The sequence below is a fragment of the Enterobacter sp. WPR_3_1 genome, assembly GCF_003635055.1.
Taxonomy (GTDB): Bacteria; Pseudomonadota; Gammaproteobacteria; order Enterobacterales; family Enterobacteriaceae; genus Enterobacter; species Enterobacter ludwigii.
In genome coordinates this window covers 460,442-518,112 of record NZ_RBXU01000008.1, presented here as the reverse complement: position 1 = coordinate 518,112, position 57,671 = coordinate 460,442, and the positions used below count along the sequence as shown (strand labels likewise).

The 57,671-nt window shown below is 50.3% G+C and carries 55 protein-coding genes, 2 tRNA genes and 1 other annotated feature (2 of these 58 running past the window's edge); of the genes, 14 read left to right on the top strand and 43 right to left on the bottom strand.

The window, feature by feature from the left end; genetic code table 11:
* Nucleotides 1-558, top strand: partial view of an aminopeptidase P family protein gene (locus BJ887_RS04180; protein ID WP_121339342.1) — the final stretch only. Its footprint begins 1,215 nt before the window's first position; 558 of the gene's 1,773 nt are visible here — the last part of the coding sequence; the start codon falls outside the window, past its left edge; the stop codon is at nucleotides 556-558.
* A gap of 119 nt (nucleotides 559-677) precedes the next feature.
* Here BJ887_RS04180 and BJ887_RS04175 read toward each other — a convergent pair.
* Together BJ887_RS04175 and emmdR are read right to left on the bottom strand one after the other, a co-directional pair.
* A tRNA-Asn gene (locus tag BJ887_RS04175) sits at nucleotides 678-753 on the bottom strand.
* Nucleotides 754-833: 80 nt separating this feature from the next.
* Complete coding sequence (gene emmdR / locus BJ887_RS04170) at nucleotides 834-2,309, bottom strand: multidrug efflux MATE transporter EmmdR (protein WP_071605454.1); 1,476 nt, start codon at nucleotides 2,307-2,309, stop codon at nucleotides 834-836.
* Nucleotides 2,310-2,502: 193 nt separating this feature from the next.
* Here emmdR and BJ887_RS04165 point away from each other — a divergent pair.
* Nucleotides 2,503-2,578, top strand: a tRNA-Asn gene (locus tag BJ887_RS04165).
* Between the two features lie 53 nt (nucleotides 2,579-2,631).
* Nucleotides 2,632-2,964, top strand: coding sequence for a gamma-glutamylcyclotransferase family protein (locus tag BJ887_RS04160; RefSeq protein WP_121339340.1), 333 nt, complete (start codon nucleotides 2,632-2,634; stop codon nucleotides 2,962-2,964).
* Between the two features lie 49 nt (nucleotides 2,965-3,013).
* Here the strand turns inward: BJ887_RS04160 and BJ887_RS04155 are convergent, their stop codons facing one another.
* From BJ887_RS04155 to dacD, 4 genes are all read right to left on the bottom strand, one after another.
* Nucleotides 3,014-3,349 (bottom strand): DUF496 family protein, encoded by a 336-nt coding sequence (locus BJ887_RS04155; protein ID WP_008499467.1) that lies wholly within the window; start codon nucleotides 3,347-3,349, stop codon nucleotides 3,014-3,016.
* Nucleotides 3,350-3,517: 168 nt separating this feature from the next.
* Complete coding sequence (locus BJ887_RS04150; protein WP_020883296.1) at nucleotides 3,518-4,576, bottom strand: FUSC family protein; 1,059 nt, start codon at nucleotides 4,574-4,576, stop codon at nucleotides 3,518-3,520.
* A 92-nt stretch (nucleotides 4,577-4,668) separates the two neighbouring features.
* Nucleotides 4,669-5,142 carry a DNA gyrase inhibitor SbmC gene (sbmC, locus tag BJ887_RS04145; protein WP_121339338.1) on the bottom strand — a complete coding sequence of 158 codons (474 nt, stop codon included), beginning with the start codon at nucleotides 5,140-5,142 and terminating at the stop codon, nucleotides 4,669-4,671.
* Between the two features lie 131 nt (nucleotides 5,143-5,273).
* Nucleotides 5,274-6,440 carry a serine-type D-Ala-D-Ala carboxypeptidase DacD gene (gene dacD / locus BJ887_RS04140; protein ID WP_014170783.1) on the bottom strand — a complete coding sequence of 389 codons (1,167 nt, stop codon included), beginning with the start codon at nucleotides 6,438-6,440 and terminating at the stop codon, nucleotides 5,274-5,276.
* Nucleotides 6,441-6,638: 198 nt separating this feature from the next.
* Between dacD and sbcB the strand changes: the two genes are divergently transcribed.
* The gene (sbcB, locus tag BJ887_RS04135; protein WP_369797549.1) at nucleotides 6,639-8,075 is read left to right on the top strand and encodes an exodeoxyribonuclease I; all 1,437 of its coding nucleotides are present in this window, start codon (nucleotides 6,639-6,641) and stop codon (nucleotides 8,073-8,075) included.
* A 59-nt stretch (nucleotides 8,076-8,134) separates the two neighbouring features.
* Here sbcB and plaP read toward each other — a convergent pair whose 3' ends face one another.
* The 4 genes from plaP to BJ887_RS04115 form a co-directional block, all read right to left on the bottom strand.
* Nucleotides 8,135-9,493, bottom strand: a complete 1,359-nt coding sequence (gene plaP, locus BJ887_RS04130) for a putrescine/proton symporter PlaP (RefSeq protein WP_014170786.1) — start codon at nucleotides 9,491-9,493, stop codon at nucleotides 8,135-8,137.
* Nucleotides 9,483-9,545 carry a membrane protein YoeI gene (gene yoeI / locus BJ887_RS04125; protein WP_099458931.1) on the bottom strand — a complete coding sequence of 21 codons (63 nt, stop codon included), beginning with the start codon at nucleotides 9,543-9,545 and terminating at the stop codon, nucleotides 9,483-9,485. The genes plaP and yoeI overlap by 11 nt, the downstream gene beginning before the upstream one ends.
* A 218-nt stretch (nucleotides 9,546-9,763) precedes the next feature.
* A complete protein-coding gene (locus BJ887_RS04120) occupies nucleotides 9,764-10,693 on the bottom strand; it encodes a LysR substrate-binding domain-containing protein (protein ID WP_014170787.1) in 930 nt (309 codons plus the stop codon).
* A 41-nt stretch (nucleotides 10,694-10,734) separates the two neighbouring features.
* Nucleotides 10,735-11,559: an SDR family oxidoreductase gene (locus tag BJ887_RS04115; RefSeq protein ID WP_014170788.1), complete on the bottom strand. Its 825-nt coding sequence runs from the start codon at nucleotides 11,557-11,559 to the stop codon at nucleotides 10,735-10,737.
* A gap of 174 nt (nucleotides 11,560-11,733) precedes the next feature.
* Between BJ887_RS04115 and hisL the strand changes: the two genes are divergently transcribed.
* The 9 genes from hisL (at nucleotide 11,734) to hisIE (ending at nucleotide 18,950) form a co-directional block, all read left to right on the top strand.
* Nucleotides 11,734-11,784, top strand: coding sequence for a his operon leader peptide (hisL, locus tag BJ887_RS04110; protein ID WP_001364200.1), 51 nt, complete (start codon nucleotides 11,734-11,736; stop codon nucleotides 11,782-11,784).
* Nucleotides 11,760-11,883 (top strand) — a sequence feature (His leader region). It overlaps the preceding gene by 25 nt.
* 45 nt (nucleotides 11,884-11,928) lie before the next feature.
* Nucleotides 11,929-12,828, top strand: coding sequence for an ATP phosphoribosyltransferase (gene hisG / locus BJ887_RS04105; protein WP_000886595.1), 900 nt, complete (start codon nucleotides 11,929-11,931; stop codon nucleotides 12,826-12,828).
* 5 nt (nucleotides 12,829-12,833) lie between these two features.
* Nucleotides 12,834-14,138, top strand: coding sequence for a histidinol dehydrogenase (gene hisD, locus BJ887_RS04100; protein WP_025203710.1), 1,305 nt, complete (start codon nucleotides 12,834-12,836; stop codon nucleotides 14,136-14,138).
* The gene (hisC, locus tag BJ887_RS04095; protein ID WP_032678504.1) at nucleotides 14,135-15,196 is read left to right on the top strand and encodes a histidinol-phosphate transaminase; all 1,062 of its coding nucleotides are present in this window, start codon (nucleotides 14,135-14,137) and stop codon (nucleotides 15,194-15,196) included. Before hisD ends, hisC begins: the two co-directional genes overlap by 4 nt.
* The gene (gene hisB / locus BJ887_RS04090; protein WP_014170791.1) at nucleotides 15,193-16,260 is read left to right on the top strand and encodes a bifunctional histidinol-phosphatase/imidazoleglycerol-phosphate dehydratase HisB; all 1,068 of its coding nucleotides are present in this window, start codon (nucleotides 15,193-15,195) and stop codon (nucleotides 16,258-16,260) included. Before hisC ends, hisB begins: the two co-directional genes overlap by 4 nt.
* Entirely contained in the window at nucleotides 16,260-16,850 is a 591-nt protein-coding gene (hisH, locus tag BJ887_RS04085) for an imidazole glycerol phosphate synthase subunit HisH (RefSeq protein ID WP_047742838.1), read from the top strand. The genes hisB and hisH overlap by 1 nt, the downstream gene beginning before the upstream one ends.
* A complete protein-coding gene (gene hisA / locus BJ887_RS04080) occupies nucleotides 16,850-17,587 on the top strand; it encodes a 1-(5-phosphoribosyl)-5-[(5-phosphoribosylamino)methylideneamino]imidazole-4-carboxamide isomerase (protein WP_121339336.1) in 738 nt (245 codons plus the stop codon). Before hisH ends, hisA begins: the two co-directional genes overlap by 1 nt.
* The gene (hisF, locus tag BJ887_RS04075) at nucleotides 17,569-18,345 is read left to right on the top strand and encodes an imidazole glycerol phosphate synthase subunit HisF (protein ID WP_014170794.1); all 777 of its coding nucleotides are present in this window, start codon (nucleotides 17,569-17,571) and stop codon (nucleotides 18,343-18,345) included. Before hisA ends, hisF begins: the two co-directional genes overlap by 19 nt.
* On the top strand, nucleotides 18,339-18,950 hold the full coding sequence (gene hisIE / locus BJ887_RS04070) for a bifunctional phosphoribosyl-AMP cyclohydrolase/phosphoribosyl-ATP diphosphatase HisIE (RefSeq protein ID WP_014170795.1): 612 nt from the start codon (nucleotides 18,339-18,341) through the stop codon (nucleotides 18,948-18,950). Before hisF ends, hisIE begins: the two co-directional genes overlap by 7 nt.
* A gap of 40 nt (nucleotides 18,951-18,990) precedes the next feature.
* On the opposite strand, the gene wzzB is transcribed toward hisIE, so the two are convergent.
* On the bottom strand, nucleotides 18,991-19,971 hold the full coding sequence (wzzB, locus tag BJ887_RS04065) for an LPS O-antigen chain length determinant protein WzzB (protein ID WP_121339334.1): 981 nt from the start codon (nucleotides 19,969-19,971) through the stop codon (nucleotides 18,991-18,993).
* A gap of 193 nt (nucleotides 19,972-20,164) precedes the next feature.
* Here wzzB and BJ887_RS04060 point away from each other — a divergent pair, with 193 nt between their 5' ends.
* Complete coding sequence (locus tag BJ887_RS04060) at nucleotides 20,165-21,169, top strand: NAD-dependent epimerase (protein WP_121339332.1); 1,005 nt, start codon at nucleotides 20,165-20,167, stop codon at nucleotides 21,167-21,169.
* Nucleotides 21,170-21,222: 53 nt separating this feature from the next.
* Here BJ887_RS04060 and ugd read toward each other — a convergent pair whose 3' ends face one another.
* From ugd to wzc, 32 genes are all read right to left on the bottom strand, one after another.
* The gene (gene ugd, locus BJ887_RS04055; protein WP_044866270.1) at nucleotides 21,223-22,389 is read right to left on the bottom strand and encodes a UDP-glucose 6-dehydrogenase; all 1,167 of its coding nucleotides are present in this window, start codon (nucleotides 22,387-22,389) and stop codon (nucleotides 21,223-21,225) included.
* A gap of 253 nt (nucleotides 22,390-22,642) precedes the next feature.
* Nucleotides 22,643-24,049: an NADP-dependent phosphogluconate dehydrogenase gene (gene gndA, locus BJ887_RS04050; protein ID WP_044866255.1), complete on the bottom strand. Its 1,407-nt coding sequence runs from the start codon at nucleotides 24,047-24,049 to the stop codon at nucleotides 22,643-22,645.
* A gap of 159 nt (nucleotides 24,050-24,208) precedes the next feature.
* Nucleotides 24,209-25,222 (bottom strand): UDP-glucose 4-epimerase GalE, encoded by a 1,014-nt coding sequence (gene galE / locus BJ887_RS04045; protein ID WP_121339330.1) that lies wholly within the window; start codon nucleotides 25,220-25,222, stop codon nucleotides 24,209-24,211.
* Between the two features lie 25 nt (nucleotides 25,223-25,247).
* Nucleotides 25,248-26,369 carry a glycosyltransferase family 4 protein gene (locus tag BJ887_RS04040; RefSeq protein WP_121339328.1) on the bottom strand — a complete coding sequence of 374 codons (1,122 nt, stop codon included), beginning with the start codon at nucleotides 26,367-26,369 and terminating at the stop codon, nucleotides 25,248-25,250.
* On the bottom strand, nucleotides 26,359-27,462 hold the full coding sequence (locus tag BJ887_RS04035; RefSeq protein ID WP_121339326.1) for a glycosyltransferase: 1,104 nt from the start codon (nucleotides 27,460-27,462) through the stop codon (nucleotides 26,359-26,361). The genes BJ887_RS04040 and BJ887_RS04035 overlap by 11 nt, the downstream gene beginning before the upstream one ends.
* A gap of 9 nt (nucleotides 27,463-27,471) precedes the next feature.
* Nucleotides 27,472-28,554 carry a glycosyltransferase family 4 protein gene (locus tag BJ887_RS04030; RefSeq protein ID WP_121339324.1) on the bottom strand — a complete coding sequence of 361 codons (1,083 nt, stop codon included), beginning with the start codon at nucleotides 28,552-28,554 and terminating at the stop codon, nucleotides 27,472-27,474.
* Between the two features lie 5 nt (nucleotides 28,555-28,559).
* Nucleotides 28,560-29,723, bottom strand: a complete 1,164-nt coding sequence (locus BJ887_RS04025) for an EpsG family protein (RefSeq protein WP_121339322.1) — start codon at nucleotides 29,721-29,723, stop codon at nucleotides 28,560-28,562.
* 10 nt (nucleotides 29,724-29,733) lie between these two features.
* On the bottom strand, nucleotides 29,734-30,693 hold the full coding sequence (locus tag BJ887_RS04020) for a glycosyltransferase (RefSeq protein WP_121339320.1): 960 nt from the start codon (nucleotides 30,691-30,693) through the stop codon (nucleotides 29,734-29,736).
* A 30-nt stretch (nucleotides 30,694-30,723) separates the two neighbouring features.
* The gene (locus tag BJ887_RS04015) at nucleotides 30,724-31,290 is read right to left on the bottom strand and encodes an acyltransferase (RefSeq protein WP_121339318.1); all 567 of its coding nucleotides are present in this window, start codon (nucleotides 31,288-31,290) and stop codon (nucleotides 30,724-30,726) included.
* 1 nt (nucleotide 31,291) lies between these two features.
* A complete protein-coding gene (gene vioA / locus BJ887_RS04010; protein ID WP_121339316.1) occupies nucleotides 31,292-32,392 on the bottom strand; it encodes a dTDP-4-amino-4,6-dideoxy-D-glucose aminotransferase VioA in 1,101 nt (366 codons plus the stop codon).
* Nucleotides 32,393-32,402: 10 nt separating this feature from the next.
* Complete coding sequence (locus BJ887_RS04005) at nucleotides 32,403-33,830, bottom strand: lipopolysaccharide biosynthesis protein (protein ID WP_121339314.1); 1,428 nt, start codon at nucleotides 33,828-33,830, stop codon at nucleotides 32,403-32,405.
* Nucleotides 33,831-33,836: 6 nt separating this feature from the next.
* The gene (rfbA, locus tag BJ887_RS04000; protein WP_044866266.1) at nucleotides 33,837-34,703 is read right to left on the bottom strand and encodes a glucose-1-phosphate thymidylyltransferase RfbA; all 867 of its coding nucleotides are present in this window, start codon (nucleotides 34,701-34,703) and stop codon (nucleotides 33,837-33,839) included.
* A gap of 1 nt (nucleotide 34,704) precedes the next feature.
* The gene (rfbB, locus tag BJ887_RS03995) at nucleotides 34,705-35,778 is read right to left on the bottom strand and encodes a dTDP-glucose 4,6-dehydratase (protein ID WP_121339312.1); all 1,074 of its coding nucleotides are present in this window, start codon (nucleotides 35,776-35,778) and stop codon (nucleotides 34,705-34,707) included.
* A gap of 351 nt (nucleotides 35,779-36,129) precedes the next feature.
* Entirely contained in the window at nucleotides 36,130-37,026 is an 897-nt protein-coding gene (gene galF, locus BJ887_RS03990) for a GalU regulator GalF (RefSeq protein WP_020883269.1), read from the bottom strand.
* Nucleotides 37,027-37,204: 178 nt separating this feature from the next.
* Nucleotides 37,205-38,596 carry a colanic acid biosynthesis protein WcaM gene (gene wcaM, locus BJ887_RS03985; RefSeq protein ID WP_121339310.1) on the bottom strand — a complete coding sequence of 464 codons (1,392 nt, stop codon included), beginning with the start codon at nucleotides 38,594-38,596 and terminating at the stop codon, nucleotides 37,205-37,207.
* A 12-nt stretch (nucleotides 38,597-38,608) separates the two neighbouring features.
* Entirely contained in the window at nucleotides 38,609-39,829 is a 1,221-nt protein-coding gene (gene wcaL, locus BJ887_RS03980) for a colanic acid biosynthesis glycosyltransferase WcaL (protein WP_121339309.1), read from the bottom strand.
* Nucleotides 39,826-41,106 carry a colanic acid biosynthesis pyruvyl transferase WcaK gene (gene wcaK / locus BJ887_RS03975; RefSeq protein ID WP_121339307.1) on the bottom strand — a complete coding sequence of 427 codons (1,281 nt, stop codon included), beginning with the start codon at nucleotides 41,104-41,106 and terminating at the stop codon, nucleotides 39,826-39,828. Before wcaK ends, wcaL begins: the two co-directional genes overlap by 4 nt.
* A gap of 17 nt (nucleotides 41,107-41,123) precedes the next feature.
* Entirely contained in the window at nucleotides 41,124-42,602 is a 1,479-nt protein-coding gene (wzxC, locus tag BJ887_RS03970) for a colanic acid undecaprenyl disphosphate flippase WzxC (RefSeq protein ID WP_025203689.1), read from the bottom strand.
* A gap of 1 nt (nucleotide 42,603) precedes the next feature.
* Nucleotides 42,604-43,998, bottom strand: a complete 1,395-nt coding sequence (gene wcaJ, locus BJ887_RS03965) for an undecaprenyl-phosphate glucose phosphotransferase (protein WP_014170813.1) — start codon at nucleotides 43,996-43,998, stop codon at nucleotides 42,604-42,606.
* Nucleotides 43,999-44,060: 62 nt separating this feature from the next.
* A complete protein-coding gene (cpsG, locus tag BJ887_RS03960; RefSeq protein WP_032680630.1) occupies nucleotides 44,061-45,431 on the bottom strand; it encodes a colanic acid biosynthesis phosphomannomutase CpsG in 1,371 nt (456 codons plus the stop codon).
* A gap of 109 nt (nucleotides 45,432-45,540) precedes the next feature.
* Nucleotides 45,541-46,977 carry a mannose-1-phosphate guanyltransferase gene (gene cpsB / locus BJ887_RS03955; RefSeq protein WP_014170815.1) on the bottom strand — a complete coding sequence of 479 codons (1,437 nt, stop codon included), beginning with the start codon at nucleotides 46,975-46,977 and terminating at the stop codon, nucleotides 45,541-45,543.
* Nucleotides 46,978-46,980: 3 nt separating this feature from the next.
* Nucleotides 46,981-48,204, bottom strand: coding sequence for a colanic acid biosynthesis fucosyltransferase WcaI (gene wcaI / locus BJ887_RS03950; protein WP_025203687.1), 1,224 nt, complete (start codon nucleotides 48,202-48,204; stop codon nucleotides 46,981-46,983).
* Nucleotides 48,201-48,680 carry a GDP-mannose mannosyl hydrolase gene (locus BJ887_RS03945; RefSeq protein WP_072126435.1) on the bottom strand — a complete coding sequence of 160 codons (480 nt, stop codon included), beginning with the start codon at nucleotides 48,678-48,680 and terminating at the stop codon, nucleotides 48,201-48,203. Before BJ887_RS03945 ends, wcaI begins: the two co-directional genes overlap by 4 nt.
* 2 nt (nucleotides 48,681-48,682) lie before the next feature.
* Nucleotides 48,683-49,648, bottom strand: a complete 966-nt coding sequence (locus BJ887_RS03940; RefSeq protein ID WP_121339305.1) for a GDP-L-fucose synthase — start codon at nucleotides 49,646-49,648, stop codon at nucleotides 48,683-48,685.
* Between the two features lie 2 nt (nucleotides 49,649-49,650).
* Nucleotides 49,651-50,772, bottom strand: coding sequence for a GDP-mannose 4,6-dehydratase (gmd, locus tag BJ887_RS03935; RefSeq protein ID WP_014170819.1), 1,122 nt, complete (start codon nucleotides 50,770-50,772; stop codon nucleotides 49,651-49,653).
* Between the two features lie 24 nt (nucleotides 50,773-50,796).
* Nucleotides 50,797-51,345, bottom strand: coding sequence for a colanic acid biosynthesis acetyltransferase WcaF (wcaF, locus tag BJ887_RS03930; RefSeq protein ID WP_020883264.1), 549 nt, complete (start codon nucleotides 51,343-51,345; stop codon nucleotides 50,797-50,799).
* Nucleotides 51,346-51,360: 15 nt separating this feature from the next.
* Complete coding sequence (gene wcaE, locus BJ887_RS03925) at nucleotides 51,361-52,107, bottom strand: colanic acid biosynthesis glycosyltransferase WcaE (protein WP_121339303.1); 747 nt, start codon at nucleotides 52,105-52,107, stop codon at nucleotides 51,361-51,363.
* A 16-nt stretch (nucleotides 52,108-52,123) separates the two neighbouring features.
* The gene (wcaD, locus tag BJ887_RS03920; protein WP_020883262.1) at nucleotides 52,124-53,344 is read right to left on the bottom strand and encodes a colanic acid polymerase WcaD; all 1,221 of its coding nucleotides are present in this window, start codon (nucleotides 53,342-53,344) and stop codon (nucleotides 52,124-52,126) included.
* Entirely contained in the window at nucleotides 53,319-54,536 is a 1,218-nt protein-coding gene (gene wcaC / locus BJ887_RS03915) for a colanic acid biosynthesis glycosyltransferase WcaC (protein ID WP_063156621.1), read from the bottom strand. The genes wcaD and wcaC overlap by 26 nt, the downstream gene beginning before the upstream one ends.
* On the bottom strand, nucleotides 54,533-55,024 hold the full coding sequence (gene wcaB, locus BJ887_RS03910) for a colanic acid biosynthesis acetyltransferase WcaB (protein WP_014170825.1): 492 nt from the start codon (nucleotides 55,022-55,024) through the stop codon (nucleotides 54,533-54,535). Before wcaB ends, wcaC begins: the two co-directional genes overlap by 4 nt.
* A complete protein-coding gene (gene wcaA / locus BJ887_RS03905; protein WP_032680629.1) occupies nucleotides 55,024-55,866 on the bottom strand; it encodes a colanic acid biosynthesis glycosyltransferase WcaA in 843 nt (280 codons plus the stop codon). Before wcaA ends, wcaB begins: the two co-directional genes overlap by 1 nt.
* A 22-nt stretch (nucleotides 55,867-55,888) precedes the next feature.
* Nucleotides 55,889-57,671: the 3' portion of a tyrosine-protein kinase Wzc gene (wzc, locus tag BJ887_RS03900; RefSeq protein ID WP_032680628.1), read on the bottom strand. Its footprint extends 380 nt past the window's final position; the window shows 1,783 of its 2,163 coding nt (coding positions 381-2,163); its start codon lies off the right edge, out of view; it ends in the stop codon at nucleotides 55,889-55,891.

Genomic DNA, 57,671 nt, shown 5'->3' with positions numbered 1-57,671 from the left:
GCCACGCGTACGCTGGCATGGGGTAGCGTGCCGCCACAGCAGAAGTTGCACTACACCGCCGTACTGAGAGGGTTCCTGTCGTTGATAACCTTACAGTTTCCCTCCGGCAGCCAGGGCCATCAGCTTGATGCCTTCGCGCGTCGCCCGCTGTGGGAAATGGGGCTGGATTACGATCACGGGACAGGGCATGGCGTAGGACATCAGTTGCTTATCCATGAGAACCCGCATCGTCTCGCCAAAAAAGTTAACCCGTGGCCCCTGGTGGCCGGCACCATCATGACTATCGAGCCTGGATATTATCTGGCGGACAGCCATGGGATCCGCATTGAAAACCAGGTGGAGATAGTCGAAAGCCGTCCGGGATTCTGCACGTTTTCCTCACTGACGCTGATCCCGATCGACCTGAGCCAGGTCGAGTTACAGCTGTTGAACGAACAGGAAAAACAGTGGCTGGATGAGTATCATCAGCAGGTGCGTGAGGCCCTGTTACCGTTGGTCGATAGCGACGCGCGGCAATGGTTGCTTGAGGCGACGAAGCCGGTTGGGGTTAACCACTAGAAATATCAGGTGGGTGCCGGGCGGCGGTTTCGCCTGACCCGGCAGTAAGCCCGTCGCATCGGACCTTTTCAGAACGCAGAAAAGCAAAAAGCCTGCTATAAAAGCAGGCTTTTTAAATTTGGCTCCTCTGACTGGACTCGAACCAGTGACATACGGATTAACAGTCCGCCGTTCTACCGACTGAACTACAGAGGAATCGTGTGAACGGGGCGCATATTATCGATGCTCCCCGATGATGTCAAAGGCAGAATGCATATTTCTGACTGTTTGCCGAATTATTCTCCACTTCGTGCATTTGTCAGGCATTCTGTTGATTCTGTGGTCGTTGGTTCCTGTTTTATTCGCGGGTATTTCCAGAGCCAGCGCCCACTGACCATACGCCAGTAGAACAACGCCCCACGCACCGCCCAGTCAAGGAACATCCCCAGCCAGACGCCGACTACCCCCATGCCAAGCATGACCCCGAGCGTGTAACCCACCACCACACGGCAACCCCACATGCCGAGCATCGACACCCACATCGCGAAGCGTGCATCGCGTGCCCCTTTCAGCCCGGCAGGCAGAACCCATGAAGCCGCCCAGATGGGCATAAAGGCCGCGTTCAGCCAGATCAGGATCTTAACGACCTCTTTGACATCATCTTCGTGGGTATAAAAAGAGGCCATAAGCCCGGCAAAGGGGGCGCTTCCCCAGGCGATCAGCGTCAGGCCAATGGTTGACAGCCAGAAGACGTGCCGCAACTGCCGTTCCGCCTGCCCTATCTGCCCTTTTCCCAGCCGTTTACCGGTGATGATGGTCGACGCCGAACCGAGGGCGTTGCCCGGCAGGTTTATCAGGGAGGCGATGGAGAAGGCGATAAAGTTACCGGCGATAACGTCAGTCCCCATCCCGGCGACAAACATTTGCGTCAGCAGCTTGCCCCCGTTAAACAACACGGATTCAATACTGGCGGGAATACCAATTCCCATCACTTCCCAGATAATGGCGAAGTTAAAGGGGCGGAAATAGCTCTTCAGCGTAAGGCGCAGTGACGGCGTGATCCCCGCCATCAGCACCCCGAGAATGGCGGCCGCACCGATATAACGTGAAATCGTTAACCCCAGCCCGGCACCCACGAACCCGAGCCCGTCCCAGGAAAACACGCCGTAGATCAGCACGCTGCTGATAATGATATTCAGGATGTTCATCCCGCCATTTATCAGCAACGGAATTTTGGTGTTGCCCGCCCCGCGCAGCGCGCCGCTGCCAATCAGCGCGATGGCTGCAGCCGGATAACTCAGGACCGTCATTTCCAGGTAGGTCAGCGCGAGGTCTTTAACTTCATTTGTGGCCTCACCGGCGACAAAATCGATAATTTCCCTGCCGAAATAGTGGATCACCGCCGCCAGCACGATCGAGAAAATGGTCATGATCATCAGCGACTGTCGGGCAGCCTCGCGCGCACGTTTAGGATCGAGCTTGCCGAGGCTAAAGGCGACGACAACCGTCGTCCCGAGGTCAATGGCAGCAAAGAACGAAATAACCACCATGTTAAAGCTGTCCGCCAGCCCGACACCGGCCATCGCCTCTTTACCCAGCCAGCTGACCAGAAAGGTACTCAGCACCCCCATCAACAGAACGCAGGTGTTTTCCAGGAAAATAGGCACGGCAAGGGGGGTGATTTCACGCCAGAACAGAACACGATAGCTTTTACGCTTTGCATACCATGGCGTGCGCATAATCGCCTGGCGTAGGGGGGCAGTGACGTTCAAAATGGACCTTAACGAGAAAGTTGAAACTCCATTTCAAATGATGGGGGAGAAATGCTAAACCTGCAAAGTATTTTCCATAAAAAGATGTGTGGATTTACAACAAACTGTCGACAGAATCATCAATCGATCGCTAATCGCTAAGATCAGGTTTGACAAAACTTTTTTCGCCGCTAAGATAAGCCTCCACAACGATTCCTCTGTAGTTCAGTCGGTAGAACGGCGGACTGTTAATCCGTATGTCACTGGTTCGAGTCCAGTCAGAGGAGCCAAATTTAAAAAGCCTGCTTTTATAGCAGGCTTTTTGCTTTGCTGGTGAGGGAAAATGAACGCTCTGTTTGTCTACGGCACGCTACGCCCGGGTCACGCGAATGCACATATTCTTGAAAACATCGGTGGCGAATGGCAGGCCGGTTTTGTCACCGGGACGTTTTACGAACGTGGCTGGGGCGCGGCGGCAGATTTTCCGGGGATAGTGCTGCACCCGGACGGCCCACGCGTGGAGGGCTTTCTGTTTATCTCTGATAGGCTGAGTGCACACTGGCCAATGCTGGACGAATTTGAAGACGGCTACGATCGGGTTGAGGTCAATGTGACCACGCCGGATGGAAAACAGGTCAACGCCTGGATTTATCAGCTACAGCCGCGTACTGCGTAATAAAAAAGGCTCTCTGTCACCAGAGAGCCTTTTTTGTATTCATCGGCGATTACTCGCTTTTGGCTTCACCGTTTTTGATTTCGCCCATTACTTTCAGTTTCTTGGAGATATCACGGCGTTCTTTAGACAGCTCAGCGTTTTTGATGATGTAGTCATCAACGCGGTCTTCATAGTCGCTCTTCATGCTGGCGATGATGCCCTGAATAGCCTCAACGCTCATGCCTGGCTTGATGTAGTCGCTCAGGTTATCGAGCAGCAGGACACGTTTCTGGTTGTCACGGATCTTCTTCTCAACGTCCTGGATTTCACGCTGCAGTTTGTTTTTGCGGCGGAACAGGCGGACGAATTCCAGAACATCCTGGAACGAAGGCTTGGTAGTTTCCATTTTTACACCCCTGATAATGTGAGATTCGGATTCGTTAAAGCAACCGTTGTAACAATAACCTTACTGACAGCGGCTGCGAATGACAATGAGTATATCGTTTAAAGCTATCATAACCCCAATTGATGCTGAATCGAAGCAGCAGGCGTCACATATGGAGATAGCTGCTCTTTATTTGCGCAGCGCCCGGCAAATGAGATGCGACAGTAGCTCCAGCTGCCGCGCCAGCTCCATGCTCAGCCAGACATAACCATGAATAGGCGTTTCCGCGACGTTATCGCTCTGACGCTCATTCATTAACTGCTTCAGCTCCGCAACGATCTCATTCAGACGTTCACTGTTCGCCAGGATGGGCTGCGGGTTACCTTCATAAAGCGCGTGGGCGATGGTGAGCAGCGTTTGCTGCGTCATCTGCTGCGTCTCTTTTAAGGTATGGGCGTTGAGCATTAAAAGGTGGCTGGGACGAGAAGCCCAGTGCGCGTTGATTTGCAGCTCAAGCATGCATACCAGATTGCGGCTAACCGTCTGAATGGCTTCAAAAATGGATTTCTGGATATGGGTTTCTTTGCTGGCCGGAGTAATCAGCCCGCGCATCCTGACCACATCGTTGAGGATCGTTTGCAGGTGTTTTTCCAGCCGGGGGCGCTCAACCAGGTTAGGGGAAAATCCGGCCTGATAGACGCGGTTGAACGCGGTGACATAGTTAGCCATCTGAATACGCCAGTGCAGAAAAGCACGCTGTGGCCAGATGCCGGTAAAAAGCATAGCCAGCAGTGAACCGAGGATCACGTCCCCGCTTCGCCACAGGGCGGTCGTCATATCTCCTGCCGGTGCACCGACCACCACCGACAGCGTGATACCAATCAGCAGCGCCTGATAGGGCCTTTTGCCTAAAGCCAGCCAGCCGCAAAGGAACATCGCGGCACCGCACCAGATCAACATAACCGGAAACGAGATAAGCTCAAGCTTCAGCGCGATAAGCCCCAGGGCAGAGCCTAAAACGGTACCGCCAATGCGCTCGAAGGCGCGTGGAACAACGTTCCCCCAGAACGAAATAGGCCCCATCACGACCACCAGCGTGATAAGCGGCCATGTTCCCTCAGGAACATCCAGCAAACGAACCAGCACAAACGTCAACACAAAGGCCAGCGCGATACGGCACCCATGTACCACGCGGTAGTGTTTGTACAGACGAATTTCAAAAGGGGTTAATGATTTGTCGGGACGCACACCCGCTCTCCAGCTACAGGGCAAATCACAATTGTACTGTGTTTTCAGCCGGGCGGATCACACCCGGCTGAAAAACCCTGTAATAACCAGGCTTAACCGGCTTTGTGCTCTACACCAATATACATTTCGATGTCCCAGTAACCGTCCGCGTTACCATCATTAAGGTAGCGCTCGAAGCAGGGTTTAGGGGCCATCTGGTAGCTGTTGTCCTGCAAGAGGGAATTAAAGAACTGGTTCCATGGGGTCGCGAAGTCATGGTTTTCAACGCGCGCCGTCGCCACCGCATACTCTCCAACGGCGATTTCCGTCATCATGACGCCTTCGCTGTTTTCAGGAATGACAAAATCGTCCGGTACCGTTACGGCCGTGTCACAGCGCAATTTTTCTGCCGGGACCTCGTCCGGATTATCGTAGTAAACCGCAACCCACTCCAGCGGCTGAATGTGACGTCCATCCACCCACATGACTAACTGTTCGAAGCCCTGTTTTACCGTTTTGTCCCACGGCCCGACCAGATGAAAGCCGGCGATTTTACGTTTCTGTTGCTGCTTGATGCTGTAGTCCATGCTGCCTCCTTTTATTACTGTATATTTATACACTATAAAGCAGGTTTTAACTGTTCAGCAAACGAGGAGTGTTTATTATGTGAGCAGACTCGCAACCGCGCCAGTCCGCTCATGTGCTTTAACGCAGGCCGTTACAGCGTGTGATGCAGATAATCGCTCAGACGGGAGAAGAGACCGCCTTTATTTACCGCTTCGAGCGTCACCAGAGGCCAGTGCGCCACGACTTTGTCACGGTCGTAAAGCTGGATCTCCCCTACCCGCTGATGAGCCGCAATCGGCGCTTCCAGCTCTTTTTTATCCAGCACGTACTTGGCTTTGATGTTAGGAACTTCTGTTTTAGGCAAGGCCAGCCAGAAATCCTGGTCGGTGCCCAGCTCCACCTGCTCTTTATCGCCGTACCAGATACGCTCTGTTCCCACTTTTTTGCCGTTATGCAGGATCTGCACCGTATCAAAGTTCTGCTGCCCCCAGTGCAGCAGCTTCCGGGCCTGTTCCTCACGCCCTTTCGGGCTGTCAGCGCCCATCACCACCGCGATTAAACGACGCTGACCGTCAACCGCTGACGCAATCAGGTTAAAGCCCGCTCCCGACGTGTGCCCCGTTTTCAGGCCATCAACGTTCATGGTTTTATCCCACAGCAGGCCGTTACGGTTTTGCTGGGTGATCCCATTCCAGGTAAGGCTCTTTTCGCTGTACATGTGGTAGAACTCTGGCTCGCCGTGAATGATAGCCCGGGAGAGCACGGCCAGGTCATAGGCAGAGCTGTGCTGGCCCGGCGCGTCCAGACCGTGGACGGTTTCAAAGTGGGTATCGCGCAGGTTCAGCTTTTGTACATAGTCGTTCATCATCTTCACAAACTGCGGCTGACCACCCGCTACGTGATCCGCCAGCGCCACGCAGGCGTCGTTACCGGAATCCACAATCAGTCCACGGCTCAGGTCACGCACCGAGACGCGATCGCCCTCTTTCAGGAACATCAGCGACGACCCTTCAAACACCGGGTTCCCTTTTGCCCACGCGTCGCGGCCAACGGTAACGATGTCATCCGGGGTAATGCGGTGGCTGTCGATGGCCCGATCGACAACGTAGCCCGTCATCAGCTTGGTCAGGCTCGCCGGATTACGTTGTTGATGTTCGTTGCCCGCCGTTAAGATCTGACCAGTCGTGTAATCCATTAGCACCCAGGAGCCCGCCTGAATGGCCGGAGGCTGCGGCGAAAAATCCAGCGGATCGGCCGCGAAGGCAGAAGAGACACTCGAAGCGAGTAAAGAAACAGCAATAAACAGACGGCGTTTCAACGGTATATCCTCAGGTCATTAAAAATCGATGACCTTTTTACGGGAGTTCTGTTGTCGTTACCTGGCTTAATTGCAAAAAAATGTGACAGAAAGCAGATTTTACGCTGAAGCGGCCTCGCAAATTTGCACGGTGATGGCGCTTTTTATTCGGACTGACCTGCACGATCGTTTACCATAGAGACGTCATTTTTTAACAGGATGGTATTACTGGTGTCTGATTCAGCCGCGCGCCCTACATTTTTGTTCCACGACTACGAAACCTTTGGCACCCACCCGGCGCTGGATAGACCGGCACAGTTTGCGGCCATCCGTACCGACGACGAATTCAACATCATTGGCGAGCCTGAGGTCTTTTACTGTAAGCCGGCCGATGACTACCTGCCCCAGCCCGGCGCGGTAATGGTCACCGGGATCACCCCACAGGAAGCCCGGGACAAAGGCGTGAACGAGGCCGCATTCGCCCGGCGCATTCACGACCTGTTTACCGTCCCGAATACCTGCGTGGTCGGTTACAACAACATCCGTTTCGATGACGAAGTGACGCGCAATATCTTCTACCGCAACTTCTACGATCCTTATGCCTGGAGCTGGCAGAACCGCAACTCGCGCTGGGATTTGCTCGACATTATGCGTGCCTGCTATGCGCTGCGCCCGGAAGGCATCAACTGGCCTGAGAATGATGAAGGGCTGCCGAGCTTCAGACTGGAACACCTGACGCGCGCGAACGGTATTGAGCACAGCAATGCCCACGATGCGATGGCCGATGTCTACGCCACCATTGCTATGGCAAAGCTGGTGAAAACCGCTCAGCCACGGCTGTTTGACTATCTGCTGAGCCACCGCAGCAAGCAGAAACTCACCACGCTGATTGATGTGCCGCAGATGAAACCGCTGGTACATATCTCCGGTATGTTTGGCGCCTGGCGCGGCAACACCAGTTGGGTCGCTCCGCTGGCCTGGCATCCGGATAACCGTAATGCCGTGATTATGGTGGATTTAGCCGGTGATATTACACCGCTGCTCGATCTCGACAGCGATACGCTGCGCGAACGGCTCTATACCCCAAAAGATGAACTCGGCGATCTGCCCGCGGTGCCGGTCAAACTGGTCCATATCAATAAATGTCCGGTCCTGGCCCAGGCCAATACTCTGCGCGCGGAGGATGCCGACAGGCTGGGGATTAACCGTCAGCGTTGCCTGGATAACCTCAAGGTGCTGCGTGAAAACCCGCAGGTACGTGAGAAAGCGGTGGCGATCTTTGCCGAAGCCGAACCCTTTGTTCCGTCAGACAACGTCGATGCACAATTGTACAACGGCTTTTTCAGCGACGCAGACCGTGCGGCAATGAATATTGTTCTGCAAACCGAACCGCGTAACTTACCCGCGCTGGATATTACCTTCGCGGACGCACGTATCGAAAAACTGATGTTTAATTACCGCGCGCGCAATTATCCGGGCACGCTGGATGAAACAGAACAGGCGCGCTGGCTTCAGCATCGTCGTCATGTGTTTACACCGGAGTTTCTGCAGAGCTACGCGCAGGAGCTGGAGATGCTGTATAGCCAGTATGAAGGAAATGCTGAAAAGCAGGCGCTGTTAAAAGCGCTGTATCAGTATGCGCAGGAAATCGTCTGACAGATTTTGGGCGAAAAAAAACCGGAGGCGATGGTCTCCGGTTTTTTTTTACTTAGCTCTTACGCAACGTCTTCGTACTGAGGAACCGGGTTACGGAAGCTCTTCGTGACGCACGCCAGGTAAACCAGGCCGATACCCGCCCAAATCAGGCCAAGCACCATGGAGCTCTCTTCCAGGTTAACCCACAGCGCACCCACGGTCAGCGCACCACACATCGGCAGGAACAGATACTGGAAGTGGTCTTTCAGCGTTTTATTACGCTTTTCACGGATCCAGAACTGAGAAATAACCGACAGGTTAACAAAGGTGAACGCCACCAGCGCACCGAAGTTAATCAGCGCAGTTGCCATCACCAGGTCAAAGTTAATCGCCAGCAGAGCAATAGCGCCGACCAGGATGATGTTCATCGCCGGCGTACGCCAGGTTGGGTGAACGTAGCCGAAGAAGCTTTTCGGGAATACGCCGTCACGACCCATTACGTACATCAGACGTGCAACGCCTGCGTGCGCGGCCATGCCGGATGCCAGTACCGTGATGGTGGAGAAGATCAACGCGCCAACCTGGAACGCTTTACCCGCCACGTAGAGCATAATTTCTGGCTGAGAGGCATCCGGATCCTTAAAGCGAGAGATATCCGGGAAGTACAGCTGCAGGAAGTAGGTCGCAAAGATAAAGATCAGACCACCAATCAGCGCCGTCAGGAAGATAGCACGCGGGATAACACGCTCTGCGTCCTTGGTCTCTTCAGACAGGTTGCTGATACCGTCAAAACCGGTAAAGGAGAAGCACAGAATGGTTGCGCCGGTAATCATCGGGATCACATGCGCATCACCAGACCAGAACGGCTTGCTGCTCGCCAGGGTACCTGCGCCTTCACCGTGGAAGACACCAAAGATAACCATGCCCAGAATCACGGCAATCAGGATGACCTGAAGCACAACAATAACGGAGTTAAAGTTCGCAACGGACTTGATGCTGCGCAGGTTGAACGCCGTCATAAAGGCCACCAGCGCCACGACGAACATCCACGAAGGGATCGACGGCACAAGTGCTTCAAAATAAATTTTAGCCAGCAGAATGTTGATCATCGGCGCGAACAGATAGTCGAGCAGCGAAGACCAGCCCACCATAAAGCCAACGGTCGGGCTGATGGATTTCTGGGCGTAGGTGTAGGCGGAACCGGCAGACGGATAGCGACGGACCAGTTTACCGTAGCTCAGCGCGGTAAAGAGGATCGCAATCAGTGCGAAGGCGTAAGCCGTCGGCACATGACCGTCTGTGAGGCCTGATACGATACCGAATGTATCGAACAGCGTCATTGGCTGCATATAGGCAAGGCCCATCATAACAACCGGAACTAACGTAAGGGTTTTACGTAATTCCACGCGAGAGGTGTTTGGAGTTGCGTTATGCGACATAGTTATTCTCCTTTACGGTGATAACCGCCACGTAAGCGAAAAATTGCCCCATTTCTGTATTCCTCAGCGACAACAACTGTCGGATTTTAGTAAATATCTATCCGGTACGAAGCCCGGCCTCTTGGTTTTTAGTTTCGTTTCATACGTGCAAAAAAAAATAACCGACGCCTTTTATATCGTCGATTATTCATTTGGTTGCAGCGGCGCATTTTGCCCCACATCGGATACAAAAGGCAATACTTTGCAACGCCCGGGGCGATTTTCTTTTTTCTAACTGGCTGATTTCTCGACGCTGCTTTGCGAGTAAACGGCAGCAATAGCACTATTTGCTAAAATTTCGTCCCGCCACCAGGCGCTTGCCAGCCCCGCAGTTTGTTCATTCCAGCCGACCCACACCGATTCATTGCTGCTTTGTGCAAGCACCTGTTTTTCAACAAGCGCACCGCTGTCTAAAAACCGCTGTGCCAGATAGCGGGGTAAATAGCCGCACCCCAGGCCACTGATTTGCAGCTCCAGCTTGGTTTTATAGTCGAACACCGTGATCGCCTCCTGCTCATCAAGCAACTGCGTGGAGGCCGCACAGTCGGGACGCGAGCTGTCACCGACCACAATGGCGCGGTAGCCTTTAATCGTGCGCCGGTTAAGGGGTTCCGGCTCCTGCGCGAGCGGATGGTGTGGCGCGACGGCGAAAACCTGCTCCAGCACACCCAGCCGGGCGAAACCGAAATCGCTTAACTGGGGCGGTTCATGCAGCGCACCGACAAAAATATCTGCCCTGCCCTGAGTTAAGGCATCCCATGAATCGCCCAGCACGCCATTAATGAAGATTAATCGGGTTACGCTGTGGTGCTGATAGAACGCCTCAATCAGCGGCGTCAGAAGAGAAAACGGAAAAGTATCATCAACGCCGATGACCAGTTCGTTCTCCCATCCCTGGTGCAGTTTGACGGCCTGTTTTTCCAGTTCGCGAACGGTATGCAGGACGTCGCGCCCCTTCTCCAGCAGCATCTGCCCGGTACGGGTAAAACGGGCGCGGTGACCAGAGCGATCGAGGATCTGGATATTAAGATCGCTTTCCAGTTTATGAACGGTATAGCTCAGCGCCGACGGGGTTTTGAAGAGCTTTGCCGAAGCAGCGGCAAAGCTCCCCTCTTTTTCCAGTGCATCCAGAATAATAAGAACATCCAGCAGCGGTTTCATGTTCGCCCCCTTCCGGTGTGCGATCGTTTCCGCTGAGAAACTTATTCCATCGGCATCACCAGCGGATCGGGATATTGATACTCAAACCCCAGCTCATGACAAATGCGATTGCCATCAACAATTTTGCCTTTACTTTCGTCCTTTGCTTCACCAAAAACAGGCGGAACCAGACCCAGCTGGCGTGCCATCAGCGGGTAAAACGTGCTCCGCGCTGGATGAGAAGGCGCACATATATTATAGATGTGCCCACCTTTTGGAGCCTGTAAGAGTAGTTCTATTGCGGCAATTACGTCATCAAGATGCACAAGATTGACGCCATGTTGTCCGTCTGGCGCGGATTTTCCCGCGAAGAAGCGCCCTGGATGTCGCCCGGGGCCAACCAGACCTGCCAGCCGTACGATATCGACCTGGGTGCCGGGAAGATGATGCAGCCAGTCTTCCAGCTCTTTCAGCACTTTACCGCTCGCGGTAACGGGATGACGCTCAGAGGTCTCCTTCACCACGCCGTCAACATCGCCGTAGACCGAGGTTGAGCTGGTAAAAATAATGCGTGGGACGTGATGCGCCAGCGCGCTGTCGACAATCTCCTGCATCGCCTGCAGATAAAATGATTCGCCCGGGCCACTGCGCCGTGCCGGTAACGTAATCACCAGCGCATCAACGTTCATCAGCGTGTCCAGATCGTCAGCATCACACACCAGTTCGGGTTCCAGACGCAGCTCGACGCCGTCAATACCGCACATGCGCGCCGCTTCTACCCCATCCGCCGTTGTTTTGCTTCCGGTCACCTGCCAGCCTTTTGCGGCTAATGACATCGCCAGCGGCATTCCCAGCCAACCTAAACCGACAATCGCGACCTTTTTCATGCGAATTCTCCTGACTTTTACTCGTCTTTCTTAAGGCTACGCCAGCCCGGCAGAACACACAATTCATAGCGTCAATATGAAATGAATTAATGATCAAAAAAAGCCCTTGCAATCAGTCATACAACTGGTTTAGGTTAAAAGACATCAAATGAATAAGCATTCATCGAGAATTTTATGACACGCGTTCAATTTAAACACCACCATCATCACCATCATCCTGACTAGTCTTTCAGGCGATGTGTGCTGGAAGACGTTTGGATCTTCCAGTGGTGCATGAACGCATGAAAAAGCCCCCGGAAGATCTTCTTCCGGGGGCTTTTTTTTGGACCAAATTCAGACAGGTTAAAACAGGTTAACGAGGAAAACAGAATGTTAGATAACTCACGTTTACGCATAGCTATTCAAAAATCAGGCCGTTTGAGTGATGATTCACGCGAACTGCTCGCCCGCTGTGGGATTAAAATCAACCTGCACACCCAGCGCCTGATTGCCCTGGCTGAAAATATGCCCATCGACATTCTGCGCGTGCGTGATGACGATATTCCCGGCCTTGTGATGGATGGCGTTGTTGACCTCGGCATCATCGGTGAAAACGTGCTGGAAGAAGAGCTCCTGACCCGCCGTGCCCAGGGTGAAGATCCACGCTATTTTACCCTGCGTCGTCTGGACTTCGGCGGCTGCCGCCTGTCGCTGGCCACGCCTGTCGATGAAGCCTGGGACGGCCCGGCCGCGCTGAACGGCAAACGTATCGCCACCTCCTACCCTCACCTGTTAAAACGTTACCTGGATCAGAAAGGCGTGCAGTTTAAATCCTGCCTGCTGAACGGCTCTGTTGAGGTGGCGCCGCGCGCGGGTCTGGCTGACGCCATCTGTGACCTCGTCTCTACGGGCGCCACGCTGGAAGCGAACGGTCTGCGCGAAGTGGAAGTGATTTACCGCTCCAAAGCGTGCCTTATCCAGCGCGACGGCGAAATGGCCGATGCGAAACAGCAGCTGATCGACAAACTGCTGACCCGTATTCAGGGCGTGATTCAGGCCCGTGAATCGAAATACATCATGATGCACGCGCCAACCGAACGTCTTGATGAGGTCATTGCCCTGCTGCCGGGCGCAGAGCGCCCGACCATCCTGCCTCTGGCCGGTGACCAGCAGCGCGTCGCCATGCACATGGTCAGTAGCGAAACCCTGTTCTGGGAAACCATGGAAAAACTGAAGGCGCTGGGCGCAAGCTCAATTCTGGTGCTGCCAATTGAGAAGATGATGGAGTGATGGCCATGAGCTTTAACACAATCATCAACTGGAACGATTGTTCGCAAGAACAACAGCGCGCGCTGCTGATGCGTCCGGCGATTTCCGCCTCAGAAAGCATTACCCGCACCGTGGCCGAGATCCTTGATAACGTCAAAGCCCGTGGCGACGATGCGCTGCGGGAATACAGCGCAAAGTTTGATAAAACCGAGGTTGGCGCTTTAAAGGTAACTGAACAGGAAATCACGGACGCGGAAAGCCGCCTCGGTGATGAGATCAAACAGGCGATGGCCGTCGCGGTGAAAAACATTGATACCTTCCACACCGCGCAGATATTGCAGGCGGTCGATGTGGAAACCGTGCCCGGCGTACGCTGCCAGCAGGTCACGCGTCCGGTAGCGTCGGTGGGGCTTTACATCCCCGGTGGTTCCGCCCCGTTGTTCTCTACCGTATTAATGCTGGCAACCCCGGCACGCATCGCCGGTTGTCAGAAAGTAGTACTGTGCTCGCCGCCTCCGATTGCCGATGAAATTCTCTATGCGGCAAAACTGTGTGGCGTACAGGCGGTGTATAAAGTGGGTGGTGCACAGGCAATTTCCGCGCTGGCGTTTGGTACCGAATCCATTCCTAAAGTGGACAAAATTTTTGGCCCGGGCAACGCGTATGTGACCGAAGCCAAGCGTCAGGTCAGCCAGCGTCTGGACGGTGCCGCAATTGATATGCCTGCCGGTCCTTCTGAGGTGCTGGTGATTGCCGACAGCGGTGCAACGCCGGACTTCGTCGCCTCCGATCTGTTATCCCAGGCAGAACATGGCCCGGACTCACAGGTTATTTTGCTGACGCCGGATGCGGATATGGCAAGACGCGTGGGTGAAGCCGTTGAACGTCAGCTTGCCGACCTGCCGCGCGCCGACACGGCACGCCAGGCACTCTCAGCAAGCCGCCTGATTGTGGCGCGCGATCTGGCGCAGTGCATTGCCATCTCCAACCAGTACGGCCCGGAACACCTGATTATCCAGACCCGCAATGCGCGCGATCTGGTTGACAGCATTACCAGCGCAGGTTCGGTCTTCCTTGGCGACTGGTCACCGGAATCCGCCGGCGATTACGCTTCCGGCACCAACCACGTTCTGCCAACCTACGGCTATACATCAACCTGTTCGAGCCTCGGGCTGGCGGATTTCCAGAAACGCATGACCGTACAGGAGCTGTCCCGCGAGGGGTTTGCCTCTCTGGCCTCCACCATTGAGACCCTGGCCGCCGCCGAACGTCTGACCGCCCACAAAAACGCCGTTACGCTGCGCGTTGCAGCCCTGAAGGAGCAAGCATGAGCATTGAAGAATTAGCCCGCGAAAATGTCCGTCGCCTGACGCCTTATCAGTCTGCTCGTCGTCTGGGTGGCAACGGTGATGTCTGGCTGAACGCTAACGAATACCCGACGGCCGTACAGTTCGAGCTATCGCAGCAAACGCTGAACCGCTATCCGGAATGCCAGCCGAAAGCGGTTATCGAAAATTACGCCCGGTACGCAGGCGTAAAGCCTGAGCAGGTGCTGGTCAGCCGGGGTGCAGATGAAGGCATTGAACTGCTGATCCGAGCCTTCTGCGAACCGGGTAAAGACGCGGTGATGTACTGCCAGCCAACCTACGGAATGTACAGCGTCAGCGCAGAAACTTTTGGCGTGGCGTGCCGTAACGTGCTTTCGCTGGAAGACTGGCAGCTCGATCTGCAGGGGATTGCCGACAATCTTGACGGCGTGAAAGTGGTGTTCGTCTGCAGTCCAAATAACCCGACCGGGCAGATTATCAACCCGCAGGACATTCGAACCCTGCTGGAGATGACGCGCGGTAAAGCGCTGGTGGTGGCTGACGAAGCCTATATTGAGTTCTGCCCGCAGGCGACGCTGGCTGGCTGGCTCGAGGAATACCCGCATCTGGTTGTACTGCGTACGCTGTCAAAAGCTTTCGCCCTCGCTGGCCTGCGCTGCGGCTTTACGCTGGCCAATAAAGAAGTCATCGACCTGCTGATGAAAGTGATTGCGCCATATCCACTCTCTACGCCGGTTGCCGACATTGCGGCGCAGGCTTTGGCCCCTCAGGGGATCAAGGCAATGCGCGAACGCGTGGCGCAAATCCTTGAAGAACGGCAGTATCTGGTCACTGCCCTGAAAGATATTCCCTGCGTGGAGCAGGTATTCGACTCTGAAACCAACTACATCCTGGTACGCTTTACCGCGTCGAGTGCCGTATTTAAATCTTTATGGGATCAGGGCATTATCTTACGAGACCAAAATAAACAACCATCCTTAAGCGGCTGTTTGCGTATTACCGTAGGCACCCGTGCAGAGAGTCAGCGCGTGATTGACGCCCTGAAAGCGGAGAAAGTATGAGCCAGAAGACCCTCTTTATCGATCGTGACGGTACCCTTATTTCGGAGCCGCCAACTGATTTTCAGGTCGATCGTTTCGACAAACTGGCTTTTGAACCCGATGTAATCCCGGTGCTGCTCAAGCTGCAGAAAGCCGGCTATAAGCTGGTGATGATCACTAACCAGGACGGGCTGGGTACCGACAGTTTCCCGCAGGCGGATTTTGACGGCCCGCATAACCTAATGATGCAGGTGCTGACCTCTCAGGGCGTTGAATTTGATGAGGTGCTGATCTGCCCACACCTGCCTGCCGATGAATGTGACTGCCGCAAGCCGAAGGTAAAGCTGGTCGAACGCTACCTGACGGATGACGTGCTGGATAAAGCCAATAGCTATGTCATTGGCGATCGCATGACCGATATTACGCTGGCGGAGAACATGGGTATCTCCGGGCTGCGCTATGACCGTTCCACCCTTAACTGGGCAAAAATTGGTGATCAACTGACCCAGCGTGACCGCTACTCGCACGTTGAGCGCAACACCAAAGAGACGCAAATCGACGTTAAGGTCTGGTTGGATCGTGAAGGCGGCAGCAAGATCCACACCGGTGTGGGTTTCTTTGACCATATGCTGGACCAGATCGCGACCCACGGTGGTTTCCGCATGGAGATCGCCGTGAAAGGCGATTTGTATATCGACGATCACCACACTGTGGAAGATACCGGCCTGGCGCTGGGTGAAGCGCTGAAGCTGGCGCTCGGCGACAAACGCGGCATCAACCGTTTTGGTTTTGTGCTGCCGATGGACGAGTGCCTGGCGCGCTGCGCAATGGATATCTCCGGGCGCCCACACCTGGAATACAAAGCGGATTTCACCTACCAGCGCGTGGGCGACCTCAGCACCGAAATGGTTGAACACTTCTTCCGTTCATTGTCCTACACCATGGGCCTGACGTTGCACCTCAAGACCAAGGGCAAGAACGACCACCACCGCGTGGAAAGCCTGTTCAAAGCCTTTGGCCGTACCCTCCGCCAGGCGATTCGTGTGGAAGGTGACGCCCTGCCCTCATCGAAAGGAGTGCTGTAATGAATGTGGTGATTCTGGATACCGGATGCGCCAACCTGAACTCTGTAAAATCGGCGATTGCCCGCCACGGTTATGCACCGGACGTGAGTCGCGACCCTGACGTCGTACTGCGCGCCGATAAGCTTTTTCTGCCCGGCGTAGGGACAGCGCAGGCGGCGATGGATCAGATCCACGAGCGCGAGCTGGTGAGTCTCATCAAAGCCTGTACTCAACCGGTGCTGGGAATTTGTCTCGGCATGCAGCTGCTGGGCCGACGCAGTGAAGAGAGCAACGGCGTTGATCTGCTCGGGATTATCGACGAAGACGTGCCGAAAATGACCGATCACGGTCTGCCTCTGCCGCACATGGGCTGGAACCGTGTTTATGCCAAAGCCGGTGACAGACTGTTTCGCGGCATTGAAGACGGGGCCTATTTTTACTTCGTGCACAGCTACGCCATGCCGGTAAATACGTACACCATTGCCCAGTGCAATTACGGCGAAGCATTTACCGCGGCGGTGCAGAAAGATAACTTCTTCGGCGTGCAGTTTCACCCGGAACGCTCCGGTGCCGCAGGTGCACAGTTGCTGAAAAACTTCCTGGAGATGTAATGATTATTCCCGCTTTAGATTTAATCGACGGCACGGTTGTCCGTCTCCATCAGGGCGATTACGGGCAGCAACGCGACTACGGTAACGACCCCTTGCCACGTCTGCAGGATTACGCCGCCCAGGGTGCGCAGGTGCTGCACCTTGTGGATTTGACCGGCGCAAAAGATCCGACAAAACGTCAAATCCCACTTCTTAAAAAACTGGTGGCCGGCGTGGATGTGCCCGTCCAGGTAGGCGGTGGCGTGCGTACGGAAGATGACATTGCGGCGCTGCTGGACGCTGGCGTGGCGCGTGTGGTCGTCGGCTCGACTGCCGTTAACGATCCTGAAAAGGTTAAAGCCTGGTTCCGCCGCTTTGGCGCTGACGCGCTGGTGCTGGCGCTGGATGTTCGTATCGACGAACAGGGTAACAAGCAGGTTGCAGTCAGCGGCTGGCAGGAAAACTCTGGGGTGACGCTGGAAGAACTGGTTGAGAGGTATCTGCCCGTTGGCCTGAAGCACGTGCTTTGCACCGATATCTCCCGCGACGGCACGCTGGCAGGCTCTAACGTTTCTTTATACCAAGAAGTCTGCGCGCGTTATCCGCAGGTGGCCTTCCAGTCATCGGGGGGTATTGGTGATATCGCTGATATTGCCGCGCTGCGCGGAACGGGCGTACAGGGCGTGATTGTGGGCCGGGCCCTGCTGGAAGGTAAATTTACTGTGACGGAGGCGATTCAATGCTGGCAAAACGGATAATCCCTTGCCTGGACGTACGTGACGGCCAGGTAGTGAAAGGCGTGCAATTCCGCAACCACGAAATCATTGGCGATATCGTCCCGCTGGCAAAACGCTACGCTGAAGAAGGCGCAGATGAGCTGGTGTTTTACGATATCACCGCCTCCAGCGATGGCCGCGTTGTGGATAAAAGCTGGGTGGCGCGCGTGGCAGAAGTGATTGATATTCCCTTCTGCGTGGCTGGTGGGATTAAATCTGCGGAAGACGCTGCAAAAATTCTCTCCTTTGGTGCCGATAAGATTTCCATTAACTCCCCTGCTTTGGCAGACCCGGAGCTGATTACCCGTCTGGCCGATCGCTTTGGCGTACAGTGTATTGTCGTGGGGATTGACACCTGGTATGACGCCGCAACGGGTAAATACCATGTCAACCAGTACACCGGCGACGAAAGCCGGACCCGCGTAACCCAATGGGAGACGCTGGACTGGGTGCAGGAAGTCCAGAAACGTGGTGCAGGCGAAATTGTGCTGAACATGATGAACCAGGACGGCGTGCGTAACGGCTATGACCTTGAGCAGCTGAAAAAAGTCCGCGCGGTCTGCCACGTACCGCTGATTGCTTCCGGCGGTGCAGGCACCATGGAACACTTCCTCGAAGCCTTCCGCGATGCAAACGTTGACGGTGCGCTGGCGGCCTCCGTGTTCCACAAACAGATTATTAATATTGGTGAGTTAAAAACGTACCTGGCCGACCAGGGCGTGGAGATCAGGGTATGTTAACAGAGCAACAACAGGCACAACTGGACTGGGAAAAAACTGACGGATTACTGCCGGTGGTTGTACAGCATGCCGTCTCAGGTGAAGTGCTGATGCTGGGATATATGAACCAGGATGCATTAACCAAAACCATCGACAGCGGCAAGGTCACCTTTTTCTCGCGCACCAAACAGCGCCTGTGGACCAAAGGGGAAACCTCTGGCCATTTCCTGAATGTAGTCAGCATTACGCCGGACTGCGATAACGATACGCTTCTGGTACTGGCGAATCCGATCGGCCCAACCTGCCACAAGGGCACCAGCAGCTGCTTCGGCGACGCAAGCCACCAGTGGCTGTTCCTGTATCAGCTGGAACAGTTACTCGCTGAGCGTAAAACGGCGGATCCTGAAAGTTCGTATACGGCTAAGCTGTACGCCAGCGGGACAAAACGTATTGCGCAAAAGGTGGGGGAAGAAGGCGTTGAGACAGCGCTGGCCGCGACCGTGCATGACCGCGAGGAGCTGACCAACGAGGCGTCGGATTTGATGTATCACCTGCTGGTGCTGCTGCAGGATCAGGAGCTTGATTTAACGGCGGTGATTGAGAATTTACGTAAGAGACATAAATAAAAAAACCGGGGAATGTCCCCGGTTTTTTATCTGATGAGAATCACGCTTTTGGTTTGTAGTTCCGCAATGCGTTGCGGCCCAACACCACACCTGAACCGATAATCCCGCCAAGCAGGACAGCAAGGATCAGAGTGATGGCCTTTTTCGGACTGTCACGATAGATAGGAAGATCCGGTTTCATGACATAGCGATAGACATGAATGGTGTCCGGGTTAACATTCAACTTCTCGATATCCAGCAAGTTCTGCTTAGTCTGATAGTACGCTCCAGAGAACACCAGCGGACGAGATGCTTCGTTTTCAATCATCGATTTCAACGCTTCGCTGCCTAACAGGAACATGGTTTCCTGCGTCACGTCCTGAGTTTGCTGAATCTGTGGAGAAGTGATTTTGGCCGCTTCAGCGTTCTTCAGCGCCTCTGAAATCTGTTTAATACGGAGTTCTTTCTGCTCCTGAGCAACTTTCTCCTGGTTTTCAAGAGAGTCGTTCAGGCTGGTGATCTGCTGCTTAATGTTATCTTTAAGGTCGAGCGCCAGTTCCTTCGCCGTTTGCTCGTCTACCTGCTGGATGTACTGCGCAAGCTGTTTCTGCGCCGCTTCTGCAGACTCACCTTGATAAGTGACGCTTAACGGCAGAGGTTGACCCTTAACGGTTGCATCGATGGTCAGCTTTTCTGGCATTTCCTGGTTTTCAAGCACCTGAGCTAAAGCAGAAAATGAGGAATTGAAACGGCCAATGGCACGGTTTTGAATATCCAGCATTGAAGGTGCCGCACTACCGTAAAGGATATTCAGAGCATTCGCGTAAGTGGCAATCTGTGCCGCATCCGGCTGGGCTATGATAGCGGACGATGTCCATTTCTCTTTTGCTACGGTGATGTAGATCCCAGCCAATATGATAAATACAGCAACAAAAGCTCCAACAACCCACTTCCCACGCCACAGTTGCAGCACTAAATCAAGTAAATCAATTTGCTCCAGGTCATTACTTCTGCTGACCAGGTTATTGTTGTTCTGCGTCATACAATCCCTAACAGATGATAAAGGGCAAAAATAAACATGTTCACATAGTGTATCTGTTGCTATGAATTTTTCTATAAGAATCCGATGAGTTAAATCGGAAAGATGGGTTATGTAACTGGCATCCGCCGCGCTATGATAGACGCAATGTGATGCGTTATGGCATCAGTAAGAACACATGTTTATGAGGGAAGATATGAAATTTCTGGTAACGGGTGCAGCAGGCTTTATCGGCGCAAATGTCAGCAAACGACTCCTGGATGCTGGTCATCAGGTCGTCGGTATTGATAACCTGAATGACTACTATGATGTCAATCTTAAGCTGGCACGTCTGGATCTGCTGACATCTGACAGTTTCGCCTTCCACAAGCTGGACCTGGCCGACCGTGAAGGCATGGCCACACTGTTCGCCCGTGAGAAATTTGATCGCGTCATCCACCTGGCCGCACAGGCAGGTGTACGCTACTCGCTTGAAAACCCTCACGCCTATGCAGATGCCAACCTGGTAGGGCATCTCAACGTGCTGGAAGGCTGTCGCCATCACAAGGTACAACATCTTCTGTATGCGTCTTCCAGCTCCGTTTACGGTCTGAATCGCAAGATGCCTTTTTCAACTGACGATTCGGTCGATCACCCTGTCTCACTTTATGCCGCGACCAAAAAAGCCAATGAACTGATGTCGCATACCTATTCCCACCTGTACAACCTGCCCACGACGGGACTGCGCTTCTTTACCGTGTACGGTCCGTGGGGTCGTCCGGATATGGCGCTGTTTAAGTTCACCAAAGCGATGATTGAAGGCAAGAGTATCGATGTCTACAACTACGGCAAGATGAAGCGTGACTTCACCTACATCGATGATATCGCTGAAGCGATCATCCGCCTGCAGGATGTGATCCCTCAGGCTGATGCGAACTGGACCGTTGAGACCAGTTCGCCAGCGACCAGCTCCGCGCCGTATCGCGTCTACAACATCGGTAACAGCTCGCCTGTCGAATTGATGGATTACATTACCGCGCTGGAAGATGCGTTAGGTAAAAAGGCAGAAAAAAACATGATGCCCATCCAGCCCGGTGACGTGCTGGAAACCAGCGCCGATACGAAGGCGTTGTATGACGTCATTGGATTTAAACCGCAGACCTCGGTAAAAGACGGAGTGAAGAACTTTGTCGACTGGTACCGTAATTTCTATAAGGTTTAATACAAAAAAACCCGGCGCATGAGCCGGGTTTTTTATGTGCGGTAGAAAGGAGATTAGTCGCTACCAAACAGATCGCGGGTATAAACCTTATCCGCCACGTCTGCCAGCTCTTCCGCCATACGGTTCGAGATAATCACATCCGCTTCTTTCTTGAAAGCGTCCAGATCGCGAACCACACGGGAGTGGAAGAACTCATCTTCCTGCATCGCAGGTTCATAAATAATGACCTGAACGCCTTTCGCTTTAATACGCTTCATAATCCCCTGAATAGAAGAGGCGCGGAAGTTATCAGAGCCGCTTTTCATGATCAGACGATAGACACCCACCACTTTCGGCTGACGCGCGAGAATTGAGTCAGAGATGAAATCCTTGCGCGTACGGTTTGCATCAACGATCGCTGAAATCAAATTGTTTGGCACAGCCTGATAGTTCGCCAGCAGCTGTTTGGTATCTTTTGGCAGGCAGTAGCCGCCATAACCAAACGACGGGTTGTTGTAATGGTTGCCGATACGCGGGTCGAGGCACACGCCTTCGATGATCTGGCGGGTATTCAGGCCCAGACTCTCGGCATAGCTGTCCAGCTCGTTGAAGTAAGCCACGCGCATTGCCAGGTAGGTATTCGCGAACAGCTTGATCGCTTCGGCTTCGGTGGAATCGGTAAACAGCACAGGGATATCTTTCTTGATTGCGCCTTCCTGAAGCAGAGCAGCAAAACGCTCCGCACGCTCAGAGCGCTCACCGATCACGATACGGGATGGATGCAGGTTATCGTATAACGCCCTGCCCTCGCGCAGAAACTCTGGCGAGAAGAAGACATTATCAATACCCAACTCTTCTTTAATCGATTTGGTGAAGCCTACTGGAATGGTCGATTTGATGATCATCACCGCTTTTGGGTTGATTGCGATAACATCTTTGATCACCGCTTCCACGGTTGAAGTGTTGAAGTAGTTGGTTTTAGGGTCGTAATCCGTTGGTGTGGCGATGATGACGAAATCTGCGTCGCGGTAGGCGTCTTCTTTGTCCGTCGTTGCACGGAAATTCAGCGATTTGTTGGCGAGGTATTCCTGGATTTCTTTATCGACAATCGGGGATTGCTTTTGATTAAGCATATCCACTTTAGACTGAACGATATCCAACGCCACCACTTCATGGTTTTGTGCGATCAGAATGCCGTTTGATAGGCCTACATAGCCTGTTCCGGAGATAGTTATTTTCATTCGTTCAACTTCTTCAAGTTTAAGTTTCAGGAGGCGTAAGTACACCACCGCAATAAACAACTGTTGAGGTTTTTACCTCTTAAGTTGAGCGGCTGTCAAGGCGAATGCCTGGCTGCGAAAATGTGAAAATGCAGTGGTTTATACGGAGTTGAAAGACGCTCGCTGGACAAAGCAAGTCCAGATGGGCTTATTCGTGATAAAAAAAGCCCGGTGAACATCACCGGGCTTTATTATCAGACTGAGTTAAATCAGATTAATCCAGCCATTCGGTATGGAACACACCTTCTTTATCGGTACGTTTATAGGTATGCGCACCGAAGTAATCACGCTGCGCCTGAATCAGGTTCGCTGGCAGCACGGCAGCACGGTAGCTGTCATAGTACGCCACCGCAGCGGAGAAGGTCGGTACAGGGATACCGTTCTGCACAGCGTAAGCAACCACGTCACGCAGCGCCTGCTGGTATTCGTCGGCAATCTTCTTGAAGTATGGCGCCAGCAGAAGGTTAGCAATACCCGCGTTTTCCGCATAAGCATCGGTGATTTTCTGCAGGAATTGTGCACGAATGATGCAACCTGCGCGGAAGATCTTCGCGATCTCACCGTAGTTCAGATCCCAGTGGTTTTCGTCTGACGCGGCACGCAGCTGAGAGAAGCCCTGCGCGTAGGAGACGATTTTACCCAGGTACAGAGCACGGCGAACTTTCTCGACGAATTCAGCTTTGTCACCGGCGGGTTTAGCCTGTGGGCCAGACAACACTTTGGATGCCGCAACACGCTGCTCTTTCAGGGAAGAGATGTAACGCGCAAATACGGATTCGGTGATCAGGGACAGCGGTTCACCCAGATCCAGGGAGCTCTGGCTGGTCCATTTACCGGTACCTTTGTTCGCAGCTTCATCCAGAATTACATCGACCAGGTATTTACCCTCTTCATCTTTCTTGGTGAAGATATCTTTGGTGATGTCAATCAGGTAGCTGTTCAGCTCACCTTTGTTCCACTCGGTAAAGGTTTCAGCCAGCTCTTCGTTAGAGAGGTTCAGGCCGCCTTTCAGAAGGGAGTAAGCTTCTGCGATGAGTTGCATGTCGCCGTATTCGATGCCGTTGTGAACCATCTTCACATAATGGCCCGCACCGTCTGGACCAATATAGGTCACACAAGGCTCGCCATCTTCAGCAACCGCAGCGATTTTTGTCAGGATTGGCGCAACCAGTTCGTACGCCTCTTTCTGACCACCAGGCATGATAGATGGACCTTTTAGTGCACCTTCTTCACCGCCGGATACGCCGGTACCGATAAAGTTAAAGCCTTCTTCAGACAGTTCACGGTTACGACGAATGGTATCGTGGAAGAAGGTGTTACCGCCATCAATGATGATGTCGCCTTTGTCCAGGTAAGGTTTCAGGGAATCGATGGCTGCATCGGTACCTGCGCCCGCTTTCACCATTAACAGGATACGACGAGGCGTTTCCAGGGACTCAACAAACTCTTTAACCGTATAGAAAGGAACCAGTTTCTTACCTGGGTTCTCAGCGATGACTTCTTCGGTCTTATCACGGGAGCGGTTGAAAACGGAGACGGTATAACCACGGCTTTCGATGTTGAGCGCCAGGTTGCGCCCCATCACTGCCATACCGACAACGCCGATTTGTTGCTTGGACATTACATACTCCTGTCAGGTGTGGTCGCCACGACTGTGCGCGGCTTGAATGTTTATCTAATGTTAACTCAACTTTATGTTTGGTGGGTAGTTTAATATTCGCGGGACAGAAGTTTCAAAATAAAAGTTAGAACATTTCTTAGCCTTAATAAATATGTAGTTTTATACATATCCTTCAGGATTTTTTCTCTGCCAGTTCCATGAATCTATAAGCATTTCTTCAAGAGAATGATGGGCTGTCCATTCAAGAACCTCATTTGCCAGTTTCGGCGAAGCCCAACATTCAGCAACATCACCAGGTCTTCTTGCTACAAATACAAAAGGAATTTTTACGTTTGTTACTCTTTCAAAACATGAGACAAGTTCAAGGACTGAATGAGGTCTTCCTGTACCTAGATTGAATACATGATATCCAGATAAAGAGTTAATTTTATTTAGTGCTGCTGTATGCCCAGTAGCAAGATCTTGCACATGGATAAAATCTCTTACTCCAGTGCCATCTTTGGTTGGATAATTGTTACCGTAAATAGATAATTTTTTTAATTTGCCGATCGCAACGCGAGTAATATAAGGCACGAGATTATTAGGTATTCCAGCCGGGTCTTCGCCAATCATCCCGGAAGGATGAGCACCAACAGGGTTAAAATAACGCAAGGAGATAATATTCCATGTGTTATCAGCAACAGTAACATCTTTTAAAACTTGTTCTAAAAACAATTTCGAACTGCCATACGGGTTGGTCGTACCGCCTGTAAGGCAGTCTTCACTAAGAGGAATCCTTTCAGGATGTCCATAAACCGTAGCTGATGAGCTAAATATTAAGTTTTTGACATTTTGAGCTTGCATAACTGATAATAAATTAAGTGTGCCAGTTAAATTATTATCATAGTATTTTAATGGATTCAACACTGATTCGCCGACGGATTTTAATCCTGCGAAATGTATTACACATTGGAAATCATATTTATGAAACAATGACTGCAGGAGTTCTTTATCGAGCAAGTCTATATTATGAAACTGTATTTTCTTCCCAGATAAAATCTCTACCCTTTTCAAAGATTCCGAAGAGGAATTTGATAAATTATCTAGTACTACAACATCATATTTATTGATTAAAAGGTCTAACACTGTGTGAGAACCAATATAACCGGCCCCTCCAGTAACTAATATCGTCATTTTCAATACCTAAGTTAATAGGGGATTATTTATTTAAGACAGTTTGAAGCGCCATCAGATACTTTTTAATGACTATTTGCTCGTCAAACTTTTTCTCAATAAGTTCTCGTCCAGCTTTACCCATAGCTATTCTATCTTCTAAATGCATATTAATAATAAGCTCCATCTTGTCGCATAAATCAGATACTGAACGTGGCTGACATAGATACCCTGTTTTACCATCTTCAACTGTTTCCCTACATCCGACATTATCAGTTGTAATAAGAGGCTTACCCATCGCCGCTGCTTCAAGTAAGGATTTTGGCACACCTTCTCTATAAAACGAGGGCAAAACAACGCAATCTACATCCCCCAGAATGTCCTCAATGTTATCTGATACACCGAGGTATTTTACATGCCCTTCATCAACCCATTCTTTCATTTTTGCTGAAGTAATTGACCGGGGATTCAAATCGTCAATAAATCCTATAAGTAAAAACTCAACATTATCTCTGTATTTGGTTTTTAAAATCTTAGCCGCATCCGCATATTGTACAATACCTTTATCAAACAGCATCCTTGCGACAACTGCAAATCGGGTAATACCATTATCAGTTGCTTCTTGAAATGTAAAGCGTTTTAGATCAACTCCTGATCCAGGCAAAATATCCATAGAATGTTTATTTATGCCTAAGCGCTGAAATATTGAATAATCCTCTTGGTTCTGGAAGAATATAAAATCTGCTTCTTTCTGGCTATATCTGTATAAATGTCTAACTATGAAGTTAATTAGACCAGAACTACCAAATGCAGTACCCAAACCAGCGATGTTATTAATAACCTTTATTTTGCATAATCTAGCTGCAAAAGTACTATAGATATTATTTTTTGGAGTAAAATTCAGTACTACATCCACATGATTAGTCTTAAAGAGCGTATAGAAATTAAAAATGGTATAAAGATCTTTTATTGGATTTAAACCACTTTTATCAATTTTGACATCCTGATATTTACAACCAAGAGATTCTAACATATATGTATAGTCATCACGTGGAGCACATGCAATAACACTGTAGCCATGATCTAACAAAGTAATAATAGTGTTTCTTCGGAAATTGTATATATACCAGCAAGTATTTGCTGTTATCGCTATGGTTTTATTTCGCATGATTTTTATAAATATTTAACCAATTATCAACTACAGCATTAATAGAAAATTTATTTTCTATACGACTTCTTGCATTTCTTTTTAATTTATTAATTTCAACATCATCTAATGCAAGAGTATGGAGAATACCATCGGCAAGTTGCGCTGGAGAGTTAATTGGCACAATTGTTCCACAGTCGCCCAAAATTTCGGCAACCCCACCACAGCGAGTAGTAACTATAAGGCAGTTGCAGGACATTGCCTCACCTATAACCAATGGCATTCCCTCCCAAGCAGATGACATGACATATATATCTGCTGAGCTCATCAACTGAGGTATATCATGCCTCATGCCTAAAAAAATAACATAGGGAACAAGATCAAGTTGGTTTCTTAATAAAGAAATCTTTTCAAATAATTCGCCATCTCCCGCAATCAATAGCCTGAGATTAGTCTTTCCTTTCTCACTTATTAGAATTTTGAACGCGTGAAGCAAATTTGAATAATCCTTTGCTTCCGTAAATCTTCCAACAGACAACATTATAGTATGTTCTTCATCCAAGAAAAATTCAGATAAAATTTTCTTTTTAGCAGCAGAATGAAATTTAAATTTATTTGTATCAATACCGTTACCTACGGCAATAATTTTATCACGAGGTGCAATCTTTTTCCGAATATTTTCATTTATAGCATCAATACTTACATTTGTTATCAAATCACACAAAGGAGAAGTAATTCTGTATAAAAACATTCTCAATCTGCCACCTTCATATCTGCTATGAGATGAAGAGATTAAAATATTTATCCTAGTAAAACAGCGTAACAAACGACAAATAATATTTGCATGAAAAAGATGGCTGTGAACTACATCCGGCTCTTGGGATTTTATAATTCTTCTTAATGAAAATAATGTTTTCATTAATGAAAGCGGCTCCTTAGACATAGACATCTGAATAACTTTGACATCTTTATGCTCAGGCAGGACTTTTGCATTGCTTCCCAGCGAAACCAAACTTACTTCATTACCTCTTTCAGCCATTTTATCAGCGAGGAGGCACACCTGTTTTTCAGCCCCTCCCATGCTTAAGCCGGTAATGACATAAACTATTTTCATTCCCTAACCTTAATTTAAAATATCGTCTATAAAGTTACTAGCTTTAAATTTTAAAGCCCAGTTTTTACAAGTAATCATGTAATATTCTTTATTTGCCTTTATTTTTTCCAAATCAGAAACTAGTTTCTCTGGGTCTTCATAAAAAAAGCCACTAACATTATTACCTATAGCCTCGGTAATGCCATATTTCATAGGACCGATTGCTGGTAATCCAATAGCTGCTGATTCAATAAATGTTAATCCAAAGGCTTCTGGTTCAATGGGCAATAACCAATATGCATCATAATTGGTGGGGTTTATATGCGAAGTAATACTGCCACGGTCAATCATACCTTTTATACGGATGCGCTTTTCTAATCCTTTGTCTTTAATTTCTTTCACTATGTCACTTTCTAGACGACCAGTCCCATAAATGTCCCAAATAAGATCAGCCCCCCTTTCGAGCATAGCTTCGAATATAGTCATCATCGTAAGATATCCCTTTCGTCTTTCTAATCGCGAGAAAGAAACCAATCGGATCGTAGAAACGTCTTTAGTATTGAGTACAGGAATTTGCATTGCAAAATCTAACATGTCAGCATTCAGACCCGCATAGCTGACAACTTCTTTTTTTAGTTTGATACCCTGTTGACCTAACTCATTTTGTGTGCGTGAAGCAACATACTGGCTGACAAAGATAACTTTCTTACAACGGCTCAAAAAACGACTATAAAAAAAGGAAATTAAAATTAATGAGTTTTTTTTACTTCGTTTTTTATAAACAATATCAATTTCAGTACCATGAACTATGTATACAACCTTATTAAGTATTTTTTTCGTTCCAATAACTCCAAGAATGTAGGCGGAACGAAGATCATTTACTAAAATAACATCGTTATCATTCTTTATTAATGAGAATATAAATGTGAATGCCCCCCAAAAAGGCCATAATATATTGTATAGCTTGCGTAATAGAGTTTTCTTAGGATTAGAACACATAATCGTGCAGGGAATATTTCTACCAATTAAGGTTTGAGCTGTTTGCGATGCAACAACTCCAGCACCGCCAATATGATAAGGGTAGAGTTCGTCTGTTAATATTAATACTTTCATAGATATTATCTTGGGCAGAATTCTGGATCGATTTCACTTATAACCATACACTTACTGGCTTTTAAATGATCAATATTAATCGGATTATTTTGAAATAAATTACTATAGAAAAACTTTGGATTATTTAGATCATATATATAATATGGGTTTGTGATATTTCTAAAGAAAACAGAAAGAGTCATAATTAATGTTATTGGTAGCAAAGTTTTTGTAACAGAAAATATCTGACTACGAGAGAAAATAAAGTTTGCGTACAGAATAACCAATGGAAATATATAATATAATAACCGTTGTAAAAATGGAGCAGTATAAAAAGCCAAATGAAATAGGAAAAATAAATAAGCACCCATAGCATATAAATTCTTATCTAACTCTCCTCGATTATCACGCCTATGCGATAGGAATATGATTAAAATGCCAATACAGTCAATAATTGAAAAGAGACCTAGCTTTAGCTCGGTAGTTTTTAAAAGATAGCTTACTAATTTAGAATAAATATAATTAGGGATAATACCACTCATTGACATAATGAGGACAGGCAAACTAAGCAACAATATTACAAAAACCGCAGAAAAAATAAATAGTAATATCATGTTATGTTTAGTGAATTGTATTCTTAATAAAATTAAGACAGGTATCATTAAAATTGCAGAAGCATGAAATAATGAAGCAAACAAACAAATAATAATGATTTTTTTTAATGAACAATCGCGAATTTTAGGTAGCAATGGTAATAAAATACTAAATGCTAATAACTGTCTAATTGCATCATTAAATAAAGGGTAAATAAATGCAATTGTACTGAACAAGAATAAACTTCGATTAAACCTGAAAGGGATTATTTTAATAAATTTGATGATGGATAATACTGCTACAGTACTGGAAAAAAATACTACCGCATGAAAATTTTCAATATTAACTACAGTGCCAAAGAAATACAAGATTAGCATGAAACCAGGTTCGTACGCAAAAAATTCTGTAGAGCCTGAACCTTGGACTATTAATTCATAATGATGTTGATAATTAATCCAGTCAATACCGTTATAATAATTACCTGTAACAAATATGAAAAGAATAAAAAGTGATAATTTGTATGCGATTGCTGAAAAATAACCACGCTCTAATAAACTCGTACCGAAAAGAAAGGCTAGACAATAGATCCAATACATTTTTTCACTCTCAATTTCGGATAAAAGAATTCAGATAATGAATAAAATATATTATCTGTGGTATGTATTTTAATCTATTATAAACCTTTTGTTTAGTTGTAAAAGTAAGAGTCACACTGTTTGCTTTCTCGAGATATTTTTGGAAAGAACTATAATCTTTATCGAAGATGAATCTTGTACACATGTTTAGATAAACATTAGCTATTTTTTGATTAAACTCATTTGTACAGCCTTCAAAATCGGATCTTGCTAACTCTAAATATTTTACAATATTCAAATGTCTTTCGGTGAATTTCCGAATATCATTTCTTATAGCTTCGGACCATGAACCAATAGTATTGACTCTATATACTGACATTGGTTCAGGTAAATAGATCCCTCCATTTTCCATAGAATATAATTCAAGAAAAAGATCACCTACGCAGCATTCCGTAAACCAGGCTGGGAGTTTGTCAACGATGCTTCTTTTAAACATATACGATGCTGTTGGAGCAAATTGCCCAACAACATGCAGAACATCTTTTGTATAAAATATATTTTCTACATTACCAAAACTAAAGGATTTTAACCTTTTGTTATCTCGTTCCATATATGCACTATGGAAGCAAAATTCTGCGTCAGGATTGCCTTTTAACGCATTATACTGTTTGAGTAATTTGCACTCATCTATCCAGTAATCATCCCCTTCACAAAAGGCTATATATTGTCCTTTAGCTTTATTGAAAACAGAAAGAATATTACCGTTTGGCCCAAGGTTTTTTTCATTATATATAACCTTGATTTTATCAGGGTATTTAAGGGACCATTCTTTTAATTTCTCACGTGTTGAATCTGTACTACAATCATCACCAATAATGATTTCATAATTATAAGATAGTTTCTGAACTAATATGCTGCTGATGCAATCATCAATGTACTTTTCTTGATTATAGGTAATGCAGCATACAGAAATTACAATTTCGCCCGCCATCGTGAATCCCTTTTAACTGTTAATATTTAATTAATTAGGTAGCGAATGTAATATATTCTCTTTATCAATTAAATTACGAGATCTTTCCTTTATTTTTTTCATAGGATTGCCCGCATAAATATAAAAATCCTCACAATTCTCTTTTACAAGAGAAAGAGCGCCAATAGCCACTCCGTCACCAATGGTTACTCCAGGCATAACTACTGTACCTGACCCAATGATCGCATGTTTACCGACTGTGACTGAAGCATGCAATACATTAGTTAATTGCGGCGGAACCATTGGGTTAGTCATAAATTGGCCAGAATAATCATCGTTACTAGCGTAAATAGAAACCCGTGATGAAATATTTGCAAAATCCATTAATGAAATTTTTCCGGCACCAATTAGGGAAGAATACACCGCTATATGAATGTAATTACCAATAAAAACGCCTCCTTCTCCTGCGGAAATAACACAGAAGTCGTCTATCCGGACATTGTTTCCGATATGGATTCTAGATACACCGTAGAATGACGCTTTCGTTGAGATAAGAACATTTTCCCCTACGGAGGCAAATCCCATCTGTTCAATTTCTTCACGGGTTAAGATAGCCATATTACCCTCGGATAATATTTATAATGCGAGAAAAATCATTCTCATCCATTTCGTTAAAAATGGGCAGACACAGTACTTTATCCGAAACGGCATTAGACAAAGGCAGGTTCTCAATAGCTGCTGATTCAATTCCGCGGTACATAGGCATGTTACTGATCAAAGGATAGAAATAGCGACGCGATAAAATATTATTCTTTTTTAGTTCGAAATAGAGCTCATCCCTGCTCATGCGGAACTCAGGTTCAATGAGAACTGGGAAATATGAATAGTTACTGTTAGAGTGTTCAGAAGCTGCAGGAACAGTAATACCTTTGATTTGCGTAAGCTCCCGGCGATAAGCCAGATCAATCCTTCTACGCTGCTCAATGGCACTGTTGATATGTTTCAACTGAACTAAACCAAAAGCAGCATTGATCTCACTCATTTTACCGTTGATACCCGGCGCAGTGACTGTTAACTCATCGGCAATACCAAAATTCTTCAATCTATCAATACGCTGCTTGGTCTTGGCGTCTTGACAAATTATCGCACCGCCTTCAAAGGTGTTAAAGACCTTTGTAGCATGGAAACTTAGGATGGACATATCGCCAAAGCGTAATATGCTCTGCCCCTTATAATTTACGCCAAATGCATGTGCAGCATCATAGATCACGCGAAGCCCGTAATTATCAGCAATTTCCTGAATTGCTTCTACATCGCATGGGCTGGAATAGCAGTGCACCGGCATAATAGCGGTAGTATTAGGCGTAATAGCCGCTTCGATTTTCTTCGGGTCGATGTTGAACGTGTCGGGATCAATGTCGACGAATACCGGCTTCAGGCCGTTCCACAGAATAGAATGACTGGTGGCAATGAATGAGTACGGTGTGGTAATCACTTCACCCGAAATACGTAATGCCTGAAGCGCGGTGATTAACGCGATTGTTGCGTTATTAAAAAGAGAAATGTAGTCAACGCCTAAATACTCACACAATTCTTTTTCTAGCTGCTGATGGAATGGACCATTATTTGTTAACCACTTATTATCCCAGATTTTTTCAAGATAAGGAATAAATTCACTTAATTCAGGAAGAAAGGGTTGAGTCACTGGTATATTTTTCATTTAGTTTTCTCTATTCTCTGATAGACAACACAATCTTAAATAAGTTTCTTTGCGCAAGGTAAATCATTCCAACATATATACCAGGCGCTAAAGTTAACATAATTATAATCTGCCAAATATTTTGTGCTGAAAGATTCATCGCAATGATTTTGGCAATAAAGCAAGAAAGCATAGTAATTAACCAGATAGGTGACACTTCTTTGAACTGTCGCCAGACCGTTAAACCAGTCAGTTTTCCGGTGTAATACGTATTTAATACGAGTGCAAAATAAGAATGAATCAATAAACCAAAGCACATTATGTAAATGCTGTAATTCATTGTTACGGTAACAATTGAAATCCCAATGATTTTTTTAATTATTTCCAGCTTCAGGAACAAATCACTTCGGCCTTTTACCTGTAAAACATTCAGGTTTATGGCATGGATTGGATAAAGCATATAAGCAAGGGCAAGGATTGTTACAAGCCCTGCGGCTTCATGCCATTGCGAACCTAACACAAGTTGCAGCAAAGGTTGTGCGAGTATGGCGACACCGGCCATCAATGGAAATATGAACAGCGCAGCCACTTTCATAGTGAGCAGGTAATATTCGTCCATCTTGTGACTATCTTCCTGTATATGACTAAACATAGGATAGGTTACGCGCTGAATAATATTAGTCATTGTCATGGCAGGAATGCTTGATATCTGGTTGGCCTGCGTAAACTGACCAACATTTTCAGCACTGAATTTCTTGCCAATGATGAGCTGATAGACATTATTATATGTCGTATCAAGTAAGCCGGATACCAATAATTTGCCGCCAAAGCCAAACAGATAGTTAAATGATTTTTTTGAGAAACTTAGTGCTGGAACCCAACGTGTTATTATATTAAGAAACAATGCGCTCAAAACAGAGACAGACAGAGTTTGCGCAACCAGCGCCCACACACCATAGCCTTTCCAGGCGAAAATCAACGCAACGATCCCCCCCAGAATAACAGAGCAAATCGACGCTTTCGCTTGCGCTTTGAAGTTCATTGACACTGTCAAAATAGTTCTTGGCACAACTGAGAAGCTATTCGCTATTAATGATAAGCCAATGACTTTCGCTAATAACACTAATTCGGGTTGCTGATAAAAATTAGCGATATATCCTGCAGAAAAATACAGCAAAAGATAGCAACAGATAGCAACTATAATATTAAAATAGAATGCAGTCGAATAATCAGTATTCGTGCGATCGGTCTTTCTTATCAGAGCTGAACTGAAGCCGCTATCTATAAATACCTGACCTATTGCAATAAACATTGCTAACATTCCAATGAGACCAAAGGCTTTTGGCCCTAACAGACGAGCTAGAATCAGCATCAGAATGAGCTGAATGCCCTGAGAAAGTATTCGCTCTAGGGCACTCCATTTTAGACCATTGACTGTTTTATTTTTTAGTTCAGACACTATTTATTACTTAATAAGTTGGGACAGGTATTGGCCATATCCATTTTTGGACATTAAGGCAGCTTGTTTTAATACGTCTGCCTTAGCTAACCATCCATTGTTAAATGCAATCTCTTCAAGACAAGCGACTTTAAACCCCTGTCTAACTTCGATAGTCTCAACGAATTGAGCTGCTTGCAAAAGGCTTTCATGAGTCCCTGTGTCAAGCCAGGCAAAACCACGACCCAGCATTTCAACCACAAGGTTACCCTTTTCAAGATACATTTGGTTGATTGACGTAATCTCAAGCTCACCACGTTCTGATGGTTTAACCTGTTTTGCGTATTCTACGACTTCGTTTGTATAAAAATAAAGCCCGGTAACTGCATAATTACTTTTTGGTTTAGCGGGCTTCTCTTCTATCGATAACACATTGCGATCCTCATCAAATTGGACGACGCCGAAACGCTCTGGATCTTTAACCTGATATCCAAACACCGTCGCCTTAGATGTCGCACGGACTGCAGCTTCTCTTAGTTTAGGAGAGAAACCTTGTCCATAAAAAATATTATCACCTAATACCAGACAAACAGAATCATTACCGATGAATTCTTCACCAATAATGAATGCTTGTGCCAATCCGTCTGGCGAAGGCTGAATTGCATACTGTAAATTCAAGCCCAGTTTTGCTCCATCATCCAGAAGACGTATAAACCCTTCCTGATCTTCGGGTGTCGTAATAATTAAAATATCTCTTATACCCGCAAGCATCAAAACTGATAATGGATAATAAATCATTGGTTTATCATAAATAGGTAATAATTGCTTCGAGACACCCATTGTAATAGGGTACAAACGCGTCCCCGATCCACCCGCAAGGATAATACCTTTCATTTTATACTAACCCCAGACGTTCACGTTGATAACTACCATCCTGCACTCGCATGCACCAACTTTTATTATTCAGATACCATTCAACAGTCTTACGTATTCCGCTTTCGAATGTCTCTTCAGGCTTCCAACCCAGCTCAACACCAATTTTATGCGCATCAATCGCGTAGCGGCGGTCATGCCCGGGGCGGTCAGCGACGTAAGTAATTTGATCGCGATAGGAACCTTCTTTCGGCACGATTTCATCCAGCAGATCGCAAATGGTGTGTACCACATCCAGATTCTGCTTTTCGTTATGCCCACCGATGTTATAAGTTTCACCCGGTTTACCCTGGGTTACAACGGTGTACAGCGCACGCGCATGATCTTCAACATACAGCCAGTCACGGATCTGGTCGCCTTTGCCGTAAATTGGCAGCGCTTTACCGTCCAGCGCATTCAAAATCACCAACGGGATCAGCTTTTCAGGGAAGTGATACGGGCCATAATTATTTGAGCAGTTGGTCACGATTGTTGGGAAACCGTAGGTACGCAGCCATGCGCGTACGAGGTGATCGCTGGACGCTTTAGAGGCGGAATACGGGCTGCTTGGTGAATAGGCTGTGGTTTCGGTAAACAGCGGTAGCTCAGCAGACGCAGGATGTTCATCAGGATGCGGCAAATCGCCGTACACTTCATCCGTAGAGATGTGGTGGAAACGAAATGCCGCTTTGGCCGCGTCATCCAGCGTCAACCAGTAAGCTCGCGCGGCTTCCAGAAGGACATAGGTACCCACAATGTTGGTCTCAATAAACGCAGCGGGGCCGGTAATAGATCGGTCAACGTGACTCTCTGCCGCAAGGTGCATCACCGCATTCGGTTTGTGCTCGGCGAAAATACGATCCATAGCCGCCTTATCGCAAATATCCGCATGTTCAAAGACATAACGATCGCTACCATTAACGTCGGTAAGTGACTCCAGGTTACCTGCATACGTCAGTTTATCCACATTGACGACTGCATCCTGGGTATTTTTAATAATATGTCGCACCACCGCTGAGCCGATAAAACCGGCACCGCCGGTAACAAGAATTTTCACGTTAGCTCTTCCATCTATTGGGTATATCGAGATATTGATGCTCAGGAAACCGATTAAAAATATCGTTTTCAGAAATTTTGCACGCTACCGCCCCTGGCTTAACAGCTACCAGTGCACTGAGCGAATGTTGAATAAAGATTTTGGGAGTCTGATAACAGACAAAAAACTGGCGTTAATTGTCATCCTAAATGGTCTTAGAAACAAGCACAAATCGTTACAAATCAGCCCACATTTGAATCAGATAACCCCATGTTATCATTATAATTAATAACAAAAAACGGCAGTCACCATTTTGGTTATGTTTTACATAGCCAAATGATAACTGCCGCTTATTCAAAAGACAGAGAGGAATCAGTCGTTAGCCAGCAACTTCTCAATCCGGCTTCTGAACTTCTGACCTTCCTTCAGGTTACGCAGGCCATACTTCACAAATGCCTGCATATAGCCCAGTTTCTTACCGCAGTCGTAGCTGTCACCGGTCATCAGCATCGCATCAACAGACTGCTTCTTAGCCAGTTCAGCAATCGCATCGGTCAACTGGATACGGTCCCAGGCACCCGGCTCGGTTTTTTCCAGCTCGGCCCAGATATCCGCGTTGAGAACATAACGGCCAACGGCCATCAGGTCAGAATCCAGCGTCTGCGGCTGATCCGGTTTCTCGATAAACTCAACGATACGGCTCACCTGCCCTTCCGTCTCTAGCGCTTCTTTAGTCTGGATAACAGAGTACTCAGAGAGATCGCCTTTCATGCGCTTAGCAAGCACCTGGCTGCGGCCCGTTTCGTTGAAGCGCGCCACCATTGCCGCCAGGTTGTAACGCAGCGGATCGGCAGATGCGCTGTCGATAATGATATCCGGCAGTACAACGATGAACGGGTTGTCACCCACGACCGGGCGTGCGCAAAGAATGGAGTGGCCCAGACCCAGCGGCTGCGCCTGACGCACGTTCATGATGGTTACGCCAGGAGGACAGATAGACTGCACTTCAGCCAGCAGCTGGCGTTTTACGCGCTGCTCAAGCAACGCTTCGAGTTCGTAAGAGGTGTCGAAGTGGTTTTCTACCGCATTCTTGGAGGAGTGCGTAACCAGGACGATTTCTTTGATCCCTGCAGCAACAATTTCATCGACAATGTATTGAATCATCGGTTTGTCGACAATCGGCAGCATCTCTTTAGGAATGGCTTTTGTGGCTGGCAACATATGCATGCCCAGGCCTGCTACCGGAATGACTGCTTTCAAATTAATCATTATTTCTTCCACCTTAAAATGGTTGACGAATTATAGCTCTTTAACCTGTTTTCGCCAGCATGATTTGCCGTGATTCTTATATGATGTTAGGGGACCACATCACAAAAAACAGTAGTTGTAATCTGAATAGATCGCGTTTCTGTGCCAGGAATAGTCGCAAAAAAAAGGCAATTGTCGATTATCTGTGCGGGAGCGCAAAATTCAGCCGCTCCGTATTCACCACCTGTTGGTCCACGCGGTCAATATCCACGGAGCTCTGCCCTTTCTCATTCACAGCCTTGATGTTCGCCAGCGACAGTAAGGTCTCATCTTTAGCCATAAACTTGCCTCGCACATCCTTACGCAGGTCGAAATTAATCTTCAGCGCCGGGCCGACGGCAGCTTCCTGCATCACGTTGATATTACGCAAGAAGAGGTGCTGCGGTTTGTTGTGCAACTCAAGCGTTGCCCGCTGCATCTCAACGTTGGTGATGGCCACAAAGGAGGTGGCGTTGCCGGATGAAATTTGTATTCCGCGCAGTTTGTACGCAAGCTGGCGATTATCCAGGCGAATGTCGTTCAGCTTAAAGTTCTGAGGTATCGAGAGATAGTCACCTTTTATTACACCGTAGCCGATCAGCATGCCAGCACTATTGACCATATCGACATTATCAATAATGAAATTATCACAGCCATAAATGGCTACCGTGGCGTTGTCTATTCCCGCCTTCTTGCTGAAGTCAGGAGTGATATTCTTGGCCTTAATATTGCGAATAATAAAGTGCTTACCGTTTTCGACGTGGACTAACTGACGACAGTTGCTACCGGTGATATTTGCCACCACGAAGTTCTTCACCGTTTGCTTTTCCGGATAATCGTTGTCGTAGGTGCTGCCGGCGAGACCAATGCCGATGCCCCAGTTGATCTTGCCGTTTGTACAGTTAATGTTGTCAATCACATGATCGGAGATCAGGATGTTACGGTCATTAATGGCGACGTTCCACTCAATCGCGTCGCCCTGGAGATGGCTGAATTTACTGTTGGTGATGCGCGCGCCATCTATCTGATTATGGAATCCCTGGCGCAGGATGGCGTAGTTCGCCTGGCTTACGCTGATGTTATCAATCAGCAGGTTGCGCATGACGCGCGGCTTTTTGCCGCCAATGTAGATCTGCGTCACCGGTCCAAAGCCGCTCATTGCCAGCCCTTTGATCACACAGTCTGAACCGCGAATGTCCAGCGTAATGTTCTCCGTGCGGCCGTCACCTTCACCAATCACTTTACTGCCTTCCTGCAGCACGAAGCGTCCGCGACCATTTCCCGTTAACGCACCGCGGATCAACAGCGTTTTACCGTCAGGAATGTAAATGCCCGTATTGATGTTTTTACAGGTGAGCCCGGCAGGGACAACAACGGTGTCGCCTTCGTTAAATGCCTGCTTAAAGGCGGCGATCCAGTCGTTGTTGTTGTACTGGTTAACAGAGACCGTCTTTCCGGTTGCCGCCCGCGCAATGCGGGACGACAGCAGCGGCGTAGCCGCCAGGACGGATAAAGAAGAGACAAAGGTGCGTCGGGTAATCTTTTTCAGCATACAACCTCGGCGTTACAACGTTTGCAGCAGGCTCGCTAACTGGCGATTAATCACCTGCTGGTTAAAATCTGCTTCAACTTTTTGTCGGGCGTTGTGGATAACGGGCTCCAGCGCCTGTTGGTCGATGCCGCTAAATTCGGCTAAACGATCCGCAAGGGCCATCGCATTATTCTCCGGTACCAGCCAGCCGGAGTAATCAGACTTGATTAACTCCGGGATCCCGCTGTGCAGGGTCGACACCACCGGAATACCGACGGCCATCGCCTCCATTAACGCAACCGGGATCCCTTCCATATCGCCATCGGCGCCGGTCACGGAAGGCAGCAGGAATACATCCGCCTCATCCAGCATGGCCTTCACCTCGTGGCTTGGCTTAAAACCAGGCATCTCCACGTAATCTTCCAGCTGATATTGTTCGATAAGCGTGCGAAGACGACGCTCCCACGGGCCAATACCGAGAATGCGATAGCGGAAATCCACGCCGCGCGCTCGCAGCTGGCGGCAGGCTTCGATGGCCACGTGTAGACCTTTTTTCTCCGTCAGACGCGCCACAGAAATAATCTGCAGCGGTTTTCCCGGTACCTTGACCGGGCGGCGGGTAAAGCGCTCTAAATCCACGCCCATACGCGAAACGGTGATTTTTTCCTGCGGACAGCCCATGTTTTTCAGTCGCCCGGCCCACAGGTCGCTGATGGGCAGCATCATGTCGCCACGGCGGAAAAGCTGCTGATACTCCGGCGTGTAGTGGTTCAATACTTCGCGGCTGGAGATGTCGATACCGTGGAAGATGGTCGCAATCTTACCGTCAATCACCCCCAGCTCACGCAGTTTGGCGGCGGTCACGCCCGCCGGGCCAAAGTGAGCAATAAACACATCGGCGCGGTACGGCTGCACCGTTTGACCACAAATGGCGGACAGGATCAGGTTGCGAGATTCCGCGCCATAGCGGGAAACATTCAGCGCGCGCCAGGTCGACGCACGATGGATCCCGCGTAAGGTCTGGCTGGCCCGGTGGCGCAGCTTATTTACTCTCCCTGAGGGCTCGTCCTGCAGCCAGCGGGTTTTCGCCTCCAGCCCATACTGCGTATACGCCGCATGGGTATTTTGTGTATCGCCCTTTTGCAGGGCGATGATCTCCACGTCGTATCCCATATCGATAAACGCGGTGATTTGGTTCAGCACAAAGGTTTCAGACGACAGCGGAAATTTCAGTAAGAAGAAACCAACCTTCATTTCCCCTCCCGGACGCGATCGAGTACCGATTTCACCATCCCCATCCCCTTCTCGCGCTCGGCTTTCACCGCCACGGCCAGGCGTTCATTGATGGCAGGCAACTGACCCAGCGTGTCCCCGACCATCGCACCGAGCGAACCATCCAGCAGATGACGGATATCCACCGCCATTTCCGGCATACCGAGCTGCTGCATGATCCCGGCGGACTTGTGCTCATAGTTAATGGCAATCGCCGGCGTACCGAAGTTCATGGAGATAATCGCCGAGTGCAGACGAGTGCCCACGGTCAGGTCGCAGGCGGAAAGCAGCTTGCCCATCTCGAGGTCATTCAGTTCGTCCATCACCACGTGATAGCGGGACGGGTCATTCACCAGGCTGCGCAGGTTCAACGCCACCATGCGGTCATCTTTGTTATAGCTGTCGATGCCGGTACAGGTTGAAAGCGCCAGCACCTGGTATCCGCTGTCCAGCACACGGTTCACTACGTCAGCAAACGCTTTCTCATACGCCGCCTGGGTGGTGCCTAAACGTTTATCAAACGGTGCGAGTTCGCGCAGGGTGATGGCGACCGTTTTCTGTTTCGCCGCCACGTCCAGCCAGTGCTGCACTGCGTAGCTCGCCTGGAAACTGTCGTCCTGATGATCCACCAGCCAGGCGGTGTCCACCCCGTGTTCCACTTTAGAGGTGTCAATCTCACTGCGTTTCATCATATCGAGGCTTACCGACTCACGCAGGATCAGGGCATCGCAGTGGCCGAAGACATAGTTTGCCAGCTGGTTAAACTGCGGATCCTGGAACGGCCCGACGCTGTGACCAATCATAAACAGCGGTTTTTTCGCCATGAATGTGCAAAGTGCGTGCTCAAACTGCGGCACACCGTAAAGATCGACGAAGAACGATCCGCCGACCTGAATAATGGCGTCGTAGCCCGACAGCAGTCGAACGAAATCCGTGAAGCCCTGAGCAATGGCGATGTTACGCAGCTTGCCGGTATCAGTTACACGGGACAGCAACACCTGGTGCTGATAGCGACGGCGCAGAACTTTCTTCACGCGTCCCATCACGCCGGCGGCGTTGTTGTGCTGCTTCATCTGGCTGTAGAGCGGGTCGCCCATTACCGGGCGGTTCAATAACCAGGAAGAGCTGACCGGATAACGGCTCATCACGTCCACTTCAGTCTCAGGCTTAAGGGTGTTAATCGCATCCAATAAACCGCGCAGAATGGCGCTGTCGCCACGGTTGCCGCAGGTATGGTTGCCAAGAATAAGTAATTTCATAATGGCCTCTTAAATAACTAGCCTGCGCGAAGCAGCGTTTTCATTTTTTCGTTACGGCAAAACTGGCGCTTCATCTCCACCACCAGCGCATTACGTGACAGCACAATCATCACGCCAAACGCCAGTGCACCTGCTGCGACCTGTATTGCCAGCATGGCCGCGAGCGGCAGATGGCCAGTGAGCACGATGCCCAGCCCATAGCTCACCACAAGGGTAGGCAGTGACAGATAAAACGGCAGCCACAGGCTCAGAATGTACTGCCGGTAGCTGGAGCCCAGCACCGGCTTGATCATCACGAAGTAGCTCAGAACGGTGTTGATGATCTGCACCAGCAGAAAACCAAGCGTGACCCCAATGGCGCCGGCCATATGCCCACCGACGATAATCGCCGGAATAAACAGGAACGTTTTAAACACGTTGAATTTGAAGCTGATATCAACCCGCGCTTTAGCCATCAGCAGTGAGCCAATCGGGTTGCCAACGGATCGCAGCAGCCCCACCACGCACAGCAGCTGCAGGATCGGGATAATGCTGTTCCACTTCTCGCCAAACACCAGCGGCACGAAGTTGCTCGAGACCACCATCAGCCCCAGCAAAACCGGGAAATTGATAATGCCCACCACAGAGAGCAGCTTGTAAAAATTAACGCGCAGCTTCTCGGTGTCGTCCTGAATTTTGGCGAACGCCGGGAACAGTACGCGGGTGATAATCGGGTTGAGCTTCATCGGTGGTACTACCGCGACGTTATATGCCAGGTTATACCCCCCTGCGACGCTCGCCCCGAGGATGCGTGCCAGCACCAGCGTGGAGAGGTTGGTGTTGACATAGTTGATGATGCTGTCGGCGGTGAGCCACGCGCCAAAACGCAGGTTGGATGACACCGAAGCGAGAGAGAAATGCAGCCCAGGACGGTAAATCTTGCGGCCAAAGTAGCCGAACAGCAGCGTACGCACGGCAGAGTTAACCAGATATCCGAGGATAGCGGTCATGGCCAGCGGCCAGAAATGGGCGCTGACCACGGTAAAGGTAAACCCAGCGAGAACGGCGCTGGTCTCGATCATCCCAATCTTGTTGAATTCCAGCTCTTTCTGCATCAGCGCGCGGAACTGTTGCCCGTGCGGGATCACCACAAAAGCAAACGAGAGCGTACGCATCAGCGGTGCCAGATCGGGGTTGTGCAGCACGCTGGCGATGGTATCGCTCAACAGGAACACCAGCACGAAAACGAACACCCCCAGCCCAACGTTCAGCCAGTAGAGCGTGGTCAGTTCCAGATGGCTGATCTCTTTGCGCTGGATAATCGAGTTAGCAATGCCGAAGTCAGACAGCGTATCGGCCAGCGCGATAATCACCAGCGAGACGGTCAGCAGACCGAACTGGTGGTTATCGATAATGCGCGCCAGCACCGTCATCTGCACCAGGCCGAGGCCAATGATGACAATGGTCGCCATCGCTGACCATTTGGCGCCGCTGATGGTTTTTTCACGTAAGCTCATCTTAGTACGCCGCTTTGTTCACGAAACCTTTGAAGATGGTCAGAAAGACGATCTTGATATCGAACCAGAGGCTCCATTCACGGATGTACTCCAGGTCGAATTCGATGCGTTTTTCCATTTTTTCCAGCGTGTCGGTCTCGCCGCGCCAGCCGTTGATCTGCGCCCAGCCGGTAATGCCTGGCTTCACTTTATGGCGCAACATGTAGCCTTCAATCAGCGAGCGGTACTGTTCGTTGTGAGCCACGGCATGGGGACGGGGTCCGACAATCGACATGCCACCGGTAAATACGTTGATAAACTGCGGCAGCTCATCCAGCGAGGTACGGCGCAGGAAGTTCCCCACCCGCGTAACACGAGGATCGTTCTGCGTCGCCTGGGTCACGACCTTGTCGTTCTCCATCACCTTCATTGAGCGGAATTTCCACACCATGATAGGCTTACCGTCCATGCCGTAGCGGGTCTGACGGAAGATAACCGGGCCCGGGGAGCTCAGCTTCACCGCCAGAGCAATGCAGCACAGCACCGGGGAGATCAGCAGTAAGATCAGTGAAGAGAGCACGATATCTTCCAGGCGCTTGAGCACGCGGTTGATACCCGACAGCGGGGTGTCATACAGCGGCACGACCGGCACGCCGTTCACTTCTTCAATACGGGAGTGGAGGATGTTAAAGGTAAAGACGTCCGGGATCAGGATCACCGAACAGGTGGTATCGGCCAGTTCACGCATCAGTTTCTTAATGCGGGATTCATCTTTCATCTGCATCGCGATGTAGACGTTATGAATTTTGCCGGCTTTCGCGTCCTCAATAAGCTGTTCGTAATTACCGGCCCAGTCTGAAGGCACGCCGCCAGGCTTCGCGTCGTGATAAATCCCGACCACTTCAAAACCTAACCATGGCTCTTTGCGGAAGCTATCGAGAAGCACCTTCCCTACCGGCAAATCCCCCGCCACGGCGACAAAGCGACGGTTATAACCGCGGTTACGCAGCCAGCCGGCGCCAAAACGGATCAGGGTGCGGCATACCACCATGCCGACGCTGGTAATCAGGTACCAGCACAGATACGTCACCAGGCGATTATCAAAATCATGGCTGAATGCCACCAGACCTGCGCTGAAGATCAGGCTTAATGTCCAGTTCTGCAGCAACAGCATCAGTTCGGTGGTCATTTTCACACCACGCCACGAACGGTAGAAGTCGGTCATCCCCCCGATCATCTGGAACACAACCAGCGCAATCAGCGCCATGAGCAGATGCATGTAGAAGAAGGATTGCCCGCTTACCCAACTCACCACCCATAATCCGCCGACCATGATGGTGATATCAGAAAAACGCTGCACCATGGAGATTAACGATGCATTCGTTCTCGCTCGTTCGCGTTTTTTTAGATTCGTCATCGTTGTTCCTTTAGTTCAACACCTGCCCCCTCACCCCACATCAGGGTGAGAGGGAAAGCTATTTACTGATTCAACAGCGCCAGAATGTCCTTCGTTCGCGCTTCCATCAGCGCGGTATCCGCGCGGGATTCCACGTTCAGGCGCACCACCGGCTCGGTATTTGAAGAGCGCAGGTTAAAACGCCACTGCGGGAACGCCATGCTGATGCCGTCGGTGCGGTCAATTTCCAGCGCATGGAGGGCAAAATGCTGCTCCACGCGGGCAATGGCCTCGGCCGGCTGCGCCAGTTTGCTGTTGATTTCGCCACTTGCCGGGAAGGCCGCCATGCGGTCGCGTACCAGCTCGCCAAGGGTCTGCCCTTTCAGACACAGCAGCTCGGTCACCAGCAGCCACGGGATCATCCCGCTGTCGCAGTAGGCAAAATCACGGAAATAGTGGTGGGCGCTCATCTCGCCGCCATAAATGGCGTCTTCTTCGCGCATACGCTCTTTGATGAAGGCATGACCGGTTTTGGACATCACCGGCTGGCCGCCCGCGGCGTTCACCACATCCACGGTGTTCCAGGACAGACGCGGATCGTGAATGATCTTCGCGCCCGGGTTCTTCTCGAGGAACGCTTCCGCCAGCAGACCGACAATGTAGTAGCCTTCGATGAACTGGCCTTTTTCGTCGAACAGGAAGCAGCGGTCGAAATCGCCGTCAAAGGCGATACCCATATCGGCACCGTGTTCGATGACCGCGTTACGGGTGTCGTCGCGGCACTCCGGCAGCAGCGGGTTCGGGATACCGTTCGGGAAGTTGCCGTCCGGGGTGTTATGGACCTTAACGAAGGTTACCGGGACGTTCAGGGCCTTAAAGCGGGCTTCGAGCGCATCCACCACCGGGCCGGCCGCGCCGTTACCGGAGTTGATCACCAGCTTCAGCGGTTTCAGGTTTGCAACGTTGATGTAGCCCAGCAGATGGTCGATGTACGCTTTACGCAGGTCGATCTGCTTATAGCTGCCGCGTTTCGCTTCATTCACCGGCGGGAAATCGTTAGCTTCGGCGAGACGCTGCACGTCACGCAGACCGGTATCGCCGCTGATAGGACGCGCGCCCTTGCGCACCAGCTTCATACCGTTGTAGTCCATCGGGTTATGGCTGGCCGTCACTTCGATACCGCCGTCCACGCCGAGGTGGAAGGTGGCAAAGTAAATCTCTTCGGTGCCGGACAAGCCGATATCCAGCACGTCCACTCCCGCATCCTGCAGCCCTTTTGCCAGCGCCAGCTTCAGGGACTCACTGGTCAGGCGCACATCGCCGCCCAGGACAATCGTTTGTGGCTTAAGATATTCGCCGTATGCGCGGCCAATGCGCCACGCAATGTCTTCATTCAGCTCTTCGCCCAGCTTGCCGCGAATATCGTAGGCTTTAAAACAGGTTAATTTTTCCATGATGACCCCTTTTTCAGGCAACAGTTGGCCCGCCCGATTAACAGGCAAATTTGTTTTTATTCATTCGCAGGCCGGATGCGCGAAACGCTATCCGGCTTTAGAGACGGCGCTATACCCGCCCGTAACGGTCCTGGAAACGGACAATATCGTCTTCTTCCAGGTACGAACCGGAGCGCACTTCAATTAAGTCGAGAGGAATTTTCCCCGGGTTTTCCAGACAGTGCGTGGCTCCCAGCGGAATATAGATTGACTCGTTTTCGCCCAGCAGTTTCACTTCGCCATCAATCGTGACTTTGGCGGTACCCGCCACCACGACCCAGTGCTCGGCACGGTGGTGGTGCATCTGTACCGACAGCCCCTCCCCCGGTTTCACGGTGATGCGTTTCACCTGGTAACGTTCACCGGCATCGATGGAGTCATATTTGCCCCACGGACGATACACTTCGCGGTGGATATGGTGTTCATGGCGACCATCGGCCTTGATCTTCTCCACCACTTTTTTAACGTCCTGCACGGCATTACGGTCAGCAATCAGCACGGCGTCTTTCGTCTGTACGACCACCAGATCCTTCACGCCAACTGTGGTCACCAGACCGGACTCGGCGTAGACATAGCTGTTTTCCGTTTTGTGGCTGATAACATCACCGTGGTGGACGTTACCCTCCGGGGTATGGGCGCTGATCTCCCACAGGGAGGACCAGGAGCCAACATCACTCCAGCCCGCATCCATCGGTACCACAACGGCATCGGCCGTGCGTTCCATTACCGCATAGTCAATTGACTCTTCCGGGCAGGCGAGGAAAGACGCTTCGTCAACACGGATAAAATCGAGATCCGGATCCACTACCGCCATCGCTTTCTCGCAGGCGTCCAGAATATCCGGGCGATATTTGCGCAGCTCTTCCAGGTAGCGGCCAGCGCGGAACAGGAACATCCCGCTGTTCCAGTAATATTCACCGCTGGCCACATACGCCTGCGCGGTTTCCAGATTCGGTTTTTCGACAAACTGCGCCACGTCAAACGCTACGCTGTCGCCTTCGCCCGGGGTCACATTGCCACGACGAATATACCCGTAGCCGGTTTCCGGCAGGTCCGGCACGATGCCGAAAGTCACCAGTTTGCCGTTTTCGGCGTAAGGAATAGCCGCGCGTACCGCCTCGCGGAACGACTCTTCCTGTTGAATAACATGGTCTGCAGCCAGAACCAGCATCAGCGGATCGCAATCCGGGCTGCTGCGTTTGGCCGCCAGCGCCGCCAGCGCAATCGCGGGGGCGGTGTTACGTCCGGCAGGCTCCAGAATGATATTTTCTGTGAGTTTGTTCAGCTGGCGCAGCTGCTCGGCGACAATAAAGCGGTGTTGTTCGTTACAAATCACCACCGGGCTTTCACACTCCACACCCTGCAGGCGGTTAACCGTCGTCTGCAGCATGGTGAGCTCCCCTTTCAGGCAGAGGAACTGTTTTGGATAGAGCACGCGGGACAGCGGCCACAACCGGCTACCAGAGCCACCTGCCATCACAACCGGATACAAAGTGGTTTGACTCATGATTTATCCCCGTATATCTGCAATAAATTGGCTCAGCACGTTCTCTTTCTCGAGCGTGCGTTCGGCATATTCACGTGCCACCGTGTTCGTTTTTGGCATGGCAAGTGCCCGTTCAATGCCAGTGACCAGCGCCGGGACCGATTCCGGTTCCACGCAAACGGCGATCCCCGGATAGCTGTCGCACAGCTGGCCTAATTCTGTTTCGGCTTCTGCCGTGATCACCGCGTTACCGCCCACTGCCAGAATGTTGGTCAGCTTGGACGGCAACACCGCGTCTGCCGCGCCGCGCTTTTGTACCACCAGATGGCAGTCGCCCATCTTCAGCAACGCAGGCAGTGCCTCGTAAGACTGAAGCGGGAAAAATTTCACGTTCGTCAGGCCGCGCTCGCTGGCCATCTTTTCCAGTCGCGCTTTTCCGCCGCCCTGCCCGACGATGACAAACATCCAGGGTTGATGGCTCAGTTGCTGTGCGGCATCGATGACGCTCTCAAGCCCCTGCTTCTCGCCGATGTTGCCTGAATAAAGAATGATTTTTTGGTCGTCAGGCAGACCGAGCTGAGCGCGTAGCGCCTGAGCATCACTGTCTGTCACGTCGCGAAAACGCGCCACTTCAGACCAGTTGGGGAAAAAGATCACTTTTTCCGCCGGTACGCCCTTCTCCTGCGCTTTGTTCATCATTGAGCGCGAGATGGTCGAGACATAATCCACGTTATGCAGGCCGCTGCGCTCGAAGGCGCTGGCGAGTTTCGCCACCTTCCCGCTCTTACCTTTGCCGGCCATTCCCAGGCCGAGCATGGCGTCCACTTCATAATCCTGAATGTGAAGCAGCGTGCGCGCGCCGGAGAGTTTGCCCAGCAGGCGCATGCCTGGGGTGCAGAACAGCGTTGGCACCACACCGATAATGCGATCCGGCTTCCAGCGACGTTGCGCCATCAGCGGGAAGAAACTGCTCAGGGCAAAGCTGCCCAGATGAAGTAACCGCTTCAGCGTTGAGGGCTGTTTCGGCACGTACAGCGGGCAACGCCAGACGGTCGCTGCGCCCTCTTCACGACGGTAGCGCCAGCCTGAATAGCGCTCACCTACTTTCCATTCCGGGTAGTATGGCGGCGCGGTAATGACCCGCACGTCATGTCCCTGGCTCGCCATCCACTCGACCATTTCGCCGGTGTATTTACCGATGCCGGTTAACTCCGGCGAATAGTTGATTCCGTACACCAGAATTTTCATAAGCCCGGCACTCCGGACTGACGATCGGCCAGGAAATAGGCACGACTGTTGTCATGCACATTGTCACTGGCCAGCAACGCCTCTGGCGTCTGCCAGCGGTAGTCGTCATGCTGAGAATCAGGCAGACGCAGGTCTGCCTCACTCACCTTCAGGCGAAAACCGAGCACCACATAGTGCGTGGTGAAACCGGTGCCCGAAAAGTTATCGTCATAGAAGTGCTGCCAGACCCCGTAAAACTGGCCTGCCGCCATCGGCAGTTGCAGACCCAGTTCCGCCAGAGTGAGACGCTCAAAAGCATTTTCCAGCGTCTCATCCTTCTGCACGCGCCCGCCGGGCACGAACCAAAAGCCCTGTGCAGGACGGTTGGTTCGTTTTCCCAGCAAGAACTCGCCGCGTTCGTTCTCCACCACCAAATCAATTGAGATGAGCGGAGTGGAACGCACTACCGTGGCAAAATCTTCCTGACTTAAAAACATCATTACCCCCGGAAGCGGTGCTGGTTTTCAAGGAACCACTGGTAGGTGCTTGCCAGCCCCTGCTCCAGAGATACCTCGTGATACCAGCCCAGCTGATGCAGACGGGTCACGTCCAGCAGTTTGCGCGGCGTGCCGTCCGGTTTGGTGGCGTCAAAGACCACGCGGCCTTTGTAACCCACCACCTGCGCGATGGTTTGCGCCAGCTCACGAATGGTGCAATCCACGCCAGTACCGACGTTAATGTGCGACAGCATCGGTTCGGTGTTTTCCTGCCACACCTCACGATCCAGCTCCATTACGTGGATGCTGGCAGCCGCCATATCATCCACATGCAGGAATTCACGCATTGGCGTCCCGCTGCCCCACACCACCACATCCGGTGCATTTTCGGCCGTTGCCTCGTGGAAACGACGCAGCAGCGCCGGGATCACGTGCGAATTGCTCGGGTGGAAGTTGTCATGCGGTCCGTACAGGTTGGTCGGCATCACCGAACGATAGTCGCGGTTATACTGACGGTTGTAGGATTCGCACAGCTTGATCCCGGCAATCTTGGCAATCGCATACGGCTCGTTGGTTGCTTCCAGCGTGCCCTGCAGCAGTTCGCTCTCAGCGATCGGCTGCTTCGCCATTTTCGGGTAGATACAGGATGAGCCGAGGAACAACAGCTTATTCACGTTGTGCAGATGCGCTGCGTGAATGATGTTGCTCTCAATCATCATGTTCTCGTAGATGAAATCCGCCGGATACGTGTTGTTGGCAACAATGCCGCCCACTTTCGCCGCCGCCAGATACACCTGGTCAACACGTTCACTGGCGAAGAAGTCCTGTACCGCTTTGCTGTCGAGCAGGTTCAGCTCGTCGCGGGTACGGACAATCACATCGACATCACCGCGCTGTTCAAGCTGGCGAACAATCGCGGAACCCACCATTCCGCGATGACCCGCGACAAAAATACGTTGTTTTGTCATTCTCAGGACTCCAGCGCGATGGCAACCTCGTAGCCATGAGACTTAAGCAGGGAGTGTTTTTTCGCTGCTTCAAGATCTTTGGCAACCATCTCGGAAACCATCTCCTGCAGAGTCGTTTCTGGTTTCCAGCCCAGTGTTTCGTGTGCTTTGGTTGGGTCGCCCAGCAGGGTTTCCACTTCAGCAGGACGGAAGTAACGTGGGTCAACCTGTACAATCACGTCGCCCGGTTTCACGCCCGGTGCGTCATGGCCCGTTACGGAAACCACGATGCCTTTCTCTTCCACGCCGGTACCTTCGAAGCGCAGTTTGATACCCAGCTGAGCGGCAGCCATCTCAACGAACTGACGTACGGAGTACTGCACGCCGGTTGCGATAACGAAGTCTTCTGGTTTTTCCTGCTGCAGCATCATCCACTGCATTTTTACGTAGTCTTTGGCATGGCCCCAGTCACGCAGGGAATCCATGTTGCCGAGGTGCAGGCAAGATTCCAGACCCTGTGCGATGTTAGCGATAGCGCGGGTGATTTTACGGGTAACGAAAGTTTCACCACGACGTGGGGATTCGTGGTTGAACAGAATGCCGTTACAGGCATACATGCCGTAGGATTCACGGTAGTTCACGGTGATCCAGTACGCGTACAGTTTCGCCACCGCGTACGGAGAACGTGGGTAGAACGGGGTAGTCTCTTTCTGAGGAATTTCCTGCACCAGACCGTACAGCTCAGAGGTGGATGCCTGGTAGAAACGGGTTTTCTTCTCAAGGCCGAGGAAGCGAATCGCTTCCAGCAGACGCAGCGTACCCATTGCGTCAACGTCAGCGGTGTATTCCGGAGATTCGAAGGAGACCGCAACGTGGCTCATCGCGCCCAGGTTGTACACTTCATCCGGCTGCACTTCCTGCAGAATACGGGTCAGGTTGGAAGTATCGGTCAGGTCGCCGTAGTGCAGATGGAATTTCGGGTTCGCCGCATGAGGATCCTGATAAATGTGATCCACACGTTCGGTGTTGAATGAAGAAGCACGACGCTTAATACCGTGTACTTCATAACCTTTTTCCAGCAGCAGTTCTGCCAGGTAAGAACCATCCTGTCCGGTAACGCCGGTGATGAGAGCGACTTTAGACATGTTTATATTCCTCTACTTATGAATTTAATCAGTTTCAACGCGTTCGCGTATCACCACTGCGGGGTTGCCACGGCAAATTTTATTTGCCGGTAGCGATTTAAAAACGCTGCTGCGGGCACCGACTACCGTGCCATCGCCAACAGAAACACCAGGTGCAACAAAAACATCTGTCGCCAGCCAGCATTTTTCGCCAATCACAATCGGAGTGGCGGTAATATCAAAATGCTGACTCATAAAATCGTGACTGCCGGTGCACAAATAACACTTCTGTGAAACCACTGAATTTGCACCAATCGTAATATCGCCAAGGGTATATAACACCGCGTCATCCCCTACCCACGCATAATCCCCAAGCGTTAATTTCCACGGGTAGGTAATTTTTACCGACGGGCGAATGACTACGTTTTTTCCGATTTTTGCGCCAAACAGTCGCAATAAAAAAGCTCGCCAGCGGTACAGTATTTGCGGTGACCAGGCAAATAAGGTGGCCTGTACGGCCCACCACAACTGCACTTTAATACCGCTCCCGCCCCGAAAGCCTTTCGGCACGGAGAAACCTTTAAGATCCTGCATTACGTTTCCTTATATTCAGGCTTTGTTATATAAGTTTTTCGTTTTACCGGTGGTACGCAGACGTAATAAATAAGATAATTCCGCCCAGAACCCCGGCACGCCTAATATTTTACGCTGCACATTTCTGGCATCCTGGCACAGTTCCAGATTATTAGACGTTGACACGCCGCCCATTGAAAATTCAGATACCAGCCCTTTAATTCGACGGAACGGGTAACCTGATTTATACAGGCTGGCAGTCAGCGCATAATCTGAAGAAACTTTATACTGCAGATCGTAAGGCTGTTTTTTCAGACCTTTTACCGGGAAGAAAATGGCCTGATGGCTGGCAGGCAAACTGTGGTAGATATACCAGCCGGGTTTCGCACTTCGGCAAACTTTATGGCCATCGCCAAAATCGAGCAGCGCGTCGCCAATGTACATCGCATCCTCTTTCTGGCGCGCCAGCTGACGGGCAAATAACGCCACATCCTCATGGAATACGTCACCGGAATTCAGGAAGATGGCATAACGGCCTTGCGCCATGTCGATGCCTTTATTCATCGCATCGTAGATGCCTTTATCTTTCTCGCTGATGAAACGTAAGTTGAACTCACCGTTGAGTTTTTCCAGAAACTCCGCCGTACCATCGTTCGAGCCGCCATCGACCACAATCCACTCAAAGGTGAGGCTTGGATCGCGCGCCAGGTTGCGCAGCGAGCGCCAGGTTTTTACCACCCCTTCGTAATTACGAAAAGCGACAGTAATGACGCTAAGAAACATAAATCACCTCATTTCGTCATACGTTCGTAATATTAAGCGCTTTGCGCAGAATAAACGGACAGACAATCAAGAAAGCATATTCCGGGCTAAATATTGACCCGGTAAAAAACAACGACACCGGTGTAAACAGATAAAGCTGCACGCGAAAGTTCTGGTTATCACCAAACGCGTTAATCATCATTTTGAAAACTTTAAACAGATACCACAGTGTCAACAGTACGGCGAACCACGAAAAATAGATAATTAACAGATACAGGCCATTGTCTATGGTTTTACCGACATCCGCACCGTTAAAGATTCCGAATGATGCAACATATTCGTAAAGTGAGCCGAATCTTACTACACCATCGATATGGGTTAAGGAATAACCCACCATCACCAGCGGACCAATGATACGATAATAGGATGACGAGCCTTCGGTTCCCAAATCTCCCAGACGTTCTGAGATGTATGGGAAGGCAAATATCACGCCAACCATAAATACTGTCAGAGAGATAATCGCCAGCGGCAGTTTTTTCTTAATCGCATCTTTGTTCAGGTACTGGAACGCCCACTCCAGCAGGTAAAACAGGATAAATGTCATTACCCCTGAGAACGATCCTGACAGAACAATTCCTGCAAGAATCATAGCATCGGTCTTAGGGGTTTTGATACCAAACTGTTTGATGCTGAGCCAAATTGAGATTAGTGCCAGAGCAAAAAACGCCGGTTCAAAATAGAGGGCTGTCGTACGTTTTCCGCCAAACTTGATGAAGTTCAATACATAGCTGTTACTGTAAATGAGATATTTCGAAATTATCTCCATCAGGCTACTGCCACCGGTCAAAATAATTTGCGCCATTTCCAGTGCAGCAAGCATAACAATTAACGCAACGGCAATATAAAAGAACCTAAGGATTTTCCGATAATTGTGTGGCGAAATAACCTTGAAACGAATACTCCAGACCATGCCAATAATAATGACGATATAAACAAACAGCATGGTGGAGGTGACGTATTTACTGGCATCCAGAGACTGACCAAAGATGTAGTTAAATAGCGTCAGACCCACGCCCAGCCCCAAGGCCATCATCAGCTTCTTGAGGTTGATTTTGTCGACATACAGCAGAAGCAGAACGGGCAAGAAGGTCACTATGGTTATCGGGAAGCTTTCGCCAAGCTGGGCAATTTTGACGTTGACCAGCAGGTAAATCAGCGGCAGCAGCAGATAACTACAGACTCTGATAGAACGAGACATATTCCTCCAGCATCTGTTGTCCACTGTAGGCCTTGCGGCTGCGGTTGCGGAACGATTCCAGGTCGGTGCCAAAAACAGCCTGCGCGATCTGCGCCTTCGGCAGTTGCACCAGAGGCAGTACCTCATGCTCCGCAAACGTGGTCCCGCCCGATTTTTCCAGCACTTCACGTGCCGCATCGCTGTGGGTGGCAATCACCGGCACACCGATGGAGAGCGCTTCGCAAAGGATCAGCGGGTAGTTATCCACGCGCGAACTGAATACCAGCGCATCCATCCCATTGAGGGCGCTCATCAGTTTGCGCTTGTCGGTTTCAAACCCGTGATTCACCACGTTAGCCCCTTCGAACGGCGAGAACTTGCCGAAGGTGTGCAGTTCAATCTTGTCATCCAGCGCCATCATGTCGCGCACCAGCTGCTGATTGGTTTTGCCGTCGTAACGCAGGTCATGCGCAACGATAGCGATTTTTGGTTTACCCGGGGTTTCTGCAACCGGGGTAAGTTCGGCCAGAATCGCTTCCGTCGCCACGTCGATACCGTTATTGATGATTTGACAGCGCCCTGCCCCATACAGGCTGTTAAAGGCATCGGCAACGTGCTGGCTTGGGGAGATAAACGTACAGCCGAGCGAGAGCATGTCGCGGAACAGCTGGCGCTTTCCGGCCACCAGCTGATGGGCACGATCCACTTTCACCGGCGGGTAGTTGCTCAACGTCGGGCACTTCTGGCAGTTGCTTTTCCAGCCTTCACACCCGTCGGTAAAGGCGCAGCGACCGGTCACGCTCCAGTGATCGTGCAGCGTCCAGACGAAGCGGGTATCCGGTTTGTGGGCCTGCACCTTCTGGCAAAACACCACCACCTCTTCCAGATTCAGCCAGTAGCTGTGAAGCACGTGGAAATGCAGCACAACCGGCCCCTGGGAGCGCGTCACGGTGCGATAAAGGGTATTAAGATTGCCAAACAGATCGCGGTTAAACAGGCGGAACAAGGCAATGTTGGCCACGGAAGTCAGGCGCGGCGTGTGCTTATGCACCTGCGGGTAGTTATCGTGGCTGACGCTTTTCTTACCGCCTTTGCCATAACCGTAAATAAAACGAGACTGAAGTCCTTTTTGCAGCGCGCGCTGGTGAAGATCCAGCGCCACACCGGCCGCCCCGCCCTCTGCGAGACGGACGTTAAATTGCAGAATGTTCATTTGATCACCTTCACGCGGGCTTTCTCACCCACCACCAGCGCGTTATCCGGAATACTGTCCAGCACCACGCTCCCTGCGCCTATCGTGACGTTGTTACCAATCGTGATGTCACCAATGATGACCACGTTCGCACCCAGCTCGACGTTATTGCCAATCACCGGGCAGGCCAGGCTGTCGGGCCCACGGTTACCGATGGTGACCGCGTGGCGAATAGTGAAATCATCACCGGCTACAACGAATTTGTTGATCACCACGGCATAACCGTGATGAATGGTAAAACGGCGACCAATGGTGGCAGCGGCCTGAATTTCATAACCAAAAAAACATTCAGTAATGATGCGGTACAGCACCAGCACCGGTGCTGCCCAGAGATTGTTTAAAACATTTTTCTTGCGCCACACCGAGCAAAAATGCGCGATGCGGTACGCCAGAACCATGCAGCACGGGCGCAGGCTCCAGCTGTTAGCGCGGCAATCTTCCAGAAACATTATTTCCCCCGAAGTCCATCAGCCAGACGCTTGCCGTTACGCACGGACAACAACGTGAGCAGCGTGCGCCAGTTCATACGCTTATTGCGGATCTGATAGAGGGTAAACAGCTGATACTTCCGGCTGGCACGGTCGAACTTGTCCTTGTGCTTGCGGTAAAAGTGGAAGTAACCAGAGAATTTCTTCGGCGACGAGGTGATTTGCATCTCCCCGTGATTGATATGCAGGATCTGCGTCGCCTCTTCCACCTTCCACGGCTCGCCATACTCCATCACCATGCGCAGGAAGATGTCGTAATCCTGCGCAGCCTTCAGCTCTGTATCGAACAGGCACTCCTTAAAGCGCCACGCCCAAGTAAAGACCTGATTACCAATGATGTTGCGTTTAAAGAACAGGCGGCGTGAGTAAGGCGATTTCGGGTACAACGGCAGGCTGGCAGGCTGCGAGTAAACTTCACCCTGACAGACATAGTCGTTGGCATACAAAAACGCATGCGTCACCAGCTGTGCTTTGTGCGACAGGAAGATCGACAGACGGTTCGGCGTCCATTCGTCATCGTCGTCGATGCCGGTCAGATACTGGCCTTTAGCCTGCATAATCGCCTGGTTACGCACCGCGCACGCACCGGAGTTAATCTCGTTGTGCGTGTAAACCACGCGCGGGTCGTTAAGGTCAGTCACAAACTTTTGCAGCTGTTCGTACGAGGAAGAACAGTCATCAACGATGATCAGTTCCCAGTTATCGTAATCCTGTCGCAGCACAGATTTTATTGCGCGGATCGCCAGCTGCTGACGATTCCATGTCGGCATATAAATAGAAACTAAAGGGCGTTGTGTAGTCATGGTCTTCCCCGAAAGCTAACGATTAGTGACTGTCAGACTTGTATTCGTACTCGTAGTAACCGTAGTCCTGGTAACCGGTCGCACGACGGAAGATGGAGTTCAGGATCACCCCTTTCACTTCAATTCCGTTTTGCTCGAAGCGGCTCAGGCTGGTTTCCACTTCCTTCAGCGTGTTCACCGCGTAACGCGCCACCATCAGCGTGGTGCCGGCATGGCGGCCCACAATGGCGGCATCGGTCACCGCCAGAATTGGTGGGGTATCAATCAACACCAGGTCATAGTTTTTGCTCGCCCACTCCACCAGCTCGCTAAAACGTTCACTCATCAGCAGCTCTGATGGATTCGGCGGCACCTGACCACGCGGAATAAGGTCAAACTTCGGCACCGTCGTCGGTTTTGCACTCTGGCTAATCTCACCTTTGCCCAACAGGATTTCCGACAGCCCGTTGACGTTATTGGTACCCAGCAGTTCGTGGGTATAGCCCTTACGCATATCACAGTCGATCAGCAGCACCCGTTTATTGGTCTGGCTCACCACCGCCGCCAGGTTGGCACAGACAAAGGTCTTACCAATTGACGGGCTGACACCGGTCAGCATCAGAACATTGTTTTTGGCCTGCATCATGGCGAAGTGCAGACTGGTACGCAGACTACGAATCGCTTCGATGGCCAGATCGGTTGGGTTACCCACTGCCAGCAGCTGACTTTGTTTGTAACGCTTAACGCCTTTGGTGGTTTTGACGCTGTCACGCGATTTTTGCCACTCCGACAGCGGGATGCTGGCGTAGACGTTGATACCGCTCTCTTCCAGTGCCTGCGGGCTTTCGATTCCACGGTTGAACAGCGAGCGAAGCAGCACGCCAACGATGGAGAGGATAAGACCCAGAATAATGCTGCCGAGAATGATGAGGGCTTTCTTCGGCTTCAGCACCCCAGGCTGGGTGATGGCCGGGTCAACGATGCGCACATCACCAACGGTACTGGCTTCGGTGATTTTCAGCTCCTGCTGTTTATTCAGCAGCTGCATGTACACCTGCTGTCCGGATTCCACATCGCGGGTCAGACGTACGATTTCCTGCTGCGTTTTAGGCATCGCAGTGACGCGGTCGTTGAGTTTCGCCTTCTCTTCTTCCAGCGTGCGGCGTTTCTCGAGCAGCGTACGGTAGGCCGGGTGACGCTTGGTATAAAGCTTGGAAATCTCCGCTTCTTTGAAGGTCAGCTCGTTAAGCTGCGCATCAATGTTAACCATCGAGTCGAGAACGGATTTCGCTTCCAGCGGCAGGTCGACAGAGTCTTTATCCTGACGATAGGCGTTAAGCTTGTTCTCGGCATCATCCAGACGGGCGCGGACTTCCGGAAGCTGTTTAGCGAGGAATGCCAGGCTTTTCGCCGCTTCAGCCGATTTACGCTCAACGTTCTGCTCAAGATAGTTGCGGGTGATGCTGTTGAGGATGTCGCGGATCTGATCCTTATCTTCACCGGTAAAGGTCATGCTCAGGACACCGGTGTCCTTGCCGTTTTCGGTGACGGTCAGGTTGTTCTGCAGATTGTTAATCATTCCCAGCGTGGAGAATTTGGTCACGGTAAATTCACCGCCCTCCTGGGCGTGGATCGCGCTGACCATCATGCTGACACCCTCTTTCGTCAGCATCTGCCCCACTTCACCGCGCGCGCTAAAGCCCGCATCGCTGGTCAACTGGTACTGTTTCGGGCCTAACACCGTCAGGGTAAAGGTCTGATCCGCGCTTCCTTTTGGCAGCACAAAATCAGTCACTTTGACCGTGTCGTTGCTGCGTCCCATCAGA

Excerpts from the sequence above, each read along its gene's own strand:
- hisC (WP_032678504.1), top strand. The coding sequence starts at position 14,135 with ATGAGCATTGAAGAATTAGCCCGCGAAAATGTCCGTCGCCTGACGCCT.
- ugd (WP_044866270.1), bottom strand. The coding sequence starts at position 22,389 with ATGAAAATAACTATCTCCGGAACAGGCTATGTAGGCCTATCAAACGGC.
- BJ887_RS04020 (WP_121339320.1), bottom strand. The coding sequence starts at position 30,693 with ATGGCGGGCGAAATTGTAATTTCTGTATGCTGCATTACCTATAATCAA.
- sbmC (WP_121339338.1), bottom strand. The coding sequence starts at position 5,142 with ATGGACTACAGCATCAAGCAGCAACAGAAACGTAAAATCGCCGGCTTT.
- hisH (WP_047742838.1), top strand. The coding sequence starts at position 16,260 with ATGAATGTGGTGATTCTGGATACCGGATGCGCCAACCTGAACTCTGTA.
- wcaB (WP_014170825.1), bottom strand. The coding sequence starts at position 55,024 with ATGTTTCTGGAAGATTGCCGCGCTAACAGCTGGAGCCTGCGCCCGTGC.
- wcaJ (WP_014170813.1), bottom strand. The coding sequence starts at position 43,998 with ATGACGAATCTAAAAAAACGCGAACGAGCGAGAACGAATGCATCGTTA.
- hisF (WP_014170794.1), top strand. The coding sequence starts at position 17,569 with ATGCTGGCAAAACGGATAATCCCTTGCCTGGACGTACGTGACGGCCAG.
- BJ887_RS04160 (WP_121339340.1), top strand. The coding sequence starts at position 2,632 with ATGAACGCTCTGTTTGTCTACGGCACGCTACGCCCGGGTCACGCGAAT.
- hisB (WP_014170791.1), top strand. The coding sequence starts at position 15,193 with ATGAGCCAGAAGACCCTCTTTATCGATCGTGACGGTACCCTTATTTCG.
- cpsB (WP_014170815.1), bottom strand. The coding sequence starts at position 46,977 with ATGAGTCAAACCACTTTGTATCCGGTTGTGATGGCAGGTGGCTCTGGT.
- BJ887_RS04115 (WP_014170788.1), bottom strand. The coding sequence starts at position 11,559 with ATGAAAAAGGTCGCGATTGTCGGTTTAGGTTGGCTGGGAATGCCGCTG.
- BJ887_RS03940 (WP_121339305.1), bottom strand. The coding sequence starts at position 49,648 with ATGACAAAACAACGTATTTTTGTCGCGGGTCATCGCGGAATGGTGGGT.
- wcaA (WP_032680629.1), bottom strand. The coding sequence starts at position 55,866 with ATGACTACACAACGCCCTTTAGTTTCTATTTATATGCCGACATGGAAT.
- BJ887_RS04035 (WP_121339326.1), bottom strand. The coding sequence starts at position 27,462 with ATGAAAATAGTTTATGTCATTACCGGCTTAAGCATGGGAGGGGCTGAA.
- wcaK (WP_121339307.1), bottom strand. The coding sequence starts at position 41,106 with ATGAAATTACTTATTCTTGGCAACCATACCTGCGGCAACCGTGGCGAC.
- vioA (WP_121339316.1), bottom strand. The coding sequence starts at position 32,392 with ATGAAAAATATACCAGTGACTCAACCCTTTCTTCCTGAATTAAGTGAA.
- BJ887_RS04015 (WP_121339318.1), bottom strand. The coding sequence starts at position 31,290 with ATGGCTATCTTAACCCGTGAAGAAATTGAACAGATGGGATTTGCCTCC.
- gndA (WP_044866255.1), bottom strand. The coding sequence starts at position 24,049 with ATGTCCAAGCAACAAATCGGCGTTGTCGGTATGGCAGTGATGGGGCGC.
- BJ887_RS04120 (WP_014170787.1), bottom strand. The coding sequence starts at position 10,693 with ATGAAACCGCTGCTGGATGTTCTTATTATTCTGGATGCACTGGAAAAA.
- wcaM (WP_121339310.1), bottom strand. The coding sequence starts at position 38,596 with ATGCTGAAAAAGATTACCCGACGCACCTTTGTCTCTTCTTTATCCGTC.
- galF (WP_020883269.1), bottom strand. The coding sequence starts at position 37,026 with ATGATTAATTTGAAAGCAGTCATTCCGGTAGCAGGCCTGGGCATGCAT.
- galE (WP_121339330.1), bottom strand. The coding sequence starts at position 25,222 with ATGACGATATTAGTTACTGGAGGGGCCGGTTATATTGGTTCTCACACA.
- wzzB (WP_121339334.1), bottom strand. The coding sequence starts at position 19,971 with ATGACGCAGAACAACAATAACCTGGTCAGCAGAAGTAATGACCTGGAG.
- BJ887_RS03945 (WP_072126435.1), bottom strand. The coding sequence starts at position 48,680 with ATGTTTTTAAGTCAGGAAGATTTTGCCACGGTAGTGCGTTCCACTCCG.
- rfbA (WP_044866266.1), bottom strand. The coding sequence starts at position 34,703 with ATGAAAGGTATTATCCTTGCGGGTGGATCGGGGACGCGTTTGTACCCT.
- wcaC (WP_063156621.1), bottom strand. The coding sequence starts at position 54,536 with ATGAACATTCTGCAATTTAACGTCCGTCTCGCAGAGGGCGGGGCGGCC.
- sbcB (WP_369797549.1), top strand. The coding sequence starts at position 6,639 with ATGGTATTACTGGTGTCTGATTCAGCCGCGCGCCCTACATTTTTGTTC.
- BJ887_RS04040 (WP_121339328.1), bottom strand. The coding sequence starts at position 26,369 with ATGCGAAATAAAACCATAGCGATAACAGCAAATACTTGCTGGTATATA.
- wzxC (WP_025203689.1), bottom strand. The coding sequence starts at position 42,602 with ATGAGCTTACGTGAAAAAACCATCAGCGGCGCCAAATGGTCAGCGATG.
- wcaD (WP_020883262.1), bottom strand. The coding sequence starts at position 53,344 with ATGTCTCGTTCTATCAGAGTCTGTAGTTATCTGCTGCTGCCGCTGATT.
- wcaL (WP_121339309.1), bottom strand. The coding sequence starts at position 39,829 with ATGAAGGTTGGTTTCTTCTTACTGAAATTTCCGCTGTCGTCTGAAACC.
- BJ887_RS04030 (WP_121339324.1), bottom strand. The coding sequence starts at position 28,554 with ATGAAAGTATTAATATTAACAGACGAACTCTACCCTTATCATATTGGC.
- wcaE (WP_121339303.1), bottom strand. The coding sequence starts at position 52,107 with ATGTTTCTTAGCGTCATTACTGTCGCTTTTCGTAATTACGAAGGGGTG.
- wcaF (WP_020883264.1), bottom strand. The coding sequence starts at position 51,345 with ATGCAGGATCTTAAAGGTTTCTCCGTGCCGAAAGGCTTTCGGGGCGGG.
- BJ887_RS04060 (WP_121339332.1), top strand. The coding sequence starts at position 20,165 with ATGAAATTTCTGGTAACGGGTGCAGCAGGCTTTATCGGCGCAAATGTC.
- cpsG (WP_032680630.1), bottom strand. The coding sequence starts at position 45,431 with ATGGAAAAATTAACCTGTTTTAAAGCCTACGATATTCGCGGCAAGCTG.
- hisG (WP_000886595.1), top strand. The coding sequence starts at position 11,929 with ATGTTAGATAACTCACGTTTACGCATAGCTATTCAAAAATCAGGCCGT.
- hisD (WP_025203710.1), top strand. The coding sequence starts at position 12,834 with ATGAGCTTTAACACAATCATCAACTGGAACGATTGTTCGCAAGAACAA.
- plaP (WP_014170786.1), bottom strand. The coding sequence starts at position 9,493 with ATGTCGCATAACGCAACTCCAAACACCTCTCGCGTGGAATTACGTAAA.
- hisA (WP_121339336.1), top strand. The coding sequence starts at position 16,850 with ATGATTATTCCCGCTTTAGATTTAATCGACGGCACGGTTGTCCGTCTC.
- hisIE (WP_014170795.1), top strand. The coding sequence starts at position 18,339 with ATGTTAACAGAGCAACAACAGGCACAACTGGACTGGGAAAAAACTGAC.
- BJ887_RS04025 (WP_121339322.1), bottom strand. The coding sequence starts at position 29,723 with ATGTATTGGATCTATTGTCTAGCCTTTCTTTTCGGTACGAGTTTATTA.
- gmd (WP_014170819.1), bottom strand. The coding sequence starts at position 50,772 with ATGTCTAAAGTCGCTCTCATCACCGGCGTTACCGGACAGGATGGTTCT.
- wcaI (WP_025203687.1), bottom strand. The coding sequence starts at position 48,204 with ATGAAAATTCTGGTGTACGGAATCAACTATTCGCCGGAGTTAACCGGC.
- BJ887_RS04155 (WP_008499467.1), bottom strand. The coding sequence starts at position 3,349 with ATGGAAACTACCAAGCCTTCGTTCCAGGATGTTCTGGAATTCGTCCGC.